This is a genomic window from Actinomycetospora sp., from assembly GCF_036497245.1.
Taxonomy (GTDB): Bacteria; Actinomycetota; Actinomycetes; order Mycobacteriales; family Pseudonocardiaceae; genus Actinomycetospora.
This window is the reverse complement of record NZ_DASXJS010000034.1, coordinates 1-52,261: the sequence shown is the minus strand read 5'-3', so window position 1 is coordinate 52,261 and position 52,261 is coordinate 1. Positions and strand designations below refer to the sequence as shown.

The following is a 52,261-nucleotide window of genomic DNA, read 5'->3' as shown; positions in this document are numbered from 1 at the left end:
CCCCAAGGAGAAGAAGCTCGGCATCAAAGGCTCGCCCACCACTGAGCTGTATTTCGAGAACTGCCGCATCCCGGGCAACCGGATCATCGGCGAGCCGGGCAGCGGGCTGAAGACGGCGTTCGCGACGCTGGACCACACCCGCCCGACCATCGGCGCGCAGGCCGTCGGGATCGCGCAGGGCGCCCTCGACGCGGCCGTCGACTACGTGCGCGACCGCAAGCAGTTCGGCAAGGCGATCTCGGAGAACCAGGGCGTGCAGTTCATGCTCGCCGACATGGCGATGAAGATCGAGGCAGCGCGCCACCTGGTCTACGTCGCCGCCGCCAAGGCCGAGCGGGGCGAGAAGAACATCGGTCTCGTCGCGTCGGCGGCGAAGTGCTTCGCGTCGGACACCGCGATGGAGGTGACGACGGACGCCGTCCAGCTCTTCGGCGGCGCCGGCTACACCACCGACTTCCCGGTGGAGCGGATGATGCGCGACGCCAAGATCACGCAGATCTACGAGGGCACCAACCAGATCCAGCGCATGGTGATGGCCCGGCAGGTGCTCAAGGGCTGACGCCCCGCGGGCGGGTGTCGTCGTTCCCCACGACGACATCCGCTCACAGCACGCGCAGCGCCTTCTCCGTCTCGCCCTTGCGGTCGAGGGACGCGAGGTCGGGGTTCCGGACCTGGACCAGGGAGCCCCCGGCGGCGAGCACCGCGAGCAGGCCGTCGACCAGGCCGCCCTCGAGCGCGAGCGGCCAGTCCGCCACGGAGAGCGCCCGCGATCCGGCGTCGTAGCCCAGTTCCGCGGCCCGGCGCCGGGCGGTGGTGACGACGTCGTCGACGCTCGCCTCCCCGAGAGCCGGGGCGTCGCCGGGGACGGGGCCGAGCGGGGCGAACGCGTCGCCGTGCATCCGGACCTCACTGGCGTAGTCGATCGCGTCGCCCGGCAGCCCGTCGAGCGGTCGGCCGAAGGCGTCGAGCGAGAGCCCGACGACGAGGCCCGCGGCTCCCGCCGCGTCGAGGTGCGCGGCGTCGGCGAGGGCGACGTCCGCGCCGGCCGGGTCGTCGGTCACCACGGCCCCGTTCCACCACGCGCCCAGCAGCACGACCGCTGTCTGCCAGTGCGCGGGCAGCAGGACCGCCACCCGCATGCCCGGTTCGACGTCGCACTCGTCGCGCAGGAAGTTCGCGGTCTTCGCGATCCAGTTCGCCAGCGTCTCGCCGGAGAACTCGAGACGCTCGCCCGTGGCGTCGTCGTAGAACGTGATCAGCGGACGGCGCGCGTCGGCGGCGAGCGCCGGGGCGAGGAGGGCGTCGGTGACGGTCATCGGGCGGCGACCCTATCCGGTGATGTGCGCCGGTGATGACCTGAGCCGGTGATGTGAGCGAGGGGCCCGACGTCAGATGTCAGCGATGCGCCACCGCTGACGACGGCTCAGTTCACGCAGGGGACGCCGTCGGCGGTGATCGGCGGCTGTGCGGGCGGCGGCGGCGCGGTGTCCTGCGAGTCGCCGCTGGGCTGGCTGATCACCGCGCCCGGTCCCTTGTAGTCGGACGCGAGCAGCACGCGGACCGTGTTCGGCGGCACCGTCGGGTCGGCCCGGGTGGGCAGTCCGCCGAGCGTCTTCGCGACGACACCCGCCGCCGCGTCACCGCCGGGGCCGAACGCGATCGCCGAGGACTGGGTGCGCTGGTCGGCGTTGCCGGACGCCACGTGCGTGTAGCCCTGGGCGCCGAGGATCTGGACGACGCGGGCCGCGGCCCCCTCGGTGCCCGAGGCGTTGCGGACGTCGACCGGGATCGTCGCCGGGGCGGGCCCGGCGGCGGCCGGGGCGGGCGCCGTCTTGGGCCCGATCGCGTCGGCGACGAAGCGCTGGACCTCGAGCTGGTCCACCTTGAGGGCGTCGCCCGCCCCGGTGTTCTCGCCGCCCTGGGTGGGGATCGTCATGAAGGACACCGCGCCGCCGCTGACGCCCTGCATCTGCTGGGCCAGGCCGAGGAGATCCCAGCCGTTGTCGAGGATCACCGACTGCTTCACCGCGTCGAGCAGCTTGGTGAGCGTCACCGGGTCGGCGAGGGTGCCCGCGGAGAGGATCTTGTGCGAGAGGCCGGCGAGGAAGGCCTGCTGGCGTCGGACCCGGTCGAGGTCGCCGAGCGGCAGGCCGTGGCGCTGCCGGACGAACGCGAGCGCGTCCTTGCCCTGCACCGAGCGCGGGCCCGCGGCGAAGTGCGCGCCCGAGAAGTCGTCGTCCACCGCGTTCTTCAGGCACACGTCGACGCCGCCGACGGCGGTGGTCAGGTTGAAGAAACCGAGCAGGTTGACCTCGGCGTAGTGGTCGACCCCGATGCCGGTGAGGTCCTGGACCGAGTCGATGAGGGCCTGGCGCCCGGCCTCGGAGGACTTGACGTCGATGTCGGCGGGGTTGCTGTCGCCCCCGGCCACCAGCTGCTGCTGCTCCGCGGCCTTGGCCGCGGGATAGACCGAGTTCAGCTTCCCCTTGCCGGCCTGGCCGGGCAGCTTGATGTAGCTGTCGCGGGGCAGCGAGAACGCCACGGCGCGGCTGCCGTCGTTCGGCACCCGCACCAACATCATCGTGTCGGTGTTGAGCTCCCCGTCCGCGGACCCGGCGTCGAGCTGGTTGAGGACGTCACGCGGCAGCGGGTTGCCCTGCGCGTCGGTCCGGCTGTCGGTCCCGACCAGCAGGATGTCGGTGGCGCCGTCGGCGGCGGTGCCCTTCTTCGAGAGCGCCCCCGAGCCGGCGAAGCTGCCCGACAGCGCGGCCCACGCGGTGCCGCTCATCGCGAAGACCAGGACGGACGCGACGACGGCGAGGATGCGCAGGATCCGTCGTCCCCGGCCGTGCGGGCCGCCGGCGGGAGGCGCCGCCGGGCCGCCGGGACGGGGCGGGGGTGCCGGGCGCGCGGGCGAGGGGCGCCGCGAGGGCGGCGGGGCGGAGGGTCCGTCCGGGCGCCTGCCGCCGCCGTCGCGCGCTGGTGGCGCCTTCGGCGGGCGGGGCGCGTCGTCGGGCCGTGCGGCGGGCGCCTTCGGCGGGCGGGGCGCGTCGTCCGGGCGCGCCGACGGTCCGCCGCCGTCACGCGGCGGTGCCCCGGTCCGGACCGGTGCCCCGTCGCGCGGGGGTGCACCGCCGCGGTCGGCGGCGCTCTCGGGCGGCGGGCCGTCGCGGAAACCGACCGTGCCCCGGCGTCCCCGTGCCTCGTCCGCGCCGGGGGCCTTGCCGCGGCCGCGGGCCGCGGGCGGGCCCTGCGGGGGCGCCGCGGGATCGGGCCCGGGGTCCCGCCCCGCCGAGGGGCCGAACCGGCGACCGGGATCCCGCAGGGAGCGACCGCGCTCGTCCTTCACGCGGCCTCCCTTCGTGATCGGCGGAGCGGGGCAGCAGGGGTCGGGTTCGTGTCGTGGGTGCCGTGTGGGGGCACCCGGGGCCGGGCGCTCCCGGACGGGGACGTCGTCGTCCCGTCGTGGACATCTCAACCAGGCAGGTTAGACGGCCTCGCGCGTGATTCGTGCCGACCACCCGTTAGGGCCTGCCACGGCGCGTCGGAGGATGGCACACGCTCGCGCGTGACTCCGGAGCCGGGATCGGGGCCAGGGGTCGGGATGCGACGACGCGGGAGCGATACCGACGGCGGGAGGACGACGACGTGCGCTGGATGGTGACGGGAGCGGGCGGAGCGCTCGGGACGGACCTCGTCCGGCTGCTGCGCGCGGACGGTGAGCGGGTGACGGCCCTGACGCGGGCCGAGCTCGACATCACGGACGCGGATGCGGTCGAGGGCGCGGTCGCGGCATGGGCGGAGCCGTCGGACCCCGGCTTGCTGCTCAACGCCGCGGCGTTCACCGCGGTGGACCTGGCCGAGACCGACCCGGACGCGACGCGCGCCGCGCACGCCGTCAATACGGTGGCCCCCGGTCTGCTGGCCGGGGCCTGTGCCCGCCACGGCGCCCGGATCGTGCACGTCTCCACCGACTACGTCTTCGACGGCGCGGGACCCCGGGGGCGCACCGCCCCGGACGGCGGCACGGCCGGGTACGAACCGGACGACCCGACGGGCCCGGCAGGCGTCTACGGGCGCACCAAGGAAGAGGGCGAGCAGCGGGTCCGCGAGGCGGCCGCGGCGCACCACGTCGTGCGCACCGCGTGGGTCTACGGCGACACGGGCGCCAACTTCGTGCGCACCATGGCCCGGCTCGCAGGGGACCGGGAGACCCTCGACGTCGTCGAGGACCAGCACGGATCGCCCACATGGTCCGCGGACCTCGCGGCCGGGCTGGTCGCGCTCGGGCGCTCCGACGTCGCGCCCGGCACGCTGCACGCGACCGGTGGCGGGGTCACCACCTGGTGCGGGTTCGCGCGAGCGGTGTTCGAGGAGCTGGGCGCGGACCCCGGGCGGGTCCACGGCTGCACCACCGAGCAGTTCCCCCGTCCGGCGCCGCGACCGGCGTGGTCCGTGCTCTCCCCGGCGTCGTGGACGGCCGCCGGACTGCCGCCGCTGCGTCCGTGGCGCGACGCCCTCGCTGCCGCCGTCCGCCGCCACCCGGAGCTGCTCGGCCGCACCCCCGCCGTGCGCTGAAGGGTAATCGTCAGACGCCGGACGGCCGAGCGGCGCCCGGCGCCGCGGACGCCCCCCGCCGGGACCTTTTCCCGATCCCGATCAGGCGTGTCGGCGAAAGGTCGTCACTCCTGCGCGCCCCGCGCGTTGGACCGGCATGGCGATGGAGACGGTGCTGCTGGCCCTCCTGGGCGTGGTCGCGGTCTGGTTGGTGGTCGACGCCGGCCGGGAACGCCATCGCCTCCGTGCCCGGATGGACCGCGCGGCGCGACGAGCGGTCGGTGACGACGGCCCCGCGGGCATCTCCTCCTCGCACCGCCGATCGGTCCGCACGTCCGGTCCCGTGGCCCGTCCCGCCGAGATGAACACCGGCGGCGTCGGGCCCGAGTCGTGGCGCTACTGGCCCCTCGCGCTCCCGTCCACCGACGAGTTCCGCCGGCACGTCTGAGCCCGCTCGGCGGGGGGAGTGACCTCCCCGCTGGGCCTCGGGCCAGGATGGCCCGCATGACGGCGGCGCCCCGGAGTTCCAGTGCGACGACGACGTACGGCGACGGTCTGGCCGTCGTCGTCGTCACCTACTCCCCGGGCGACTCACTGTCCGCCTTCCTCGACTCCCTCTCCGACGCGACCGGCCGCCCGGTCCGCGTGGTGCTCGCCGACAACGGTTCGGTCGACGGGGCCCCCGAGGCCGCGGCCGCCGCGGGGCGCGCCGAACTGGTCGGGATGGGGGAGAACCTCGGGTACGGCGCCGCCGCCAACCGTGCGGTCGCGGGGCTCGACGGGTCCGTCGGCTGGGTGCTCGTCAGCAACCCCGACATCGTCCTGGGTCCGGGGGCCCTCGACGCGCTCCTCGAGGCCGCGGAGCGCTGGCCCCGTGCCGGCGCGCTCGGCCCGCTGATCCGCACCGACGGCGAGGTGTACCCCTCGGCGCGGCTCCAGCCCTCGCTCGGGCGCGGGATCGGGCACGCCGTCTTCAGCGCCGTGTGGCCGGGGAACCCGTGGACGCGCTCCTACCGGCAGGAGGGGTCGGTCGCCGAGCGGACGGCGGGCTGGCTCTCCGGTTCCTGCGTGCTGCTGCGCCGCGAGGCCTGGGACTCCGTCGACGGCTTCGACCCGCGGTACTTCATGTACTTCGAGGACGTGGACCTCGGCGACCGGCTCGGCCGTGCCGGGTGGCTCAACGTCTACGCGCCCGACGCGCAGGTGGTGCACACCGGCGGTCACGCCACCACGCGCGACGCCCCGACCTCCGCACGGATGCTGCGCGAGCACCACCGCAGCGCCTACCGCTTCCTGGCCGACCGCTACCGCGGCGCCCGCTGGGCCCCGCTGCGGGTCGGGCTGCGCGCGGCGCTGACGGCGCGGGCGCGCTGGTCCATGCGGGACTAACGGCTGAAGAACCGCTTCCACCACGGCACCCGGACCCCGACCGGCGGGGTGGTGGGCGCGTCGGACGGTCCGGGGCCCGCGTCGGCGCGCGAGGTGCCGACGTGGGCGCCGTCGGGACGGGGAGACGGTCCGCCCGGCGTCGGGAACGGCGCCGTGCGCGGCCGCGTGGCGGCGGTGCGCACGGTCGGCGCCTCGGCGGGGGGCAGCGGGCGCATGAGCGTCGGGTCCGACACCTCGACCGGCGTCGTCTCCGGCTCGCTCGGGTAGGGCCTGCCGTGGGCTCCCCGACGGTGGGGGTCCTGCCCGGGTCCCGGGCGTCGCCCGTCCGCGGGGTGACGCGGCGCCGGCGGGGGCTGCTGCTGGCGACCCTGCGTGTTCGCCGACCCGTTCTGATAGGGATGAGTCGGGATCATCTGCGTCTTGGAGGCATCGAACGGTGACTCGGCGTTGTCCGGCGTGACCACGGTGCCATTGCGCTGCTGCGCGCGGGCGATAGCCTGCTGGGCACGGTCCCACGCGTTCGACGGCTCCACCACGCTGCTCCTGCCCGGTCTCGGTCGGAGTTGCCCCGACGGCGGGGTCAGCGACCCGTGACATGCCGAGGAAACGTCACAGTAGCGCCCGGACGGGACGCCGTCGTCACACCGGGCCCTCACGATCATCAGGGAGGTCGGTCGTGGACACCACGGGGGGACTCGACCGGACGGCCGCCGTCGTCCTCGTCGGGGGACAGGGGAGCAGGCTGCGGCCGCTGACCACCTCGACGCCGAAGCCGATGCTGCCGACCGCGGGGGTGCCGTTCATCGGCCACCTGCTCTCGCGGATCGCGGCGGCGGGGATCCGGCGGGTGGTGCTCGGGACCTCGTACCGCGCGGAGGTCTTCTCGTCCTACCTCGGCGACGGTTCCGCGTTCGGGCTCCAGCTCGAGTGCGTGCCCGAGCCCGAGCCGCTCGGGACCGGCGGCGGCATCCGGCACGCCGCGGACGCGCTCGAGGACGACTACGACGAGGTCATGGTCTTCAACGGCGACATCCTGTCGGGGGTCGACCTCGGCGCCGTCGTCGACGAGCACCGCGCCGCGGCCGCGGACGCCACGCTGCACCTGGTGCGGGTGGCGGACCCGACCGCGTTCGGCTGCGTGCCGACCGACGCCACCGGGCGGGTCGAGCGGTTCCTCGAGAAGACGCTCAACCCGCCGACGGACCAGGTCAACGCCGGCTGCTACGTGTTCCGCCGCGAGGTGGTCGACGCGATCCCGACCGGGCGGGCGGTCTCGGTCGAGCGGGAGACGTTCCCCGGGCTGCTCAGCCGCGGCGCGCGGCTGCAGGGGCACGTCGAGTCGTCCTACTGGCTCGACCTCGGGACGCCCGCCGCCTTCGTGCGCGGCTGCGCGGACCTGGTGCAGGGAATCGCCCCGACGTCCGCGCTCCCGGGGCCGGTCGGCACGGCGCTGCTGCTCGAGGGCGCCAAGGTCGTGGGCTCGGCGTCGCTGTCCGACGGCACGACGCTCGGCCGCGAGGTGGTCGTCGGCAACGGATCGCGCGTCATCGGGTCGGTGGTCATGGACGGAGCGCGCATCGGCGACAACGTCACCGTGACGCGGTCGGTGATCGGCCCCGGCGCGGTGATCGGCGACGAGACCGTGGTGAACGACGCGGTCGTCGGCGACGGCGTCTCGGTGGGCGCCGGCTGCGAACTGCGCGAGGGCGTGCGGCTCTGGCCCGGCATCACCATCCCGGACGGCGGTCTGCGATTCTCGGGAAGTGCCTGAGGTCGTCCCGCCCGCCCCGGAGGCGGAGCCCGGCGTGGCCCGACCCGTGGCCCGACCCTCGGAGTCGGCCCCGGACGGGGCGCGCCGGCGGCGCTGGGAGCCGGGCTTCGTCCTCGACATCCGGGCGCTGATCGGGCCGCTGCGCCACGGTCGCGGTGATCCCACCTGTCGGATCGACGACGACGGCGTCGTCTGGCGGGTGTGCTCGACCCCGGCGGGCCCGGCGACCACCCGCATCCGGCGGATCGGCACCGAGGTGGTCGCCGACGCCTGGGGCGACGGCGCCGAGTGGGCGCTGGAGGGTCTGCCCGCCCTGCTGGGTGCCGAGGACGACGACGAGGGCTTCGTCGGTCACCACCCGCTGGTCGCCGACGCGCGCCGCCGCATGCCCGGCCTACGCCTGGGCGCCACCGGCGGGGTGTGGGACGTGCTGTTCGCCGCGATCCTGGAGCAGAAGGTCACCGGGACCGAGGCGCACCGCTCGTGGCGCGAGCTGTGCCGGCGCTTCGGTGCGGCCGCGCCCGGACCGGCGCCGCACGGGATGCGCGTGCCGCCGACGCCGCGGGAGACGAGGGCGATCCCGGACTGGGAGTGGCACAAGGCCGGCGTCGACAGCGCGCGGCGCCGGGCGATCCTGGCCTCGGCCACGGTCGCGCACCGGCTGGAGAAGGCCGTCGAACTGCGGGGCGCCGAGGGACGGGCGCTGCTGCGCAAGATTCCCGGCATCGGAGTGTGGACCGCCGCCGAGGTGGCCCAGCGGGCGTGGGGCGACCCGGACGCCGTCTCCGTCGGCGACTTCCACATCCCCTCGACCGTCGGCTACGCCCTGGTGGGCCGGAAGCTCGACGACGCCGGGATGCTCGAGGTCCTCGCCTGCTACGCGCCGCAGCGGCAGCGTGCGGTGCGCTACATCGAGGCGTCCGGGTTCCGACGACCGCGGTTCGGTCCGCGGTACTCGCCCCGCGACTTCCGCGAGATGTGAGGGGATTCGCGTGGGGGGCGGGACGATGACCGGGTGGAGCGCGGCGGAGGTGGCGCGCGCGAGCGGGACGTCGATCGGGCAGTTGCGGGCGTGGGAGGGCTCCGGGCTCCTCGTGCCCGGTGTCGCCTCCGATGACGGCTACCGCGCCTACGGTCCCGACGACCTCGTCCGCCTCCAGCGCGTCCTGCTCCTACGGACCCTGGGTGTCCCCGACGACGGGATCGCGGCGGCCCTCGAGCACACCCCGGACCCCGCGGCCGCCCTGCAGAGGCACCTCGACGTCCTCGAGGCGATGCGGGAGCGTCTGGGACGCCAGGCCGCGGCCCTGCGGGCGACGCTGGACGGGCGCGCGGGCGACCCGGCCACGATGTTCGACGGGTTCGACGACCCGGACCCGGTCCCGCCCGACGAGCTCGCGGACCTCGGCCGGGCGTGGGCGCGGACCTGGGCGGCCGGAGAGCCCGTGGACGGCGCGGCGGCGCAGGCGCTGGCGGGACGTCACCGGGCGCTGTCCGGCCCGGAGCTCACCCCGGGCCTGGCCGACGCCCTGGACCGCCACGGACTCGGCACCGCCGCCTACGCCCGCGACGCCCTCTCCGTCAGCTGAGCCGGGGTCGGCCGGCGTGGTTCTGGGTCCCGGGCATCACGTGCAGGTCCGCGCGCCGACCGGTCAGCCGGCCAGTGCCCGTCCGAAGGCGACCGCGTCGGGCAGCTGCGCCAACGGCCACCACCGCAGGTCGACCGATTCCTCGCTGCGCACCTCACGGGCCCCCGCCGGCGCCCGGACGAAGTAGCGGACGTCGAGGTGGCGGGTCGGGACCCCGAGCGAGCAGGTCACCGGGTGCACGTCGAGGTGCAGGGGCGACCCGGAGATCGTCAGACCCTCGATGCCCGACTCCTCGGTGGCCTCGCGCAGTGCGGCCCCGGCGAGCGTCGTGTCCTCGGGCTCGATGTGCCCGCCGAGCTGCACCCACCGCCCGACGCGGGGATGCAGGGTGAGCAGCGCGTTCTCGCCGGCGTCGTCCACCACGAGCGCCGACGCGGTGAGGTGCCCGGTCTCGCAGGAGCGCGAGCAGCCGTCGTCGCGGACGGCGAGGTAGGCGAGCAGGGCCTCGCGGATCGCGGATTGCGCGGCGTCGGGTGCTTCCCACGCGGTCAGCACGACGGTCGCGTCCGCGTGGACGGCCGCGGTCGGCGAGCTCACCGCTCCACCAGCCGGTCGTCCGGCCCGGTCTCCCCGCGCGCGGCGGGCGGCTCGGCCGGATGTCCGACGGCCACGGCTCCGAGGGGCTCCCACGAACCGGGCAGCGCCAGGACCGACCGCGTGATGTCCGCGGCGAAGATCGTCGAGCCCACCCAGCAGGAACCGAGCCCCTCGGCCGCGAGCGCCACGAGGAGTCCCTGCACCGCGGCCCCTCCCGCGACGGTGAACATGGACCGCTCGCAGTCGGCCCGGCGCTCGTCGGGGTAGTCGTGCGCGCCGCCCTCGTCGCCGCGCACGAGGAAGGGCAGCACCAGCTCCGGGGCCCGGCGGAGCAGGTCGCCGCGCGCCGTCCGCCGGGCGATCTGCTCGGCGGAGAACCCGTCGCCTCCGAGATCGGCGCGCCACGCCTCTTCCATCGCGTCGAGCAGCGCCGCGCGGCGGGCCGCGTCACGGAGCCACAGGAAGCGCACCGGCCGGGAATGGTGCGGCGCGGGCGCCGTCAGGCCCGCGGCGACCGCGCGCCGGACGGCGTCGGGGTCGACCGCGTCGTCGGCGAACGACCGGACGGACCGCCGGGACCCGACGGCCTCCTGCGCGCCCCGCGCGAGCGCCTCCGCGGTGCCCAGCCAGAACAGGTCCTCCTCGACGGGGCGCACCAGTTCGCCCGCCGAGCGCCCGGCCCCGATGAGGTGGCGCAGGCCGCGCACCACGGCCACCGGCACCCCACCGAGCTTGCCCTTGACCAGGTCGGCCGCGGCCGCCACCTCGTCCGCGACGGCGACCTCGGTGACGATCAGTTCGTTCCCCTGGGCGTCGACGGCGCCGCCGTAGCCGTGCAGCGCCACCAGGCCCGCTGAGCCGATGGCGGCGTCGGTCTGCCCGATCCGCCAGCAGCGGCCCATGGTGTCGGTGACGACGACGGCGACCCGCACCCCGAGCGCGGCGGAGAGCCCGGCGCGCAGCGTCTCCGCCGAGCCGTCCGGATCCTCGGGCAGGAGGGCGACCTCGTCGCCCGCGACGTTGGACCCGTCCACCCCGGCGGCGGCCTGCACGATCCCCAGGCGGTTGGTGACGATCTTCGTGCGGCCCTTGGTGGCGATCAGCCGCACGGTCTCCTCGTCGATGGCGGCGCGCCGGGCGGCGTCGCGCTCCTCGGGGTCACGGGGGACCGTGACGAGTCTGCCCTCGACCTTGGAGAGGACCTTCGAGGTGACGACGACGACGTCACCGTCGGCCAGGCTGCCGTCGAGGGCTCCGGCGAGCGCCGCGGTGAGGTCGTCGCCGGGCCGGAACTCGGGCAGCCCCGTCACGCCCCACGCGGTGACCGTCCCGGTGGCCGCGTGGTCGCCCGGCCCGGAGTGTTCCGTCGGCTCAGACACCCGCGAGCCCGACGACGTCGAGGGCCTCCCGGACCATGGCCGCGGTCGCGTCGGCGTCGCTCATCAGCAGCGGCACCGAGCGCACGGCGACCCCGGGGACGTCGGCGGTGTCGCCGGGGGCCACGAGCCAGCCGTCGAGCAGCCCGCCCTCGGACCGGGCGCCGTAATGGCGTCCGACGCCCTCGGCCGAGACGTCCACGCCGATCGCGGTCAGGCACGGCTCCGCCATCCCGCGGACCGCCTCCCCGCCGATGATCGGCGAGACCCCGACGACGGGTCCGGGGGTCTGGGCGAGGGCGGTCCGCAGGCCGGGGACGTCGACGATCGTGCCGATGCTGACCACCGGGTTCGACGGGGCGAGCAGGACGGCGTCGGCGTCGGCGATCGCCGCGAGCGCCGCCGGGCAGGCACCGGCCTGGTCGCGCCCCACCGAGGCGAACCCGTGGGCGGTCGGCACCGCGTGATGGCGGACCCACCACTCCTGGAAGTGCACGGCGCGGCGTTCCCCGGTCTCCGGGTCGTCGATCACGACGTGGGTCTCGATGCGGTCGTCGCTGGCCGGGATGAGCTCGACGCCGGGCGACCAGCGGCGGCAGAGGGCCTCCGTGATCTGCGAGAGCGGGTAGCCGGCCCGCAGCATCCGGGTGCGCACGAGGTGGGTGGCGACGTCCCGGTCGCCCAGCCCGAACCACGTCGGGTCGGCCCCGTAGGCCTCCAGCTCGGCCTTGACCGACCACGTCTCGTCGGCGCGCCCCCAGCCCTTGCCGGTGTCGATGCCGCCGCCGAGCGTGTACATGCACGTGTCGAGATCCGGGCAGACACGCAGCCCGTGCAGCCAGATGTCGTCACCGATGTTGACGACCGCGCGTACCTCGGCGTCGTCTCCGAGGGCGGCCAGCACTCCCTGCAGGAACCGCGCGCCTCCGACGCCTCCGACCAGAACCGTCACCTTCACACCGGTGATCGTGCCCCGACCCCCCGACAGCGCGCCGCTCCGGGGCCGGAATCGCCGACCGGTCAGCGCTGCCAGAAGAAGAACAGCTCCTGGCCGAGGCTCGCGAGGGTGCTGTCGCCGCCGACTGCGCCGTAGATGAACGACGCGAACGCGAACAGTGCGCTGGCGACCGGGCGCACGAACACCAGCAGCGCGAACAGGACCAGCGGGGCGTAGGGCGCGAAGCGGGACACCGAGGCGCGGGTCGAGTACGAGAGGTACGGGTCGATCACGCCCCAGCCGTCCAGACCGGGGATCGGCAGGATGTTGAGGATGAACGCGAGCACCTGGATGAGCGCCAGGAAGGACATCCCGGCGCCGAGCAGGGGCGGGACGAACGGCACCACGACGGCCAGCACGAAGGCCAGGAGCAGGTTCATCAGCGGCCCGGCGATCGACACCGCGCTGGCCGCGGCCCGGGACCGCAGGGCCGAGCGCTGGATCCACACCGCGCCGCCGGGCAGCGGGATCCCGCCGATCAGCAGGAAGAGCAGCGGGAGCACGAACGTCAGCCCGACGTTGGCGTAGCGGCGGATGTCGAGGCTCAGGTAGCCGAGCCCGCGCACCGAGTGGTCGCCGCAGCGGTCGGCGACGAGCGCGTGGGAGAACTCGTGCAGGCACAGCGACACCGCCCAGCCCGCGAGGACGAGGATCACGACACCCGCCGTGACCGGGATCCTGGTCCCGATGAGGGTGAGCGCGCCTCCGGCCGCCGTCACGAGGACGAGTCCGAGGAAGATCGGGCTGATCCGGGGGGAGCTCCGGGCGGAGAACACGCTGGCCACGGCTCCAGTGTCCCAGGCCCGCGGTACCGTCCTTCGCCACGCTGTGTTGATGACGAGGCCTCTCGCGTTCACCGCACGTGACGACCGTCCGTCGCGACATGCGGCCGGTTGTGTGGCTCGGCTTGACCCACACGGAACGACACGGCTGTAATTCACTACGAGGTACGCCGGTGCGGGGCCGGCGCTCCGCCAGCTGGGGAGTGCTAGCGGTGAGGGAGGCCGTGTGAACGGTGCGGAGAGCGGGTCGGTGGTGCTGGGCAGCGTTGGATCTGACGGGTCGCGGGATGTTCTCGGTGAGCTGATGGCCATTGCGGGCGAGGACGAGCAGGAGTGGCAGGAGCGCGCGCTGTGCGCTCAGACCGATCCTGAGGCGTTCTTCCCGGAGAAGGGCGGCTCCACCCGGGAGGCCAAACAGATCTGCAACAGCTGCGACGTCAGGTCCGAGTGCTTGGAGTACGCCCTCGGGCACGACGAGCGCTTCGGAATCTGGGGTGGGCTGTCGGAACGGGAGCGCCGTCGGCTCAAGCGCCGCGTCGTGTAGGCGCGCGCGTCGGGCCGGGGCGTCCGGTCGTGGTCGCAGGGACCTCTCTCGGGCCCCCGGCCACACCCCTGACGGTGGCGCAGTGGCGCCCTTCTAGTCTCGGGGCGGCCCGGTGCACGCCGGGACCCGACGACGTCGCGACGATCGCGGTGGGGGCGAGGACGCCCCTGCCGTGCCCGCGGGAGGGACGGACGCGGTGGCTCCGACGGCGCCCGTGCTGGCCGTACTGGTCTGCCATGACGGCGAGACCTGGCTGCCCGAGACGCTCGGCGCCCTCGGGCGTCTGACGGTGGGCCCGCGCCGGGTGATCGCCGTCGACACCGGCTCGACGGACTCGACGCCGGATCTGCTCCGTTCCTCCAATCGGGTCGACGTCATCCTCGACCTCCCCCGGGACACCGCCTTCGGCACCGCGATCGCCGCGGCCGTGGCGGACGCCGATCGCCGCTGGGGCGGGAGACGCAGCGAAGCGGAGCTCGACCCGAAGACACAGTCGGGCGGCGAGCGCAGCACCGGCGAGTGGCTCTGGGTGCTGCACGACGACGCCGCCCCCGAGCCCTCCTGTCTCGACGTGCTGCTCTCGGTGGCGGAGTCCTCGCCCGCGGTGGCGATGCTCGGGCCGCTGCAGCTCGACTGGGACGACCCGCGCCTCGTCGTCGAGGCGGGCCTCTCCACCGACGCCTCCGGGCACCGCCAGACGGGGATCGGCTCCGACGAGCTCGACCTCGGGCAGTTCGCCACGAACTCCGAGGTCCTCGCCGTCGGCTCCGCCGGGGCGCTCGTCCGCCGCCGCGAGTGGGATGCGCTCGGCGGGTACGACTCCGCCTACGGCCTGCTGCGCGAGGACGTCGACCTCGGCTGGCGGATCAACCGCGCAGGCGGCCTGGTGCTCTGCGTGCCCTCGGCCCGCCTCCACCACGCCCGCGCCGCCAGCACCGGGAATCGCGGTCTCGACGCCGCCGGGTCCGACGGCGCCGCCCCGCCCACCCTGCGCACCGTCGACCGGCGCAACGGGCAGTGGACGGTGCTCGCCAACGTCTCCGGCCCGGCGTTCGCGCTGGGCCTGGTGCGCCTGCCCGTGCTCGCGGTGCTGCGCGCGCTGGGCTTCCTGCTCCTGCGCAGGCCCGCCGCGGCCGCCGCCGAGCTGGGCGCCGTCGGCCGGGTGCTCGCCGACGTGTCCGACCTCAGCGAGGCCCGCAGGCGCCGGGTCCCCGCCGGGGCCGGGGTGCCCCGGGGGATGCGCGGCCTGCTGACCAGCCGCACGACCCGGCTGCGCAACGCCCTCCAGGGCGGCCTCACCCGCGTGATCCGCGCCCGGATCCGCGACGAGCTCGACCTCGGTCGTCTGCCCGACTGGGCCGACCGGCCGACGCGGGCCGCCGCGTCCTCCGTCGCCGCCGGCTCGGCAGGCGCCGACGGTGTCGAGGAGGGGTCGCTGCTCGTCGGGCAGGACGCCCTGCCCGTCGGGGCCACCGCTCCGAAGCGCAGTACGCGGCGCAAGGCCGGGCTGCGTCGCCCCGGCGAAGGGGTCGGCGTCACGCTCGCCGCGGCCGGTTCCCCCGACGGGGTCCCTGCCGGCCCGACCGAGCTGATCGTCTCGCCGCACGCCGAGACCTCCGTGGTCGGCATCCCCGGCCAGCGGCACGTCAGCGCGGAGCGGTCGGCGGCCGACGACGAGGCGCTCGTCGTCGTCCCGATCACCGTCGGGCGGGTGCTGCGCGAGCTCCTGCTCGCGCCGCCGCTGCTCATGGTCCTCGCGCTGACCGGGGTGTCGCTGCTGGTCAACCGCTCGCGGCTCGGGCTCGACCTGGCCGGCGGGCGGATCCGGGCGCTGCCCGAGCTGGGCGCGCTGTGGAGCTCCTACCTCGCCGAGTGGCACCCGGTCGCGGGCGGCACCGCCGCTCCCGCGTCGGCCGCCCTCGCCGTCGTCGGGGTCCTCGGCGGGATCCTCTGGCCGGTCGCCGGGCCCGACGGGCCCGCGGCCGCGGTCTCGCTGCTGCTGATCGGCGCCCTGCCCCTCGCCGCGCTGTCCGCCTACCACTCGACCCGCGGGATCCGCGTCGGCCGAGTGCTGCGGGCGCTCGCCGCGTCGATCTACGCGCTGCTGGGGATCGCCGGGGCCGCGGTCGCGCAGGGCAGGCTCGACGGCGTCGTCGCGGTGGTCCTGCTGCCCCTGGTCCTCGCCGGGGTCGCCGCCGTGCTGCGTGGCAGCCGCGTCGAGGGCCGCCGCGGCTCCTGGTGGAGCGCGGCGGCCGGGACGGTGCTGCTGCTCGCGGTGGTCTCCGCGTTCGCGCCCCTCGTCCACGTGCTCGTGCTCGTCGTCGTGGTGGTCGGGTTCGTCCTGGTCCCGGCACCCGCCGGGGCCGCCGGGCGCCGGGCGGTCGCGCTCGGCGTCGTCGTCGTGCTGCCCGTCCTGCTGCTGCTGCCGTGGCCGTCGACGTTGCTGCGTGCTCCGCAGATCCTCGTGCACGGCACCGGCTCGCCGGTGCTCGAGCACTTCTCCGGTGCCCTCGAGGTGCTCTCGCTCGACCCCGGCGGGCCCGGGTCGCTGCCGGTGGTCGGGCTGATCGTGCTCGTGGCCGCGATCGGCGGGGCGATCCTCGCGCCGCGGCGCAGCGTCGCGCCGGGTCTCGCGATCACCGTGCTCGGCGTGGTCGCCGCGGGGATCGTCGGCTCGGTCGCGCTCCCGCCGCTCTCCGGCGGCGACGCCCGCCCCGGCTGGACGGGTCCGGCGCTGGCGTTCGCCGCCTGCGGGACCCTGTGGACGCTGCTCGCGCTGGTCGCCGAAGCGCAGGTCACGCCCCTGGGCGCGCTCGTGACCGGGCGCAGCGGCCCGAGGCACCGGCCCGCCCCGCGCCGCCGCGGCGAGTCCGAGATCGACCTGGGCCCGGACGGCGTCCTCACCCGGGTCGGCGGTGGCACGCGCAGCGCGGCCTCGCGGATCGGCACCGTGGTGGGCTCCCGGCTGCGGACCCGTCGTGCCGCGGAGGGCGCGGGTGGTCGCCGGGCCCGCGGAGCCGCCGTGCCGGTGACGGCCGCCGTGGCCGTCGCCCTCGCCGTGTCGGCGGTGCTGCTCGCCGCGGGCGGGCCGCTCGCCCCGCGCCCGGCACCCGCGCTCGACCCCACGCTCGCCGGGAAGCTCACGGCCGCCGGGGCGACCGTCGCCGACGTCGGCCTCGCCCGCCTGCCCGACGGTCCCGGCTACGCGCTCGACGCCGACCTCACGCGCCGGTCGGGGCCCGACCTGGCCCGCTACGGCGACGACGACCTCGCGCCGGTCGGCGCAGCGCCCGCCCGCCTGACCCGCGACGTCACCGCGCTGCTCTCCGGTGACCCCGCCACCGTGCAGGCCGGGGCCGCCGAGCTCGCCACCGCGGGCACGGCCGCCGTCGTGCTGCCCGACCCGGCCGTCGCCGACCGCGCCAAGGCGGCCGGGACCCCCCTGCTCACCGACGCGCCGCCGACCAGCGACGGCCGCCCGGTGCTGTCCATCGGCCTGCCCGCTGCAGGCGCGGTGATCCTCGAGCCGCCGGTCTCCGACGACGCCACCGACGCCAAGGCCGCACCGCGACGCGCGTCGGGCATCACCCCGCTGCCCGCGACGCCGCCGACGGTGGGCGTGCAGATCTCCTCCGGCGCCGACCGGCGGCTCGTGGTGCTCGCCGCGGAGCGCGAGTCCGGGTGGAACGCGACGGTCAAGGGCGAGCCCGTCCCGCTGGTCTCGGCCTGGGGCCACCTCGTGGCGGTCGGGGTGCCCGGGGGCGGCGGCCCCGTGGTGATCTCCCGGGACGACACGCTGCGGGAGCTCCTCCTGCTCGGACAGCTCGCCCTGGTGCTGTTCACGGCGGTCTCCGCGCTGCCGTCGCGCCGGAGACTGGACTGACTGTCGGTCCTCGGGGCTAGCGTCCCGCGGTGTGATCGATCACTTCGGGTTCCCGGTCGCCGACGTCGACGCCTCCGTCGCGACCTATCTGCGCGTGTTCGCGCCGCTCGGCATGCAGGAGGCGATCCGCATCCCGCACGAGGGCAGCGCCGTCGTCGGGCTCGCCGGGCCGGCCGGCGTCCCGCAGTTCTGGCTCACCCCCGGTGGTGCGCTCGGCAGCGAGCTGCACGTCGCGTTCAGCGCGGCCGACCGTGCCGCGGTCGACGCGGTGCACGCGGCGGCCGTCGAGGCCGGGGTCGAGGTGCTGCACGCGCCGCGGGAGTGGCCGGAGTACCACCCGGGCTACTACGGGGTGTTCCTGCGCGATCCCGACGGGCACAACGTCGAGGCCGTGACCCACGGGTCCTGAGGGCTACTCCTCGCCGTCCACCGTGTCCGGCTCGACGCCGAGGTACTCGGCGACCTGCTCCACGAGCACGTCGTGCAGCAGGTCCGCGAGGTCCTCGCCGTCGAGCGCGCGCGCCTCGAGCGGGCGGCGGTAGAGCACGATGCGGGCGCGGGTGGCGGCGCCGCGGCGATCCACGCCCGCGGGCACGAGCCGCGCGAGCGGGACCTCCCCGTCGCCGACCACGCCGTCCTCGTCCGGGGCCGCGTCGTTGATCTCGGGCACGTCGTCCACCGCGACGTCGAGGTCCTCGAGCTCCGTGCCCCAGCGGTCCTCGATCGGCTCGAGGGCTTCCAGGACGACGGCGTCGAAGCGCTCGGCCCGGGTCCGGGCCGCGGGCGAGCCCGCGGGGTAGAGCGGGGCGCGCATGCCGCGCCCGCGCCGATCGCGGCGCCGCCTCGGGCGGGCCGGCAGCGGGGGGCGCGCCGAGCCGCGATCCGACCGGTCCGGGTCCCGGGCGCCGGTCCGCGTCCCACCTCTCGCCACGGCGAGCGAGCCTACGCCGCCGCGACCCCGGTGGGCGTGCGGCCGGGAGAGTGGCCTGCCTCGACCCTTGATCATCAGCACATGGGGCAGGTCTCGTGGCGGCGCGGGCTGCCTGGTGTGCCCCTCGTGGGCGGGGGCCCGGCGTGATCACGAGTTCGGGAGCGACACGTGCAAGATTCGGTGCGACACGCTCCCGAAGTTCAGATCGTCGCCCCGCGCGGGCCGGAGCGGGGTCGCTCCGGGCCGGATCGTCCGGAGACGACCGGGATGTGACCGGACGGTGACGTCAGAGCTCCGACGCGCCGAGCGCGCCTGTGCGGCGCCGGAGTCCGAGGCGACTATGGTTTCGCCTCGTGCGAGGAGTGCGGAAGTGCTCACGGACCGGGTGCGGCCGGGCGGCCGTCGCCACGCTGACGTACGTCTACTCCGACTCGACGGCAGTTGTGGGTCCGTTGGCGACCAGTGCGGAGCCGCACTCGTATGACCTCTGTGAGCACCATGCGCTGCGCCTCACCGCCCCCCGGGGCTGGGAGGTCGTGCGCTACGAGGGCGAGTTCCCGTCCGAGCCGTCGGCCGACGACCTCACCGCGCTCGCCGAGGCGGTGCGGGAAGCCGGTCGGGCGGAGCCACCGAGCGAGGCCGTCGGGCAGGTGGGCGCGGTCGCGGGTACCGGACGGCGAGGCCACCTGCGCGTCCTGCCGGACCCCTCCGGCTCCTGACGGCCAGGCCCGCAAGGCCCTGACGTCGGGGCCCACGAGCCGCCCGGCGACCCGCACACCATCGGGTGGCCGCCGTGCCGCACGGTGTCGGGGTCGGCCGATACGCTGGCCGACGTGAGCAGTTCAGCGCCAGCTCAGCACGCCGGCACCGAGACCGCGGACGCCGCGCGCGCCCGGGTGGTCAGTCAGGTGATCAAGGCCTACGACGTCCGGGGCCTCGTCGGGGAGCAGCTCGACGCCGCCTTCGTCCGCGACGTCGGGGCCGCGTTCGCCCAGCTGCTGATCGGCGAGCAGGGCGGGGCGCCGGCCAACGGGATCGTCGTCGGGTACGACATGCGGGACTCCTCGCCGGAGCTCGCCGCCGCGTTCGCCGAGGGCGTGACCGGCCTCGGGGTCGACGTCACCGAGATCGGCCTGGCCAGCACGGACATGCTCTATTACGCGTCCGGCGCGCTGGACGCGCCCGGCGCCATGTTCACCGCGAGCCACAACCCGGCGCGCTACAACGGCATCAAGCTCTGCCGCGCGGGCGCGAGCCCGGTCGGGCAGGACACCGGGCTCGACGAGATCGCCGCGCTGCTCGACCAGGGGCCGGGCGCGGCCGCGAACTCCGAGCCCGCGGGCTCCGCGGGCACCGTCTCGCAGCGCGACCTCCGGGACGACTACGCGGCCTACCTGCGCAGCCTCGTCGACCTCTCCGGCATCCGGCCGCTGTCGCTCGTCGTCGACGCGGGCAACGGGATGGCGGGCTACACCGTGCCCGCCGTGCTGGACCCGCTGCCGATCGACGTGCACCCGCTCTACTTCGAGCTCGACGGCACCTTCCCGAACCACGAGGCCAACCCGCTCGACCCCGACAACCTCGTCGACCTGCAGCGCGAGGTGTGCAACCTCGGCCACGTCGACGCGGGCCTGGCCTTCGACGGCGACGCGGACCGCGTGTTCCTCGTCGACGAGCTGGGCGAGGCGGTGAGCCCGAGCGCGATCACCGCGCTCGTCGCCACCCGGGAGCTGGCCAAGGAGCCGGGCGCGACGATCATCCACAACCTCATCACCTCGCGCGCCGTCCCGGAGATCGTCACCGAGGCCGGCGGCAGGCCCGTGCGCACCCGCGTCGGCCATTCGTTCATCAAGGCGACGATGGCCCAGACCGGCGCGATCTTCGGCGGCGAGCACTCGGCGCACTACTACTTCCGCGACTTCTTCCGTGCCGACTCCGGGATGCTCGCCGCGCTGCACGTGCTGGCCGTGCTCGGCGCGCAGGACAAGCCGCTCTCGGAGCTGATGGCGCAGTACTCGCGCTACGCGGCGTCGGGTGAGGTGAACTCCACCGTGGACGACCCGCAGGCGAGGATGGTCGAGGTGGAGGAGCTCTACGGCGACCGTGAGGACGTCACCACCGACACGCTCGACGGGCTGACGGTCTCGTTCGAGAACGGGGACTGGTTCAACCTGCGGCCCTCGAACACCGAGCCGCTGCTGCGCCTGAACGTCGAGGCGTCGGACGCCGGTGCGGTCGCCGCGCTGCGCGACGAGGTGCTCGCGGTGGTGCGCCGATGAGCGCGGGAGCGGGCCCGCTGGGCCTGGACCCGGTGCTGCTCGAGATCCTCGCATGCCCGGCGCCGGACCACGGCGCGCTGCGGCCGGGGACCCCCGACGACGAGTCCGCCACCGCCCTGACCTGTCAGAGCTGCGGGCGGATCTATCCGGTCACCGAGGGAATCCCGGTCCTGCTCCTCGAGGAGGCCACCGGGGGACCCGACGACGACGGATCCACGCACCAGGGCGGCGGGTCCGCCGGGACACCAGCGGGCGGGTGAGCGCCGTGCTCGACGAAGCACTGCTCGAGGACACCGGTCGGTTGCTCGACGCCGACCGGGCGGGGCTGCTGCGCGCCGCGGCGACGGCCGGCGCCCAGGTGCGCGCCACGTGGGCCGCGGCCGTCGAGGCCGGGGTCGGGTCGCAGGGCGCCCTGGACGGGCTACGCCCGCGGGCCCTGGTCCTGCTCGCGCGCGCCGGGACCGAGCAGGCCGCGGCGCGTCTCGTCGCCGCGCTGCTCGCACCGACCTGCCCGTGCCCGGTCGTCGTCACCGACGTGGCTCCGCCGTGGCTCGGGCCGCTCGACGTCGTCGTGGTCTCGCATCGTGGCTCCGACCGCGACCCGGGCGACGCACTCATGGCGGACGCGGTCGACCGCGCGGTCCGGCGCAGCGCCCACGTCGTCCTCACCGGCCCGGCCGACGGCCCCGCGCCCGCGGCGGCTGCCGGGCGGGCGATGCAGGTCGTGCCGCGCATCCCCGGGCTCAACGGCTTCTCCACCGCGACCGACCTCGCGGCGACGCTGGCCACCACCCGCGCGCTCGGTCTCCTCGAGGTCGACGGCGAGGCCCTCGCCGACCGGCTCGACGACGAGGCCGAGCGCAGCGGTCCGCGCCACGAGGCGTTCGTCGCCCCGGCCAAGGCGCTCGCGCTCCGCCTCGCCGATCACACCCCGCTGCTGTGGGGCACCGATCCGGTGGCGACCGCGCTGGCGGGCTACGGCGCCGTCGTGCTCGCTGCCCACGCCGGCGTCGTCGCGCACTCCGGGCCGGTCGCGGGCGCGACCGCGGTGCCGGCGCTCGCCGCCAAGCTGGAGTCCGGCGCGTCCGCCGACTCGATCTTCGCCGACCCGTTCGACGACCCGGGCGGGGACGGGCTCCCGCCGCGCCTGGCCGTCGTCTCCGTCCGGGAGGACGTCGCCACCCGCCGGCTGTCCTCGGAAGCTGCCCGACGCTGGCCGTCGGCGGACGTGATCGAGATCGACGACGTCGAGCTCGCGGGGGACTCCCCGGGCCACGACGCGGTCCGCGCGGGCGTGCTCGGCCTGCGGCTGGACTTCGCGGCGCTCTACCTGGGCATCGCGACCGGGACGACGGGTGCCGACCCGGCGGACGCGGCACGCCCCGGCGTCGGGGCCGGGTGACCGACGTCCTGGCCCGTCCGGGCCCGCCGGCGGGGCATCGACCGGTCGGGCCGCCGACACACCACGGGACGTGAGGGGGAGTTGTGGAACTGCTCGAGGGGACCGTGCGCCCCTACGCATGGGGCTCGCGGACGCACATCGCGGCGCTGCTCGGCGAACCCGTCCCGTCGCCGCACCCGGAGGCCGAGCTGTGGCTCGGCGCGCACCACGACGCGCCGTCGCGACTGGTCGAGCGGACGGGCGGGAGCACCCTGCTCCAGGCGCTCGCCGAGGACCCGGACGGGACGTTCGGCGCCGGACGCGCGGAGCGCTGGCAGGGCCGCTTCCCCTTCCTGCTCAAGGTCCTCGCCGCGGACGAGCCGCTGAGCCTGCAGACGCACCCGTCGGCGGAGCAGGCGGCGGCCGGCTTCGCCCGCGAGGAGTCGACGGGCGTGGCGCGGAGCGCGCCGGAGCGCAACTACCGCGACCCGCTGCCGAAGCCGGAGATCCTCTGCGCCCTCGAGGAGTTCCACGCGCTCGCCGGGTTCCGGGACGCCTCGGTCACGGTGCGCCTGCTGCGGGCCCTCGACGTCGACTGCCTCGCCCACCACACCGAGCTGCTCGCCGCCCAGCCCGACCCGGACGGGCTGCGCGCGCTGTTCACCACCTGGATCACCCTCCCGCAGCGCACCGTCGACCAGCTGGTGCCCGCGCTGCTCGACGCCTGCGTGCGCCTGGCGAAGACCCCGGGGTCCCCCGGCGCGCACGGCGGTGAGTTCGAGCGCGACGTCCGCACCCTGCTCGACCTGGGGGAGCGCTACCCCGGGGACGCGGGCGTGCTCGCCGCGCTGCTGCTCAACCGGGTGGTGCTCGCCGAGGGCGAGTGCCTCTTCCAGCCGGCAGGCTCGCCGCACGCCTACCTGTCGGGGTGCGGCATCGAGCTGATGGCCAACTCCGACAACGTGCTGCGCGCCGGGCTCACCCCCAAGCACGTCGACGTCCCGGAGCTGCTGCGGATCCTCGACTTCCGCTGCGGGCCCCCGCCCGCGATCCAGCCCCGGGTGGAGGGCCCGCGCGCGGTGTTCACCGCGCCGAGCGAGCACTTCCGCCTGGTGCGCCTCGACGTCGGTCCCGACGACGGCCCGGTCGACCTCGGCATCGACGGCCCCCGCATCGTGCTGGTGGTGCGGGGCGACGCCGAACTGCGCGCCGGGGGTGGGCGGACCGTCGCGCTCACGCGGGGCCGGGCGGTGTGGGCCCCGGCCGCCGACGGCGCGGTGACCGTCGAGGCCGGGCCGGGGCGGGCGCTCGTGTTCGCGGCGGGCGACGGCTGGACGGCAGACGCGAACAGCGGCGGCGCCGACATCGGGGACGGGGACATCGGGTCGGTCGGCGGGGCCGACTAGATTGCCGCGGGCCGGACACGGTGCCCGGTTCGTCCCCGTCATCAGCCCTGGAGGAGGTCGCGGTGTCCGCATCCGGAGGCTCCAAGGCGATCGTCGCCGCCCTGTCCGCCAACGCGGGGATCGCGGTCGCGAAGTTCGTCGGCTTCGCGATCACCGGGTCGTCGTCGATGCTCGCGGAAGGCGTCCACTCGGTCGCCGACACCGCGAACCAGGGCCTGCTGCTGTTCGGCCGCAAGCGGGCCGCGCGGGCCGCCACGCCCGCGCACCCGTTCGGCTACGGGCGGGATCGCTTCTTCTACTCCTTCGTGGTCGCCCTGCTGCTGTTCAGCCTCGGGTCCGTCTTCGCGATCTACGAGGGCGTGCACAAGCTGTCCGCGCCCGAGGAGCTCACGAGCCCCGTCGTCGCGATCGTCATCCTCGTGGTGGCGATCGGGCTGGAGGGCTACAGCTTCATGACCGCCGTCGGCGAGTCCCGCGAGCTCAAGGGCGACGCGACCTGGTGGGGCTTCATCCGCCAGTCGGTCAACCCCGAGCTGCCCGTCGTGCTCCTGGAGGACACCGGGGCGCTGGTGGGGCTCGTGTTCGCCCTCGCGGGCGTCGGGCTCTCCGTCGCGACCGGCGATCCGATCTGGGACGCGATCGGCACCATCGCGATCGGCATCCTGCTCGGGGTCATCGCGGCCGTCCTCATCGTGGAGACGAAGAGCCTGCTGATCGGCGAGGCCGCACGGCCGCCGCTGATCGCCACGATCACGGCCTCGCTGGTCGGTGGGCCGGTGGAGCGCGTCATCCACCTGCGCACCCAGTACATGGGGCCCGAGGAGCTGCTGGTGGCCGCCAAGATCGCGGTGCCGGGAAGCCTGCCGACCGAGACGGTCGCCGAGGCGATCGACGCCGCCGAGGCACGGCTCCGCGCGAGGGTCCCCGAGGCACGGATCATCTATCTCGAGCCCGACCTCGACCGCACCGGCTCCGAGGACGGACTCGACCCCTCGCTCGACCCCACGCCGTAGACCCGGTGCTCCGTGCGGGCGAACTCTCTGCGCCCGATCCGGGCCCATGTGCTCCACGAAGCGGTCCACTGGTACGAACCTCCGCAGGCTGCGGAGCGCACCAGGGTCACTGTGAGTATGGTCCCCGTCACCGCACAGGCGGACAGACGGACAGTGATCGCACGAAAGGGGGCCGGGCATGGCAAGTCCCACACGATCGGGAAGTCTCTTCCGGACGAAGTCGGTCGAGCAGTCGATCGCCGACACCGACGAGCCGGACAGCAAACTGCGCCGCGAACTGGGCGCTCTGGATCTGACGGTCTTCGGCGTCGCGGTCCTCATCGGGGCGGGCATCTTCACGATCACCGCGCGGACCGCCGGTGACGTGACCGGCCCCGCGATCGCGGTCTCGTTCGTCATCGCCGCGATCGCCTGCGGGTTCGCCGGGCTGTGCTACGCCGAGTTCGCCTCGACGGTGCCGGTGGCGGGCAGCGCCTACACGTTCTCCTACGCGACGTTCGGCGAGTTCATCGCCTGGATCATCGGCTGGGACCTGATCCTGGAGTACGCGCTCGGCGCCGCGACGGTCGCGAAGAGCTGGTCGTCCTACCTCGGCAAGATCTTCGACGTGCTCGGGCTCGGCGACAGCACGTCGTTCACCATCGGCGCGGTCGAGGTCGACTGGGGCGCGATCCTCGTGATCGCCGCTCTCACCGCCATCCTGGTCATGGGCATCAAGCTCTCCAGCCGGGTGTCGACGATCATCACCTCGATCAAGCTCCTGGTCGTCCTCTTCGTGATCATCCTCGGGGCGACCTACATCAAGGCGGTCAACTACACCCCCTTCATCCCGCCGGCCGAGCCGCCCAAGGCCGGGTCCAGCGGGCTCGAGTCCTCGCTGTTCTCACTGCTCGTCGGCAGCGAGGGCAGCACCTACGGCGGGTTCGGCCTCCTGGCCGGGGCGTCGCTGGTGTTCTTCGCGTTCATCGGGTTCGACGCCGTCTCGACGACGGCCGAGGAGACGAAGAACCCGCAGAAGGACCTCCCGCGCGGCATCCTCGGCTCGCTGGCCGTGGTCACCGTCCTCTACGTCGCCACGTCGCTGGTGCTCGTCGGGATGGTCAACTACACCCAGCTCAAGAGCACGCCCGACGGTGAGAACAAGACCCTCGCCGACGCGTTCACCCTGGTCGGCGCCAACTGGGCGTCGACGATCATCGCGGTCGGTGCGCTGGCGGGCCTCACCACGGTCGTCCTCGTGCTCATGCTCGGCCAGAGCCGCGTGTTCTACGCGATGAGTCGCGACGGCCTGCTCCCGCGGGGGCTGGCGAAGACGGGCAGGTTCGACACCCCGAGCACGATCACGATCATCATCGGGACGGTCTGCGCGCTCATCGCCGGGCTCATGCCGATCACGACCATCGAGGAGATGGTCAACATCGGCACGCTGTTCGCGTTCGTGCTGGTCGCGATCGGGACCTGGGTGCTGCGCGTCAAGCAGCCGAACCTGTCCCGCAGCTTCACCGTGAAGGCGCTCCCGGTGGTCGCCACCCTCGCGGTGATCTCGTGCCTGTGGCTGATGCTGAACCTCAGCGCCGAGACCTGGCTGCGGTTCATCCTCTGGATGGTGATCGGCGTCGTCGTCTTCTTCGCCTACTCGCGCCGCAACTCCGTGCTGGGCCGGCGCGAGCGGGGCGAGGAGTCGAGCGTGACGGCCTCGTCGTCGTCCTCGTCTTCGACGTCCTCCTCCTGACAGCGCTAGGTGCGCTTCGCGCTCGTGAGCACTTTCCGGTGCCATAGCACCGGAAAGTGCTCACGAGCCGGAGGCACCTACCCGACGAACTTCTCGCGCAGCGTCTTCTTCGAGAACTTCCCGGTCGAGGTCTTGGGCACCTCGTCGATGAACTCGACGTCGTCGGGGACCTGCCACTTCGCGACGCGCGTGAGCAGGTACTCGCGGACCTGCTCGGCGGTGAGCTGCGAGCCCGCGCGCACCACCACGCAGGCCAGCGGGCGCTCCGACCATTTCTCGTCCGGGATCGCGATGACCGCGGCCTCGGCGACCTCGGGCATGGCCATGATCTCGTTCTCCAGGTCCACCGAGGAGATCCACTCACCGCCGGACTTCACGAGGTCCTTGGTGCGGTCGACCAGCTTGACGTAGCCGTACCGGTCGATGACCGCGACGTCGCCGGTGCGCAGCCAGCCGTCCTGGGTGAACTGCTTCCCGCCGTCCTCGTTGAGGTAGTACGAGCTCGCGATCCACGGCCCGGACGCCTGCAGCTCCCCGGAGGTGACGCCGTCCCAGGGCTGGATCTCGCCGGTGTCGGGGTCGGCCAGTCGCAGGTCCACGAGCGGCGCCGGCTGGCCTGCGGTGGCCCGGATGTCGGCGAGCTCGTCGTCGGGAAGGCCGTCGTGGATCGAGCGCAGGAGCCCCGTCGTCGCGATCGGGCTGGTCTCGGTCATGCCCCAGGCCTGCGTGATCGGCAGCCCGAGCTTCTCCCGCCACGCCTCGGACAGCGAGCGCGGCACCGCGGAACCGCCGCACAGCACCAGTCGCAGGTCCGGCACGTCCTCGCGGGAGAGCTCGGGCAGTACACCCATCCAGATCGTCGGCACCCCGGCCGTCAGCGTGATGGGGTGATCGCGCAGCATCCCGGCGATCGCCTTCGGCACCATGTTCGGGCCGGGCAGCACCAGGGACGCGCCGGCGAAGACCGCCGCGTACGGGGTCCCCCAGGCGTTCGCGTGGAACATCGGCACGATCGGCAGCACCACGTCCCGCTCGACCAGCCCGGCGACGTCGGCGATGAGCACCGCGATCGAGTGCAGCACCGTCGAACGGTGGGAGTACACGACACCCTTGGGGTTGCCGGTGGTCCCGGACGTGTAGCACATGGCCGCGGCCCGGTTCTCGTCGTCGACGACGAACCGGCCCGCGAACGGCTCGACCGAGGCGAGCAGTTCCTCGTGGTCGACGATCCGCTCGTCGTCGGGAACGGGCGTGTCCGACCCGTCGTCGATCACCACGAACTTCCGGACGTGCGGCATCTGGTCCGCGAGCGGCCACAGCTGCCCGAAGAGGGAGCGCTCGACGAAGATCACGTCGTCGTCGGCGTGGTTGACGATGTAGACGAGCTGCTCGGTGAACAGCCGGATGTTCAGGGTGTGCAGCACCCGGCCGGTGCACGGGACGGCGAAGTACAGCTCGAGGTGGGTCGGCGTGTTCCAGCAGAACGTCCCGACCCGCGCGTCGTGCGGGATCTCGAGCGCGTCGAGCGCGGCGGCGATCCGCCGGACCCGCACGGCCCAGTCCGCGTAGGTCGAGGTCGTCACGGTGCCCCCCACCCCGACCCCCGTCACCGTCTTGTGGCCGAAGATCTGCTCGGCTCGGTGGAAGACGTGGGGCAGGGCGAGGGGGGTGGTCTGCATCTGTCCGAGCACGGCGAGGGCCTCCTGGGGCGCACACGGGGGCGGGACGACGAGACTACGGCGACTGTGGTCCCGGTCATACCGTTCGGGTGGTCCCGGTCATACCGTCCGCGCCACAGCGGTCCCGGCGGCCGCGACCGACCGGCGGACCGTCGCGGTGTGACCTGGTCGACGCCGACCGGACGGACCCGCTGGCGACCTGCGGCGGGGCCGTCCTGAGACGTGCGCCCGGGTGCGTCCCGTCTTGACCGTCCCCACGGCCTGTGTGAGTGTCGTTTCCACGGCAACAGGTCGCACGCCATGTGCGACGGGCCTGGCGAGTGGCGCTGCAACGGACACATCGTGTCCGCCACGCTCGACAGGGCTCCGAAGCATCAAGGGCGCCTCCAGATGGTGGAGGACCGTGCTCTGGAAGCCCACGCGGCCGCGGGAGTTGGGTTGTTCCCCCCCGCCGCCGCCGGGATACGTCAGTCATCGGTCCGCCCACCGGACACCCGACGAGTTCACACCGACCGGATGAGGAGTCATGGCAGCAGTAGGGACGACGCACGAGAAGTACGCCGAGAAGAACGGGATCGACTACGCGGTCGCCGACCTCGGTGAGGCCGACTTCGGCCGCCGGGAGATCCGGCTGGCCGAGCACGAGATGCCGGGCCTGATGACGCTGCGCCGGGAGTACTCCGAGGCCAAGCCGCTGAAGGGCGCTCGCGTCTCCGGCTCGCTGCACATGACCGTGCAGACCGCGGTGCTCATCGAGACCCTGGTCGAGCTCGGTGCCGAGGTCCGCTGGGCCTCCTGCAACATCTTCTCCACCCAGGACCACGCGGCCGCCGCGGTCGTCGTCGGCCCGCACGGCACCCTCGACAAGCCCCAGGGCGTCCCCTGCTTCGCCTGGAAGGGCGAGTCGCTGGAGGAGTACTGGTGGTGCGCCGAGCAGATGATGACGTGGCCCAACTCGGACACCCGCGGCCCGAACATGATCCTCGACGACGGCGGCGACGCCACGATGCTCGTCCACAAGGGCGTCGAGTTCGAGAAGGCCGGCGTCGTCCCGAGCGTTACTGCCGAGGACCCGGCCGAGTACCAGGTCGTGCTCGAGACGCTGCGCCGCAACCTCGAGGCCGACCCGCAGCACTGGACCAAGGTCGCGGCCGGCATCAAGGGCGTCACCGAAGAGACCACGACGGGCGTCCACCGCCTGTACGAGTTCGCCAACGAGGGCAAGCTGCTCTTCCCGGCGATCAACGTGAACGACTCGGTCACCAAGTCGAAGTTCGACAACAAGTACGGCTGCCGCCACTCGCTCATCGACGGCATCAACCGCGCCGTCGACGTGCTGATCTCCGGCAAGAAGGCCGTCATCGCCGGCTTCGGTGACGTCGGCAAGGGCTCCGCCGAGTCGCTGCGTGGCCAGGGCGCCCGCGTGACCGTCACCGAGTCCGACCCCATCTGCGCGCTCCAGGCGCTCATGGAGGGCTACGACGTCGACACGCTCGAGAACGTGATCGACGAGGCCGACATCGTCATCACGACGACCGGCAACAAGGACATCGTCACGCTCGACCACATGAAGCGGATGAAGCACCAGGCGATCCTGGGCAACATCGGCCACTTCGACAACGAGATCCAGGTCGAGAAGCTCGAGAAGTCCGGCGCCGCCCGGATCAACATCAAGCCGCAGGTCGACGAGTGGAAGTTCGACGACGGCCACTCGATCATCCTGCTGTCCGAGGGTCGCCTGCTGAACCTCGGCAACGCGACCGGGCACCCGAGCTTCGTCATGTCGAACTCGTTCGCCAACCAGACGATCGCGCAGATCGAGATCTTCACCAAGCCCGGTGAGTACCCGATCGGCGTGTACCGCCTGCCGAAGCACCTGGACGAGAAGGTCGCGAAGGTCCACGTCGAGGCGCTCGGCGCGGAGCTGACCAAGCTCACCAAGGAGCAGGCCGAGTACATCGGCGTCGACGTCGAGGGCCCGTACAAGCCGGAGCACTACCGCTACTGAGTTCGCGGTAGGCCGGAGCACGTTCTGACCGAAGGGCCCCTTCTCTCGATCCAATCGAGCGAAGGGGCCCTTCGTCCGTGTCGGGGTGGACCGGGACGCCCGGCCCTGGACCCCGGTCACACGCCCTCGATGGCTAGCGTGGTCGCCCGTGGGTGTCATGGTGGCCGTCGAGGGCCTGGACGGTGCGGGCAAGGCGACGCTGGTCGACGCCCTCGGCCGGGCCGCCCGCGCGCGCGGGGCCACGGTCGCGACGCTCGCGTTCCCCCGCTACGACGACGACGTCCACGCCGCGCTCGCCGGGGAGGCGCTGCACGGGGAGCACGGGGACACCGCGGCCTCGGTGCACGCCATGGCGCTGCTGTTCGCGCTCGACCGCCGTGCCGCCGCCCCGGCGCTCGAGCACCTGCGCGCCGAGCACGACCTGGTCCTCGTCGACCGGTACGTCGCCTCCAACGCCGCGTACGGCTCGGCGCGCCTGCACCAGGGCGTGGGGGAGTTCACGGCGTGGGTGCGGGCCACCGAGATCGAGCGCTTCGCCGTGCCCGCGCCGGACGCCCAGGTGCTCGTGCGGGTGCCGCCGGATCTGGCCGCGCAGCGGGTCCGGGAGCGCGCCCAGGCGGCACCGGACCGGGATCCCGACGGCTTCGAGGCCGACGCAGCGCTCCAGCAGCGGTGCGCCGAGGTCTACGACCGGCTCGCCGCCGAGCACTGGTGGAGCCGCTGGTGGGTCGCCGAAAATCGGCATTCGGGGGACGAAGCGCTCACCCGGACGGCTGACACAGTGATTAGTGCCGTGCTCACCGCGGAGTTCGCTCCCGGATCGTCGGTGAGAAGTGACACCATTGAGACATGAGCTCTCGAATCCTCGTCGTGGACGACGACTCCTCGCTCGCCGAGATGCTGACGATCGTCCTGCAGGGCGAGGGTTTCGACACGACGATCGTGTCCGACGGGGCCCAGGCACTGCCGACGGTCCGCGAGTCCGCACCGGACCTCGTGCTGCTCGATCTCATGCTGCCCGGGATGAACGGGATCGACGTCTGCCGGGCGATCCGGGCGGAGTCGGGCGTGCCGGTCGTGATGCTCACCGCGAAGACCGACACCGTGGACATCGTCCTGGGCCTGGAGTCCGGCGCCGACGACTACATCGTCAAGCCGTTCAAGCCCAAGGAGCTCGTGGCGCGCATCCGGGCCCGGCTGCGCCAGTTCCCCACCGAGCCCACCGAGCAGATGCAGATCGGCGACGTGACGATCGACGTCCCGGCCCACCAGGTCCGGCGCGGGGGCTCGCCGATCCCGCTCACCCCGCTGGAGTTCGACCTGCTCGTGGCGCTCGCCCGCAAGCCGCGCCAGGTCTTCACCCGCGAGGTGCTGCTCGAGCAGGTCTGGGGCTACCGGCACGCCGCCGACACGCGGCTGGTGAACGTGCACGTCCAACGGCTGCGCTCGAAGGTCGAGAAGGACCCGGAGCACCCGGAGGTGGTGCTCACCGTGCGCGGCGTCGGATACAAGGCCGGCCCGCTCTGACCGACCCCGCTCTGACCGACCCCGCCCTGACGCGAGGCCGTCCGGGCGAGCGGAGCGACGGGGGAACCCGCCGTGGCTGACCGCATCGCAGGCCTGCGTCGTCGCCTCGAGCTCGCCCTCGCCGAGCGGGTCGGGGCCGTCCGCGTGCTCTGGCGCCGATCGATGCAGCTGCGCGTGGTGCTGTCCACGGTCGCGATGTCCAGCGTCGTCGTGCTGGTGCTGGGTCTCGTCCTGCAGACCCAGATCGCCGACCGCCTGCTCCAGGGCAAGCAGCAGGCCGCGCTGATCCAGGCCGACATCAGCCGTCAGAACCTCGAACGGGACCTCGCCCGTATCGACCCCGACCGCGACGGCACCCAGGCCACCCTGGACGAGGCGCTGGACCGGCTGACCTCCTCCGGCTCCGGGGCCGACTCGCGCGACGCGGGCGCCTTCGAGGCGGTGCTGGTCGCCGGCACCGAGGCCCTCGGTGCGGCGGGCACGGGCACCTCGTCGCCGCCCCCGGACCAGGGCGACGCCGAGCCGTCGTCGGGACCCTCGGACGTCGTCCCCCCGCAGCTGCGCGACCCGGTGCTCAAGGGGTTCCTGGCGACCAAGTACGTCACGGTGTCCGCCGCGGGCCGACCCGACGTGCCCGCCCTGATCGTCGGCCAGCCGGTGCGCACCGCGGGACGCAACCTGCAGCTCTACCTGATCTTCCCGCTGTCGGCGGAGCAGCGGACCCTCTCGCTCATCCAGTCGACCCTCGCGCTGGCGGGCCTCGCCCTGCTGGGCCTGCTCGCGGGCATCTCGAGCATCGTCACCCGCCAGGTGGTGCGCCCGGTCCGCCAGGCGGCCGACGTCGCCGAGCGCTTCGCGGACGGGCACCTCGACGAACGCATGCCGGTCTACGGCGACGACGAGGTCGCCCGGCTGGCGGAGTCCTACAACGAGATGGCGGCGAGCATCCAGCAGCAGATCCACCAGCTCGAGGAGTTCGGTGCGCTGCAGCGGCGGTTCACCTCCGACGTCAGCCACGAGCTGCGGACCCCGCTGACGACGGTGCGCATGGCCGCCGAGGTGCTCCACGCCCAGGCCGAGGACCTGGACCCGATCGCGCAGCGCTCCGCCCAGCTGCTGGTCGCCGAGCTGGACCGCTTCGAGTCGCTGCTCGGCGACCTGCTCGAGATCAGCCGCCTCGACGCGGGCGTGGCCGAGCTGGCGATCGAACGCGTCGACATCGGGGACATCGTGCGGCGCTCCGCCGAGACCGTGCGCCACCTCGTCGAGGAGTCCGCCACCCCGCTGCTGCTCGACCTCACCGAGGACGCCGACGCCGAGGTCGACCCGCGCCGCGTCGAGCGCATCCTGCGCAACCTGCTCGCCAACGCCATCGACCACGGCGAGAGCAGGCCCATCGAGGTACGGGTCACGGCTGACGAGCACGCCGTCGCCGTCGTCGTGCGCGACCACGGGGTCGGGCTCAAGCCCGGCGAGGCGGGGCTGGTGTTCAACCGGTTCTGGCGTGCCGACCCGTCGCGTCAGCGCCGCAGCGGCGGGACCGGGCTGGGTCTGGCGATCAGCCTCGAGGACGCCCGGCTGCAGGGCGGCTGGCTGCAGGCCTGGGGCGAGACCGACCACGGCTCGGTGTTCCGGCTGACCCTCCCGCGCACCGCCGGTGACCTGCTGCGGACCAGCCCGCTGCCGCTCATCCCGGTGACCGCGGCGCCCGCCGAGGCCGAGCCCGGCATCCAGGAGGCGGCGGTCACCACCGGGACCGCGCTGCCCCCGCCCACCGGGGAGATCCCGGCGATACGCACGGGCGACGACGACGAGGGCCCCGCAGGCGACGACGAGCCCCCGGAGACCGACCGGCCGGAGACCGACCGGCCGGAGAACGTCCGGCCGGAGAACGACCGGCCGGGGGCCGTCTCGGGTCGCGGGGAGATCTGGTGAGCCGAGTCAGCGGTGGCCCGTCGCTGACATCTGACGTCAGCAATGAGGGGAGCACGCCGACAGGGCCACGCTCACATCGTCGGCGGCTGCTCGCGGCCGTGCTGGGCCTGGTGGGGCTGCTGCTCGTCGGGTGCGCGACGGTGCCCGGCTCGTCCGACGTCACCGTGCTGCGCCGGGTCGGCGATCCGGCCGAGCCGAGCGCACCGCCCGGTCCCGCTCGCGGCGCGGGGCCGCTGGAGATCGTCCGCGGCTGGATCCTGGCCTCGGGGGCCACGGCCGAGCGGCACAGCGCTGCCCGGGCGTTCCTCTCCCCGCCCGCGGCGGGCTCCTGGGACGACGGGTCCTCGCCGACGGTGGTGTCGGACCGGGTCGACACGGTGTTCTCGCAGGGCAGTGGACAGTCGGGGACGGCGTCGGTGCGCATCCGCGCCGACAAGCTGGGCACGCTGCGCCCCGACGGGGCGTTCGTGCCCGCCGCCGGGACCGTCGACGTCGCCGTCGGGCTGACGCAGAACAACGGCGTCTGGCGCCTCTCCTCGGTCCCGCCGGGCACGATCGTGCGGCGCTCCGACCTGCGGGCGAACACCCGCCCGGTCCGCGTCTGGTTCCTCGCCGCGGTCGGCGGCGCGCCGGTGGGGGAGACGCGCTACCTCCCGACCAGCCCCGTCCGCTCGGTGCCCGCGCGCGTGCTCGACGAGCTGTTCTCCGGCCCGTCCGACGCGCTGCGGGGCGCGGCGCTGTCGGCGCTGCCGCCCGGGGTGCTGCTGGGCCGGGCGGTCGGCAGCACCTCCGACGGGGTCACGACGGTGGACCTCACCCGGGCCGGGTCGGTGGCGTCGATGGACGAGGCCCGGCGCACCGAGATCGCCCAGCAGATCGTCCTCACCCTCGCGGGCGTCGGCGTCGACCGTGTCCAGGTCACCGTCGACGGCACCCCGCTGCTCGAGGGCCGCCCGCAGCTCGGGGTCTCCGACGTGCTCGCCGGCCTGCCGCCCACGGTCCGCGACCGTCAGGACCTCCCCAGCGACCGGACCGCCGGCGACGCGGCCGCGACCCCGCCCGCCGTCGTCGTCACCGGCGGTCGGGTGCGAGCCGTCCCGCAGGACACGGCGTCGGGGGGCGATGCGGGGCGGCCCGCCGCGCCCGACCTCGTCACCGGGGTCGACGACGCCCGCAGCGCGAGCATCTCGCCCGACGGCCGGGACGTCGCGGTCGTCGGGCTGGAGGGCCCGACGATGCGCCTCGCCGTCGGTCGTGCCGGGGCCGCGGCAGCGCCGACGTCGATCACCGGGACGACGATGACCCGCCCGTCGTGGACCCCGGACGGCTCGGAGGTGTGGACGGTCGTCGACGGCAGGCCGGTGCGGGCGGTGCGCACCGGGTCGTCGCCGGACTCGTCGGTGCTCACCCCGGTCGCGCTCGACACGGCACCGCTCGCGGGACTCGGGCCGATCGTCACGGTGCGGCTCTCCCCGGACGGCACGAAGGTCGCCCTGGTCGCGGGAGGGCGGGTGGTCATCGCGACGGTGATGCGCGACGCCGGCGGGGGCGCGCAGCTCGGCGCGGTCCGGGTCCTGCGCCCGGGGCCCGCGGCGGAGGCCCTCGACGGGGTCCTCGACGTCACCTGGTCGCAGACCGACCGGCTGGTGGCCGTGGGCGCCGGGCTCGGTCATCCCGTGCAGCTCGCCTCGGTGGACGGTCTCGACCTCGACGACGGCCCCACCACCAACCTGACGCCGCCGGTCACCGCGGTCGCGGCGGCGCCGGACCGTCCGACGCTCGTCGTCGACCAGGGCGGGCTGTGGTCGCTGCCCGCGGACGGTGGCGAGGTCTGGAGCTCGGTGCCGGGCGGGTCGAACACCTCGGTGCCGGCCTATCCCGGCTGACCCTCCCCCTCCTTGTCAGCGATGCGGCACCGCTGACACCGGACGTCAGCAGATCCGCATCCTCGATCCGGGGGGTTGCTGCATCCGGACCAGCCGGCCGTCCACACCGGCACCGGGGCGGGCAGTTGTCCACAGGCCGTGTCACGACGCTGGCCCGCGGGGCGCACCGGCACGACCCTCGACGACGTGCTCCCACGACTCCTGCGGGCCCTGGTCGACCTGCTCCTGCCTGCGCCCTGCGGCGGCTGCGGCGTGACGATCGCGCCCGGGACCGGCCTGTGCGCGGCGTGCCTGACCTCGCTGCGCCGCCCGCTGCCCGCCTCCGAGCGGCCCGACCTGCCGCCGGCGATGGCGCTCGCGCCCTACAGCGGCCCCGCCCGGCGCGCCGTCATCGCCTACAAGGAGCGCGGCAGGCGGGACCTCGCGGTGCCGTTGGCCGCCGCGCTCGGCGAGGCCCTGGTCCGCTTCGGCGCGCAGGACTGCCTGCTCGTGCCCGCACCCTCACGCGCCGCGGCCGCCCGGACCCGCGGGGGCGACCACATGCTCCGGATCGCCCGCCGGCTCGCCCGCGACGGGCACGGGGAGGTACTGCCCGCGCTGGCCCTCGGTCGCCACGCCCGGGACTCCGTCGGCCTCGATGCCGCGGCGCGCGCGGCGAACCTCGACGCGCACCTCCGGGTGCGCCGTTCCGTCCTCGGGACGCTGCCGCCGCACCGGGGCCCGGTCGTGCTCCTCGACGACGTGCTCACCACCGGCGCGACGGTCGCCGCCTGCGCCGGGGCCCTCGGCGCGGCCGGGCTGCCGGTGGATCTCGTGCTCGTCGTGACCGCGGTGGGCGCCCTGCGCCCCCGGGTGCCGGGTGCGCGGCTGCCACGGGCCGCATCGGCGCCTCCGGAGTCCCTCACCTGCGTCTCTCACCCGGGTGGACGGACCCCCACCCGGCCCAGTGCACACCGCGTGCATTCGTCCTGTCGTGGCGTTCCCTCGACCCGGGGTCCGCCCACTCGACACCTTCCGGACATCCGCCGGAGTCGCTAGCGTGTCCCATCTCACCGGTCAGGCCGACCGAGAGGAGGCGCGAACGTCGTTCTGCGGCGTCATGGGTCTCCGGGAGGCGCGTCCGCCCCCTCCCCGCCCGATCCTCCTCCGCGCTCGGGCCCGACGACGGGCCGAGCGGAGGCGCCGCTCCTACTTCCCTCGGGAGTTGATGTGGAGATCGTCATCTGCGGCCGCAACGTCGAGGTCCCGGAGCACTTCCGCGACCACACGACCGACAAGCTGGCTCGACTCGGACGCTACGACCACAAGATCATCAGGTTGTCCGTCGAGCTCTCTCACGAGAACAACCCGCGCCAGGCCAAGACCTGCCAGAGCGTCGAGATCACCGGTCGCGGACGGGGCCCCGTCGTGCGGGCGGTCGGCTGCGCTCCAGACTTCTACTCCGCAATGGACATGGCCCTGGGACGGATCGAGGAACGGCTGCGGCGGGCACACGACCGCCGGGTGCACAAGGCGGGCCGCCGTCGGGTCGCCGTCGGGGCGGGCGGCCCCGCGGAGGAACTGCCGGTGTCCGGAGCCGACCTCGACGAGGCCCTGCCCGCGGCGCTGCGGGAGGACACCGGGGAGGACGAGGGGGAGCGGTACCTGCCGGAGACCGCGGTCCCTGCCGCGCGTGAGGCTCTCGACGACCGTTTCGGTCGCGAGGTCGACGGCGACGGGCCGGGGCGCATCGCGCGTGTCAAGGAGCACGAGGGCGTGCCGATGACCGTGGACGACGCGCTGTCACACATGGAGCTCGTCGGGCACGACTTCTTCCTGTTCTCCGACAAGGCGACCGGTCGACCCAGCGTCGTCTACCGGCGCCACGGCTACGACTACGGCGTCCTCTCGCTGGTCTGAGGAGGCCGAATCCCGGGTGGCGGGGCCCGGCCGCAGGGCGGCCGGGCCCCGCTGCGCGCCCGGGACCGGCCGCCCCGGGCCACCCTCCACAGCGGCGCGCTTACCATGGGTGGTGAGCGTCCGCGTGCACGCGCGGTGCGCCGTGGCGGAACGGCCCGTGATCGGACCGGTCTCCGCCGCGACACCGGGTCGGGTCCTCCCACGGACCGCCGGGGCCGATGAGAGCCAGCGACGAGGACGAGCGAGGTCACCCATCGTGGTGCTGAACCGACTGCTGCGGGCGGGCGAGGCGAGGACGGTCAGGCGTCTCGGCGCGATCGCCGACTACGTCGACACGTTCGCCGACGAGGTCGAGGCACTCTCGGACGGCCAACTGCGCGCGAAGACCCAGGAGTTCCGGGAGCGCTACGCCGACGGGGAGTCGCTCGACGACATGCTCGGTGAGGTGTTCGCCGTCGTCCGCGAGGGCGCGTCGCGCACCCTGGGTCAGCGCCACTTCCGCGTGCAGCTCATGGGCGGCGCCGCGCTGCACCTGGGCAACGTCGCGGAGATGAAGACCGGTGAGGGCAAGACGCTGGTCTCCACGCTGCCCGCCTACCTCAACGCGATCGCCGGCGAGGGCGTGCACGTCGTCACGACGAACGACTACCTCGCCCGCCGCGACTCGGAGTGGATGGGCCGCGTCCACCGCTTCCTCGGCCTCGACGTCGGCGCGATCTACGCCGAGATGCCCCCGGACGAGCGGCGGGTCGCGTACCAGGCCGACATCACCTACGGCACGAACAACGAGTTCGGGTTCGACTACCTGCGCGACAACATGGCCTGGGCGAAGGCCGAATGCGTGCAGCGCGGCCACGCCTTCGCGATCGTCGACGAGGTCGACTCGATCCTCATCGACGAGGCCCGCACCCCGCTGATCATCTCCGGGCCCGCCGAGCAGAGCGCCCGCTGGTACACCGAGTTCGCGCGGCTCGCGCCGAAGATGAGCAAGGACGATCACTACGAGATCGACGAGCGCAAGAAGACGGTCGGTGTCACCGAGGAGGGCGTCGCCTTCATCGAGGACCAGCTCGGGATCGAGAACCTCTACGAGGCCGCGAACACCCCGCTGGTCGGCTACCTCAACAACGCGATCAAGGTGAAGGAGCTCTTCCTCAAGGACAAGGACTACATCGTCCGCGACGGCGAGGTCCTGATCGTCGACGAGTTCACCGGCCGCGTCCTCGCGGGCAGGCGCTACAACGAGGGTCTCCACCAGGCGATCGAGGCCAAGGAATCGGTCGACATCAAGCAGGAGAACCAGACCCTCGCGACGATCACGCTGCAGAACTACTTCCGGCTCTACGAGAAGCTCTCCGGCATGACCGGTACGGCCCAGACCGAGGCCGCCGAGCTCTCCAAGACCTACAAGCTCGGGGTGGTCTCCATCCCGACGAACATGCCGCCGCGGCGCGTCGACCAGCCCGACCTGGTCTACAAGACCGAGGCCGCGAAGTTCGAGGCCGTCGCCGACGACGTCGCCGAGCACTACGAGCGCGGCCAGCCGGTCCTGATCGGGACGACGAGCGTCGAGCGCTCCGAGTACCTGGCCAAGCTGCTCGCCCAGCGCGGTGTGGAGCACTCGGTGCTCAACGCGAAGTTCCACGAGCAGGAGGCCGGGATCATCGCCCAGGCCGGGCGTCGCCAGGCCGTCACGGTCGCGACGAACATGGCCGGCCGCGGTACCGACATCGTGCTCGGCGGCAACCCCGACTTCCTCGCCGACCTGCGCCTGCGCGAGACGGGGCTCGACCCGGTCGACACGCGCGAGCAGTACGAGGCGGCGTGGGACAACACGCTCGCCGGGGTCAAGGACGAGGTCTCGCGCGAGGCCGAGCAGGTCAAGAAGGCCGGCGGCCTGTACGTGCTCGGCACCGAGCGCCACGAGTCGCGCCGCATCGACAACCAGCTCCGCGGCCGCTCCGGTCGCCAGGGCGACCCGGGCGAGTCCCGGTTCTACCTCTCGCTGGGCGACGAGCTCATGCGGCGGTTCAACGGCGCCATGGTCGAGACGATCATGACCAGGTTCAACCTGCCCGAGGACATGCCGATCGAGGCGAAGATGGTCTCCCGGGCCATCCGCAGCGCGCAGACCCAGGTCGAGCAGCAGAACTTCGAGATCCGCAAGGACATCCTCGAGTACGACGAGGTCATGAACCAGCAGCGCACGGTGATCTACGCCGAGCGCCACCGCGTGCTCGAGGGCGAGAACCTCGCCGAGCAGATGCAGAACATGATCGTCGACGTGGCCACCGCCTACGTCGACGGCGCGACCTCCGAGGGCTACAGCGAGGACTGGGACCTCGAGAAGCTCTGGACGGGCCTCGGTCAGCTCTACCCGGTCGGCGTGCGCTGGGAGGACGTCGTCGAGGAGCACGCCGACCTCGACCGCGACCTGCTCGTCGAGGTCCTCACCGAGGACGCGCTCGCCGCGTACCAGCGCCGCGAGGACGAGATCGACGCCGTCGTGCCCGAGGGCGGGATGCGCGAGCTCGAGCGCCAGGTCGTCCTCTCCGTGCTCGACCGCAAGTGGCGCGAGCACCTCTACGAGATGGACTACCTCAAGCAGGGCATCGGGCTGCGCGCCATGGCCCAGCGCGACCCGAAGATCGAGTACAAGCGCGAGGGCTTCGAGATGTTCTCCGCGATGATGGAGGGCATCCGCGAGGAGTCCGTCGGCTTCCTGTTCAACCTCACGATCCAGGTCGAGGAGGTCGCCCCGGTCGACGCCGTCCCGGGCGCGAACCCGACGACCGAGACCGCGATGCAGCCGGTCGTGCGGCCGGACGACCCCGACCCGCGCCGGCTCTCGACGGCGGGTGCCGCGCCGATCGGTGCCCCGCCCACGCGGCCGGTCGGGCCCGTCCCGGGTGGTCCGGTGCCCCCGCAGAACCGACCGATGATGGTGCCGCCCGACGCGAGCCGTCCCGGGTTCGAGCCGACGACGGCGATCCCCGCCGCGCAGGCCCAGCAGCCTGCTCCGGCGCCGACCGACCGGCCCTCCCGGCCGGGGACCAACGGCAACGGTCACCCGGGCGCGGGTCAGCGCGGCGCCCCGACCGGGCGCCGGGGCCGGCAGGGCCCCCCGCGCGGTCCGCAGCCGGGACAGGCCCCGCCGCCCCAGGACGCCCCGACGTCGGCGGGCCCGGCGATGTCGCAGCTCGGCGGCGCCCCCGCACCGAACGCCTTCCGCGGTGCGGGCCTCGGCGGGCAGCGTCCCCAGCAGCTCAACTACTCCGGCCCGGACGAGGACGGGCAGGCGGCCCCGGGCGGCGCCGGACGTGGCCCGGCGAACCCGGCGAACCCGCAGCAGGCGCGGCGCGCCGACACGCCGTCCCGCAACGCGCCGTGCCCCTGCGGCTCGGGGCGCAAGTACAAGCAGTGCCACGGGGCGCCCGCGCGCGGCTGACGCGCGGGGGTCAGGAGCGGCGAGGCCGGGTGCGCTGCGCACCCGTGGGCAGAGGGCTCAGAACAGTGGGCTCAGAGCAGGACGAGCTCCGTCGGGCGCCAGGTCCGGGTCCGGTCGAGCTCGAAGCGGGCCGCCGCGGCGCGCGTGCGGTGCGGGCCGCACAGGGCCGCCGCCACCTCGGCGGCCAGCGGTGCGACGCCGTCCGGTCCCGGCACCCCCACCACGGGGCACACCCGGAGTCCCCGGACCCGGGCGCCGCGAGGGAACCCCGGCGCGGCGCGCTCGAGGGTGGCGCGCACGCGGTCGAGGAGCTCCGACGGGCACAGCCGCGCGAGGTGCGCGAGCGGCCGGCGTCCGTCGAGGACCTCGGCCACCGCGGTGAGCAGCCCGACGGCCAGCGGACCCACCTGGGCGGCGGCCGTCGCGAGGGCGGCGTCCCACGCGGGACCGCCCACCCCGACGGGCACGGACACCGGCCCGGGGTCGTCGGCCTCCGCGGGCTCCCCGATCCCCCGGAGCACCTCGGCGAGCGGGCGCAGCCGCGGCCGCGGGTGACGGTCCATCCGCCTGGCCCGCGCCGGGTGCAGGCACGCGCGCGATTCCCGCGGCCGTGTGCCGGGCGCCGCGCCGGTCCCGCCTCCCGCCGGTTCCGGTACGACCTCGCTCGGTGCCACGCTCATCGTTCGTCCTCCCGCCGTGCGCTCGGCCCCGGCGCCGAGCGGCTCCCGGGACGGTCGCGGCGGGAGGAGCGCGCGACCGTCGCCGACACTAGGGCGTGCGGTCCCGCGCGGGGGCCGGTTTCGCGGAAGCCGGCCGGCGGGGGCTAGCGGCGCGCCAGCTCGAAGCACGCCAGCGTCGCCGCGCACGCCGCATTGAGCGACTCCACACCCGAGGCCATGGGGACGACGACGGTGTCGTGCAGCTCGCCGCGCACGTCGTCGGTGAGCCCGTCGGTCTCGCCGCCGACCACAATCGCCACCCGCTCTCCCAGCTCGACGTCGAACAGCGAGGAACGGCCGCCGCCGTCGAGCCCCAGCAGCACGAACCCGGCCTCGGCCAGGGCCGCCAGCCCCGCCGCGGCCGTCCCCGCCCGCAGGACCGGCGCGTGGAACGCCACCCCGGCCGACGCCTTGACCACCAGCGGGTCGATCGACGGCGCACCCCGGCGCGGCAGGAGGACGCCGTCGAGCCCGGCGGCGGTCGCCGAGCGCAGGATCATCCCGACGTTGGCGGGGTTGGTCAGCCCGTCGAGCACGACCACCCGTGCGCCGGCGTCATGACCGAGCTCCGCCACGAACCGCTCCACGGTCCGCATCCCCGGGGCGATCACGTCGGCGACCACGCCCTGGTCCTGGCGCCCGTTCCCGGCGAGCACCTTCACGCGCTGCGCGGACGCGCGCCGCACGGGGACCCCGCGGGTCCGCGCGGCGTCGAGCAGCGGGCGGACGGCGCGCTGATCGGCGCCCTCCGCGAGCACCACCTTGTCGACCTGCAGCGCCGGGTCCGAGAGGGCCTCGAGCACCGGCTTGCGCCCGTAGACGGTGACGAAACGGTCCTTGGGGGACGGGCCGGCGGCCTCGGTGCCCTCGGGATCCGCGGGCTCTCGGGGTGACATCGCGGGAGGCCGGGAGGGGGACATCACTGTGCACTCTTGCAGACGGGGCCCGATCCGGTGGCGTGCGAGGATCGGGCCCATGCCGGACCGCCTCACGGCCCTGGACGCCTCCTTCCTGTACATGGACCAACCGACGACGCCCATGCACGTCGGTAGCGTCGCCGTGTTCCGCAAGCCCCGGGCCGGATTCGACTACGAGCGCCTCGTCGAGCTCATCAGCGGCCGGATCGGCCTCGTGCCGCGCTACCGGCAGAAGATTCGCGAGATCCCCGGCGGGATGGCCCGGCCGGTGTGGGTCGACGACACCGAGTTCGACGTGACCTACCACGTGCGCCGCTCCGCACTGCCCGGTCCGGGGACCGACCGGGCCCTCAACGAGCTGGTCGCACGACTGATGTCGCGACCCCTCGACCACACGCGGCCGCTGTGGGAGATGTACCTGGTCGACGGGCTGTCCGGCGGGCGGGTCGCGATCGTCACCAAGACCCACCAGGCGATGGTCGACGGCGTCGCGACGATCGACATCAGCCAGGTCGTCCTCGACGACTCACCGGAGGGCCGCGACGAGCCGGTCGACGACTGGAACGCCCGGCCCGAGCCCGCGCCGTGGAAGCTCGTGCTCGACGCCATGGGGGAGGCCGTCGCGCGACCCGGCAACGCCGTGGAGGTCGCCCGGGCGGCCGTGCGTGACGCCACGGACACCGTCGCGCAGGTCGCCGGGGTCGCCGGAGGGCTCCTCTCCGCGGTGCGGACCGCGGTCCGGCCCGCCCCGACGAGCCCCCTCAACGTCCCGATCTCGACGCAGCGCCGCTTCGCCCACGCGCGCACCGACCTGGCGGACTACCGGGCGGTACGCCACGCGCACGGCGGGACGATCAACGACGTCGTCCTCGCCGTCATCGCCGGGGCGATGCGCAACTGGCTGCTCTCGCGCGGGGCGTCGGTGACCCCCACGACGACGATGCGCGCGATGGTGCCGCTCTCGGTGCGGGGCGAGGCCGAGGCGACCGGCGCGATCAACGGAGCGGGTCTGCTCGGCAACCGGATCGCGTCGTACCTGGTGGATCTGCCGGTCGGTGAGCCGAACCCGGTGCTGCGGATGCACCACGTGGCGCACGCGATGCGCGAGCACAAGCAGTCCGGGCAGTCGGTGGGGGCGAACGCGCTGGTGCAGGTGGGCGGGTTCGCGCCGCCGACGCTGCACGCGCTCGGCGCCCGGGCCGCCAGCGGGCTCTCCCGGCGGCTGTTCAACGTCGTCGTCTCCAACGTGCCGGGACCGCAGCACCCGCTGTACGCCGGCGGTGCCCGGATGCTCGAGATGTACCCCGTGGTGCCGCTCGCGAAGGGCCAGTCGCTCGCGGTGGGCCTGACCTCGTACGACGGCGGGGTCTTCTACGGCTTCAACGCCGACCGCGACGCCATGGCCGACGTCGACGAGTTCGGTGACCTGGTGGCCGAGGCCCTCGCGGAACTGGTCGCGACGGTGCCCCGATGAGCTCGCGCACCCCGTCCCGTCGGGCGGTCGTCCTCGGTACCGGCGGGTCGCTCGGCTACGCGTGGACCGTCGCGGCGCTGTCCACCTGGCAGCAGGCCACCGGCATCGACGCACGCGACGCGGACGTCGTCGTCGGGACCTCCGCGGGATCGATCGTCGCGTCCGCGCTGGCGAGCGGCGTCGCCGTCGATGACCTCGTCGAGCACCTGCTCGACGCGCCGTCACGCCCGTCGTCGAACCGGAAGCCCCGGCGACGCGGCGCGCGGGGCGGGTTGCCGCCGCTGCCGCGGTTCGGGCCGGGCTCGGTGCGCCTGCTCGGGCGGATCGCGCAGGCCCCGGCGAGGTTCCCGCCGCTCGCGGCGGCCTCGGCCCTGCTGCCGGTGGGCCGCGCGGACACGTCCGGGGTGGTGCGGCTGGTGTCGTCGTTCGCCTCGGAGATCTGGCCCGCGCCGCCGGACGCGCCGGAGCTGCGGATCGTCGCCACCGACTACGACAGCGGCGACCGGGTGCCGTTCGGCCGGGCGGGCGCGCCCCCGACCTCGCCCGCCGAGGCGGCCGCGGCGTCGTGCGCGGTCCCCGGCTGGTTCGCGCCGGTGCGGATCGCGGGACGGCGCTACGTCGACGGCGGGGTGTGCTCGGCGACCTCGGCCGATCTGCTGCTCGGGCCGGACATGCCACCGCTGGACGAGGCGCTGGTGCTCGTCCCGCTCGCCCGGCGCGGCCGGGTCCGCCTGACCGGGGCGGGGGCGGCGGCCGACGGGCTGTTCCGTGGGATCGTCGGCGGTCGCAGCGCCCGCGAGATCGCCCGGCTGCGGACCGCGGGGGTGCGGGTCACCGCCCACGCGCCCGGTCCGGAGGAGCGCGCGGCGATGGGCTGGAACGTGATGGACGCCCGGAAGCAGGGCGACGTCCTCCGCACGGCGCTGCGCACGACGGCGGCGTGGTGGGCGCGCAAGGACCGGGACCACCGGGCGAGCGGGGCGAGCGGGGCGACGGGGCCGGACATCCAGGCGGAAGGACACGAGTGAGGGTCTACGTACCGACGACCGTCGCCGGGCTGCGCAAGCTCCTGGCCGACGAGGCGCTGCAGCCGCTCTCCGGGACGGCGTTCGCGCTGACCCCGGCGCTGCGCGAGGCCTACACCGTGGGCGACGACGAGGAGCTCGAGTACGTCGCGATGACCGAGGCGGCGCGCGCGTCGCTCCGGCTGCTCGCCATCGACCTCGTGCAGGACCCGGACACCCCGGCCCGGCGCGCGGTCGTCGCGGCCGACGTCGACGACGTGACCCTGCGCCCGGACCTCGACGCCGCGGTGGTGCGGGTGGCGGGCCCGATCCCGATGCGCAGGCTCGCCGCGGTCCACCTCGACGTGGAGGAGGCCGTCGAGGACGTCCGGCAGGCCGCCACGGTGATCGACGCCGCCGACCTGGGGGACGAGGACGCCGAGCTCGCACTCGGGGACGCCGAGGACCACGACCTCGCCTGGTACGGGCTCCAGGAGCTGCCGTTCGTGCTGGAGCTCGAGGTGCCGGACGGCTCGTGAGCCGCGGTCCCGCTCAGGACGGCATGCTCTTGCGCCAGGCCGTGTAGCTCTGCAGCCGCCCGGCGTGCGGGCGGAAGAGCCACGGCCACGGGTGGACGGCGGTCGGCTCCACCTGCGCCGACAGCCGCCGGAAGCCGGGCACCGGCGCGAAGGTGGCGGCGAGCCGCCGGTCGCCGAGCTCGTCGGGGACCCGGCCGCGGTGCAGCTCGACCGGTCGGCGCGTCGCCAGGTCGGCCAGCGTCTCGGCGAGGAACACCAGCCGCTTGCCCGAGAGGCGCAGCCGGCGCAGCAGCGGCTCGTCGAACACGAAGACCGCGGGGACACCGTCGTGCGCGGCCAGCGCCGGGTCGTCGTCGCCGAGCGATTCCGCGGTGAGCCAGACGGCATCGATGGTCGAGCTCCGCTGCGCTGCGTCTCCGGCATCGACGTCCGGGAGATCCACGGTGGACGACGGGCCTGCGGGTGACGACGGGCCTGCGGTCGCGTCGGAATCGGGGTCGGAGCGCAGCAGCGACGGTGGCTCGATCCGCTCGGTCCGCTGCTCGGTCCTCGATGGTCCAGCTCCGCCCCGCTGCGTGTCCGAAGGCCAGTCCTGGATCGGGCAGGCATCATTCAGCGCGCACCCGGCGCAGAGCTTCGGCGCCCGCTTCTCGACCTGGTACCGCGAGAACCCGTACGCCTTCCCAGTCCCGGAGCCGACGGTCCACTGCCAGCCGAGCCGGTTGGCCGCGCGCGAGCCGTCGAGCAGGTGGGTGAAGAACGCGTCCTCGCCGTCGCGCCAGCGGGCCCCGGCCCGCACCGTCCACTGGCTCGCGAGCCACATGCGGGTCTGGTTCACCAGCCACCCGTCCTCGTGCAGCTCGGACACCGTCGTGTCCATGCAGGCCATGTCGCGCGGCCAGGGGTCCTCCCAGAGCTCGGGAGGGCGCGGCGGGTGGGCACGCAGGTCGTCGCCCAGCCGCGTCCCGACCCGGGCGTACACGTGCCGCGCGTACTCCTGCCAGGCGAGCTCGTCGCGGTACTTCGTGCGGTCGCGGGACGGGGCGTCGGCGACGTGCTCCCACAGGGCGGGCAGCGAGAGCAGCCCGTGACGGATCCACGGCGACATCCGCGAGGCGCCGCGCCGCTCCGGCGGCCAGACCTCGTTGCGCCGCCGGGCGTAGTTCGTGACGTCGAGGGCGGCGAGCGCAGCGTCGGCCGCGCTCTGCCCGCCCCGGAACGACGGCGAGGCGGCGGGGGTGTCGCAGGCGAGGTCGGCCAGGTGCTCGCCGACGAAGGCGACGGCGGCGTCGGGGCCGGGGTCCGGAACGGGAAGGCGCACGCCCGGGCGTACCCCATCGGCGTCGACTGGACCCCCACGGCTGTCCGGGCAGCCACCGTGGTCCACTCGGCGCGGACCAGCCGTCTGGAGGCCTCATGCTGGACCGCGCCCGCCGCCTCGCCGCAGGCCCCGACCGCCGCGTCCTCGGGATCGTCGGCGGCCCCGGAGCCGGGAAGTCGACCGTCGCCGCCGCCCTCGGCGAGCGGCTCGACCCGCACCGCGTCGCCGTCGTCGGGATGGACGGCTGGCACCTGGCGAACTCCACCCTCGAACGCCTCGGCCGGCTGGAGCGCAAGGGCGCCCCCGACACCTTCGACGCCGCCGGGTACGTCGCCTTCCTCGAGCGGTTCCTGACGACCGGTGACACCCTCTGGGCCCCCGAGTACCGGCGCAGTGTCGAGGAGTCGATCGGCGGCGCGCTGGGGATCGGCCCCGACGTGACGTTGCTCGTCACCGAAGGCAACTACCTGCTGCTCGACGAGCCGCCCTGGGACCGCGTCCGCCCGCTGCTCGACGAGGCCTGGTTCCTCGAGCCCGACGAGGCGACCCGGCGTGCCCGCCTGATCGCCCGCCACGAGCGCGTCGGGCGCACCCCCGAGGAGGCCGTCGCGCGGGCCGACGGGTCGGACGCCGCCAACGCCGCCGTGATCGCCCGCACCGCGCACCGCGCCGACCTGCGCTTCTCCGACGACTCCGTCGAGGCGCTCCTCGGAGCGTGAGCGGCCCTCAGACCTCCCACGCCGGGGTGCGCAGCGCCGTCAGGACCCGGCGCAGGGCCTCCAGACGCCCGGCCGGGAGCGCCCCCGAGGCCACCAACGGGTCCAGCGCGCACTCCGGGTCGGCGGGCGGGCCGAGGTGCGAGCAGCCGCGCGGGCAGTTCTCGACGGCCGTCGCGAGGTCGCCGAAGGCGGCGACGACGTCGCCGGGGGAGATGTGCGCCAGCCCGAACGAGCGGATGCCCGGGGTGTCGACCACCCAGCCTCCGCCGGGCAGCGCCAGCGCGACCGCCGAGGTCGAGGTGTGCCGCCCCTTGCCGACCCCGCTGACGACCCCGACCGCGCGCTCGGCGTCCGGGACGAGCACGTTCACCAGCGTCGACTTCCCGACCCCGGAGTGCCCGATCAGGGCCGACACCCGCCCGTCGAGCAGGTCGCGCAAAGCGGCCGGATCGGTGTCGGCACGCGTCACGACGATCGGCAGGTCCAGCTCGGTGTACTCGCCGGCGAACCCGGCCCCACCGTCGTCGACCAGGTCGGCCTTGGTCAGGCAGAGCACCGGGATCAGCCCGCCCGCGTAGGCGGCGACGAGGCACCGGTCGACGAAGCCGGTCCGCGGCGTCGGGTCGGCGAGCGCGGTGACGATCACCAGGTGCGAGGCGTTCGCGACGACGACCCGCTCGTAGGGATCGGTGTCGTCCGCGGTCCGGCGCAGGACGCTGGTGCGGTCGCTCACGCGCACGATGCGCGCGAGGGTGTCGTCGGCGCCCGACACGTCGCCGACGAGGTCCACCTGATCGCCGACGACGACGGGCGTGCGGCCCATCTCGCGGGCACGCATCGCGACGACGCGGGCGGTCGGGTCGTCGTCGGGAGCACAGGTCCAGCGGCCGCGGTCGACGCCGACGACCATCGCGGAGCGCGCGTCGGCGTGGTCGGGACGGCGCTTGGACCGGGGTCGCGTGCCCTTCCCGGGCCGGATCCGGACATCGCTCTCGTCGTAGCGCCCCGCCGCGCCCGCGCGACTCACCGCCGCGCCCCCGCGGGAATCCCCACCCCGTGCACGAGATCCGGCCAGTCGGTGGCGAAGTCCGGGAGGGTCTTGGTGGTCGCGGTGACGTCGTCGATCTCGACGCCGGGCACGACGAGGCCGATCAGCGCCCCGGCCGTGGCCATCCGATGGTCGGCGTAGGCCCCCCAGGCGCGGGTGGGGGCCAGCGTCGGGGACGGCTCGACGACAAGGCCGTCGTCGGTCTCGGAGACCCGGGCGCCCAGGGCGGTGGCCTCGGCGGCGAGCGCGGCGAGGCGGTCGGTCTCGTGGCCACGGATGTGGGCGACCCCGCGCAGTCGTGACCGGGCCCCGTCGCGGGCGGCGAGCACGGCCAGGGCAGTCACGGTGGGCGTGAGCTCCCCGATCTCGGCGAGGTCCACGTCGACGCCGGCGAGCCGCCCGCCGCCGCGGACGGTCAGGCCCGCGTCGTCGAGGCTCACCGAGCCCCCGAACTCCTCCAGGACCGCCCGGACGGCGCCGATCGGCTGCAGGTCGGGGCGCCCGGGCGAGGACTCGGGCCAGCCGGCGACGGTGACCTCGCCCCCGGTCACCAGCGCGGCCGCGAGGTACACCGCGGCCCCCGAGAGGTCGGGCTCGACGACGAAGCGGTCGGCGGGGGCGATCGGTCCGGGGGAGACGGCCCAGCGGGACGGGACAGCGGTCGCGGTGCCGGAGGTCGCGATCTCGGAGGTCACCGTGACGCCCGCGCTGCGCAGCATCGTCACGGTCATGTCCACATGCGGCAGCGAGGGGACGGCGCCCGGACCGCGGTGGGTGACGGTGAGCCCGTCGTCGTACCGCGCGCCGGAGAGCAACAGCCCGGAGACGAACTGCGACGAGCCCGACGCGTCGACGGTCACCGCGCCGCCGGCGACCGCGCCCCGGCCGACGACGGTGAACGGCAGCCGGTCGGCGTCGGCGGGCTCGACCGCGACGCCGAGCCCGCGCAGGCCTTCCAGCACGCCGCTCATGGGTCGGGACCGGGCGTGCGGGTCGCCGTCGAACTCGACGGGCCCGTCGGCGAGCGCGGCGGCGGGCGGCAGGAAGCGCATGACGGTGCCCGCTAGCCCGCAGTCCACCCGTCCGCCGTGCAGGTGGGCGGGGGCGGTGACGGCGACGTCGAGGGTGCCGTCGCGGCCCGGCGTGACCGCGGTGCCCACGCCCAGCGCGGCGAGCCCGTCGACCATGAGCGTGGTGTCGCGGGACCGGGCGGCGCCGGCGACGGTGCGGGTGGCGCCGTCGCCGGCCAGCGCGGCCAGCAGCAGGGCCCGGTTGGTGATGGACTTCGACCCGGGGACCGCGACGGTGCCGCGCACGGGTCCCTCGGCCACGGGCGTGCTCCAGGTGCTCACCGGGTCATTCTCGCGTGTCGGGACCGGTGTCGGTGCGCGGTGGCAGGATCGGTGTCATGTGCGGTCGCTACGCCCTCGCCAAGGACCCGGCCGACCTGGCCGAGGAGTTCGACGCGCAGGACGCCACGGACGGCGCGGTCGAGGGCCCCGAGTACAACGTGGCGCCGACGCTGACGGTCCCCGGCGTCGTCGACCGGCACCCCCGGGACGACTCGGGCACGCCGGACCCGTCGGCGGTGGAGCGCTCGCTGCGCGCCGTGCGGTGGGGGCTCGTGCCGTCCTGGGCGAAGGACGAGTCGGTGGGCAACAAGCTGATCAACGCGCGCGCCGAGTCGCTCACCGAGAAGCCCGCGTTCCGCCGCGCCGCCGCGTCCCGGCGCTGCCTGCTGCCCGCGGACGGCTGGTACGAGTGGCTGCGCGACGCCGGGCACAAGATCCCGTACTTCATGACCTACTCGCAGGAGTCGGGCCTCGCCGGTCACCCGCTCGCGCTCGCCGGGCTGTGGGAGACCTGGCGGCCCCGATCGGCGGAGACCGGGACGGCGCCGCTGGTGTCGGCCACCGTGGTCACCGTCGCGTCGGCGGGCCCGCTCACCGAGATCCATCACCGGATGCCGCTGGTGCTGCCGCGCGAGCGCTGGGCCGAGTGGCTCGACCCGGACCACGACGACCCGTCGGGTCTGCTCGCGCCCTCCGAGGAGGTGCTGGCCGCGATCGAGATGCGCCAGGTGTCCTCGAAGGTCAACAACGTCCGCAACCACGGAGCCGAGCTGATCGAGGAGGTCCACGACCAGCCCGAGCAGCAGGGACTCGACCTCGAGGCGGTCAACCCGTCGTGATCGTCAGCGTCGACGAGTTCGAGGTCTTGACGCCGCACGGCCCGGCCCGGGTGGCCCTGGAGGCGTCGAACCTCACGATGGGGCTGCTGGTGCTCGGTCACGGCGCGGGGGGCGGGATCGAGGCGCCCGACCTGCTGGCGACCGCGGAGGGCGCAGGCAGCACGGTCGCCGTCGCGCGCGTCCTGCAGCCCTACCGGGTCGCGGGTCGGCGCGGCCCCGCGCCCGCCGCGCAGCTCGACGAGGCGTGGGCGTGCGTGCTGGCCGAGCTGACCCGTCGGTTCCCGGACACGCCACAGGTCCACGGCGGGCGCTCGTCCGGGGCCCGGGTGGCGTGCCGCGGGGCGGTCGTGGCCGATCCCGCACCGGTCGGTGTGCTGGCCCTGGCGTTCCCGCTGCTCGCACCCGCCCGCAAGGACGGGACCCGGCCGGACCGCTCGCCCGAGATCGACGCGGTGGACGAGGCCGGGATCCCGGTGCTGGCCGTGTCGGGGGACCGCGACCGGTTCGGGGTGCCGCCCGGGGCCCCGCACCGCGAGGTGGTCACGCTGCGCGGCGACCACTCGCTCAGGGCCAGGGGCCCGGTCCGTGACGCCGCCGGCCCCTGGTTGGCGAGACTCCTCGGCTGATCGGGCCCGGCCCGGCCATGATCACGACTTCAGCGGCGACGCGCCCAACGGTCGCCACGACTCGCCGCTGAACTCGCGATCACCCCGCGGAGCGGTGCCGCCGCGCACTCAGGGATCGGGCCGGAACGCCCGTCGCACGGCGGTCCGCAGCGCTTCCCGGCGCCGCTCGTGCTCGGCCGCCGGGTCGTCGGGCGCGGCGGCTACCACCGTCGCCGCCGGTGACCACGTCATCGACAGCGAGATGACCAGGGAATACACGTCGGCCGGGGCCAGATCGGGGTCGATCACGCCCTGCGCCTGGGCGGCCCGGACCGCGTCGAGCTTGGCGGCGACGTCCTCGGCGGCCGCGGTGAGCAGGTCCCCGGTCGGTACCCGCTCGAGCCGCGCCCACGTCGCGAGCAGGATCACCGAGGGCCGTTCCAGATAGGCGTCGTAGAGCCGGACCGCGTACTCGGGCAGGTTCCCCGCGTCGAACGGCACGAGGTCGACGATCAGCGTGAGGTGCTCGCGGAACACCGCGTCGAAGAGCCCGTCCTTCGAGGAGAACCACGCGTAGATCTGCGCCTTGTTGGCCTCGGCGGCGTCGGCGATGCGGTCGACGCGCGCGCCGGCGATCCCGCGTCGGGAGAACTCCGCGGTCGCGGCGTCAAGCAGGCGACGCCGGGTCGCGCTCCCGTCCTTCGGCACGACCGCGAGGGTAACCAACCAGTCGGTTGCTGACGAGCAGCGGCACGCCTATGGTGAGTAACCAACCGGTTTGTTTGCACGAGAGGACACCATCATGCGCGAGGTCACCGGCTGGGCCGCCACCGTTCCCGGTGCTGTCCCGGTCCCCTGGACCTTCGCCCGGCGCGACCCCCGGGCCGCCGACGTCGTCGTCCGCGTCACCCACTGCGGGGTGTGCGCGACCGACCTGCACGCCCTCGGTGCGGGCGACCCCGCGGCGTTCCCGCTGGTCGCGGGCCACGAGATGACCGGCGTGGTCGAGATCGTCGGCGACGAGGTGACCGACCTGCACCCGGGCGACCGGGTCGCCGTCGGGAACATCATCGGCTCCTGCCGGACGTGCGGTCCGTGCCGGGCGGGGCGGGAGA

The 52,261-nt window shown here is 74.5% G+C and carries 47 protein-coding genes and 1 riboswitch; of the genes, 32 read left to right on the top strand and 15 right to left on the bottom strand.

Going from position 1 to position 52,261, the window contains the following annotated elements:
* Positions 1–559 (top strand): acyl-CoA dehydrogenase family protein (locus tag VGI02_RS04500; protein WP_331626063.1); only part of this gene is annotated, 559 nt, incomplete at its 5' end.
* 43 nt (positions 560–602) lie between these two features.
* On the opposite strand, the gene VGI02_RS04495 is transcribed toward VGI02_RS04500, so the two are convergent.
* Entirely contained in the window at positions 603–1,316 is a 714-nt protein-coding gene (locus VGI02_RS04495) for a TIGR03089 family protein (RefSeq protein WP_331626062.1), read from the bottom strand.
* 107 nt (positions 1,317–1,423) lie between these two features.
* Entirely contained in the window at positions 1,424–3,349 is a 1,926-nt protein-coding gene (locus VGI02_RS04490; RefSeq protein WP_331626061.1) for an LCP family protein, read from the bottom strand.
* A 308-nt stretch (positions 3,350–3,657) separates the two neighbouring features.
* On the opposite strand from VGI02_RS04490, the gene rfbD reads away from it, so the two are divergent.
* The 3 genes from rfbD to VGI02_RS04475 all read left to right on the top strand — a co-directional run bounded on the left by rfbD (position 3,658) and on the right by VGI02_RS04475 (position 5,946).
* Positions 3,658–4,578: a dTDP-4-dehydrorhamnose reductase gene (rfbD, locus tag VGI02_RS04485; protein WP_331626068.1), complete on the top strand. Its 921-nt coding sequence runs from the start codon at positions 3,658–3,660 to the stop codon at positions 4,576–4,578.
* 136 nt (positions 4,579–4,714) lie between these two features.
* A complete protein-coding gene (locus tag VGI02_RS04480) occupies positions 4,715–5,005 on the top strand; it encodes a hypothetical protein (RefSeq protein ID WP_331626060.1) in 291 nt (96 codons plus the stop codon).
* A 56-nt stretch (positions 5,006–5,061) separates the two neighbouring features.
* Positions 5,062–5,946, top strand: a complete 885-nt coding sequence (locus VGI02_RS04475) for a glycosyltransferase family 2 protein (RefSeq protein WP_331626059.1) — start codon at positions 5,062–5,064, stop codon at positions 5,944–5,946.
* Here the strand turns inward: VGI02_RS04475 and VGI02_RS04470 are convergent.
* Positions 5,943–6,479 carry a hypothetical protein gene (locus tag VGI02_RS04470; protein WP_331626058.1) on the bottom strand — a complete coding sequence of 179 codons (537 nt, stop codon included), beginning with the start codon at positions 6,477–6,479 and terminating at the stop codon, positions 5,943–5,945. The two genes, VGI02_RS04475 and VGI02_RS04470, sit on opposite strands and share 4 nt — an antisense overlap.
* Before the next feature lie 143 nt (positions 6,480–6,622).
* Here VGI02_RS04470 and manB point away from each other — a divergent pair, with 143 nt between their 5' ends.
* From manB to VGI02_RS04455, 3 genes are read left to right on the top strand one after another with little or no spacing between them, the layout of a single operon-like run.
* A complete protein-coding gene (gene manB / locus VGI02_RS04465) occupies positions 6,623–7,717 on the top strand; it encodes a mannose-1-phosphate guanylyltransferase (protein WP_331626057.1) in 1,095 nt (364 codons plus the stop codon).
* Between the two features lie 34 nt (positions 7,718–7,751).
* Entirely contained in the window at positions 7,752–8,699 is a 948-nt protein-coding gene (locus VGI02_RS04460; protein ID WP_331626056.1) for a DNA-3-methyladenine glycosylase family protein, read from the top strand.
* Between the two features lie 25 nt (positions 8,700–8,724).
* Positions 8,725–9,306 (top strand): MerR family transcriptional regulator, encoded by a 582-nt coding sequence (locus tag VGI02_RS04455; protein ID WP_331626055.1) that lies wholly within the window; start codon positions 8,725–8,727, stop codon positions 9,304–9,306.
* 63 nt (positions 9,307–9,369) lie between these two features.
* Here VGI02_RS04455 and VGI02_RS04450 read toward each other — a convergent pair whose 3' ends face one another.
* The 4 genes from VGI02_RS04450 to VGI02_RS04435 form a co-directional block, all read right to left on the bottom strand.
* Complete coding sequence (locus VGI02_RS04450; RefSeq protein ID WP_331626054.1) at positions 9,370–9,903, bottom strand: NUDIX hydrolase; 534 nt, start codon at positions 9,901–9,903, stop codon at positions 9,370–9,372.
* Positions 9,900–11,282 carry a coenzyme F420-0:L-glutamate ligase gene (locus tag VGI02_RS04445; protein ID WP_331626053.1) on the bottom strand — a complete coding sequence of 461 codons (1,383 nt, stop codon included), beginning with the start codon at positions 11,280–11,282 and terminating at the stop codon, positions 9,900–9,902. Before VGI02_RS04445 ends, VGI02_RS04450 begins: the two co-directional genes overlap by 4 nt.
* Positions 11,275–12,237: a 2-phospho-L-lactate transferase gene (cofD, locus tag VGI02_RS04440; RefSeq protein ID WP_331626052.1), complete on the bottom strand. Its 963-nt coding sequence runs from the start codon at positions 12,235–12,237 to the stop codon at positions 11,275–11,277. The genes VGI02_RS04445 and cofD overlap by 8 nt, the downstream gene beginning before the upstream one ends.
* 62 nt (positions 12,238–12,299) lie before the next feature.
* Positions 12,300–13,061, bottom strand: a complete 762-nt coding sequence (locus tag VGI02_RS04435) for a site-2 protease family protein (RefSeq protein WP_331626051.1) — start codon at positions 13,059–13,061, stop codon at positions 12,300–12,302.
* Between the two features lie 301 nt (positions 13,062–13,362).
* Here VGI02_RS04435 and VGI02_RS04430 point away from each other — a divergent pair, with 301 nt between their 5' ends.
* The 3 genes from VGI02_RS04430 to VGI02_RS04420 all read left to right on the top strand — a co-directional run bounded on the left by VGI02_RS04430 (position 13,363) and on the right by VGI02_RS04420 (position 17,894).
* Positions 13,363–13,602 (top strand): WhiB family transcriptional regulator, encoded by a 240-nt coding sequence (locus VGI02_RS04430; RefSeq protein WP_331626067.1) that lies wholly within the window; start codon positions 13,363–13,365, stop codon positions 13,600–13,602.
* A gap of 196 nt (positions 13,603–13,798) precedes the next feature.
* Positions 13,799–17,485, top strand: a complete 3,687-nt coding sequence (locus VGI02_RS04425) for a glycosyltransferase (RefSeq protein WP_331626050.1) — start codon at positions 13,799–13,801, stop codon at positions 17,483–17,485.
* Between the two features lie 31 nt (positions 17,486–17,516).
* Positions 17,517–17,894, top strand: coding sequence for a VOC family protein (locus VGI02_RS04420; RefSeq protein WP_331626049.1), 378 nt, complete (start codon positions 17,517–17,519; stop codon positions 17,892–17,894).
* A gap of 3 nt (positions 17,895–17,897) precedes the next feature.
* On the opposite strand, the gene VGI02_RS04415 is transcribed toward VGI02_RS04420, so the two are convergent.
* Positions 17,898–18,299 carry a metallopeptidase family protein gene (locus tag VGI02_RS04415; protein ID WP_331626048.1) on the bottom strand — a complete coding sequence of 134 codons (402 nt, stop codon included), beginning with the start codon at positions 18,297–18,299 and terminating at the stop codon, positions 17,898–17,900.
* A 479-nt stretch (positions 18,300–18,778) separates the two neighbouring features.
* On the opposite strand from VGI02_RS04415, the gene VGI02_RS04410 reads away from it, so the two are divergent.
* The 7 genes from VGI02_RS04410 (at position 18,779) to VGI02_RS04380 (ending at position 26,227) form a co-directional block, all read left to right on the top strand.
* On the top strand, positions 18,779–19,135 hold the full coding sequence (locus VGI02_RS04410; RefSeq protein WP_331557234.1) for a DUF3499 domain-containing protein: 357 nt from the start codon (positions 18,779–18,781) through the stop codon (positions 19,133–19,135).
* 177 nt (positions 19,136–19,312) lie between these two features.
* A complete protein-coding gene (locus tag VGI02_RS04405) occupies positions 19,313–20,695 on the top strand; it encodes a phosphomannomutase/phosphoglucomutase (RefSeq protein WP_331626065.1) in 1,383 nt (460 codons plus the stop codon).
* The gene (locus VGI02_RS04400; protein ID WP_331626047.1) at positions 20,692–20,955 is read left to right on the top strand and encodes a Trm112 family protein; all 264 of its coding nucleotides are present in this window, start codon (positions 20,692–20,694) and stop codon (positions 20,953–20,955) included. Before VGI02_RS04405 ends, VGI02_RS04400 begins: the two co-directional genes overlap by 4 nt.
* A complete protein-coding gene (locus VGI02_RS04395) occupies positions 20,952–22,097 on the top strand; it encodes a phosphoheptose isomerase family protein (RefSeq protein ID WP_331626046.1) in 1,146 nt (381 codons plus the stop codon). The genes VGI02_RS04400 and VGI02_RS04395 overlap by 4 nt, the downstream gene beginning before the upstream one ends.
* Positions 22,098–22,180: 83 nt before the next feature.
* Positions 22,181–23,482 carry a mannose-6-phosphate isomerase, class I gene (gene manA, locus VGI02_RS04390; protein WP_331626045.1) on the top strand — a complete coding sequence of 434 codons (1,302 nt, stop codon included), beginning with the start codon at positions 22,181–22,183 and terminating at the stop codon, positions 23,480–23,482.
* Positions 23,483–23,544: 62 nt separating this feature from the next.
* Positions 23,545–24,495, top strand: a complete 951-nt coding sequence (locus VGI02_RS04385; RefSeq protein ID WP_331626044.1) for a cation diffusion facilitator family transporter — start codon at positions 23,545–23,547, stop codon at positions 24,493–24,495.
* Positions 24,496–24,673: 178 nt separating this feature from the next.
* Positions 24,674–26,227 (top strand): APC family permease, encoded by a 1,554-nt coding sequence (locus tag VGI02_RS04380; protein ID WP_331626042.1) that lies wholly within the window; start codon positions 24,674–24,676, stop codon positions 26,225–26,227.
* 77 nt (positions 26,228–26,304) lie between these two features.
* Here the strand turns inward: VGI02_RS04380 and VGI02_RS04375 are convergent, their stop codons facing one another.
* Entirely contained in the window at positions 26,305–27,906 is a 1,602-nt protein-coding gene (locus tag VGI02_RS04375) for a long-chain fatty acid--CoA ligase (protein ID WP_331626041.1), read from the bottom strand.
* A gap of 312 nt (positions 27,907–28,218) precedes the next feature.
* Positions 28,219–28,299, top strand: a riboswitch (S-adenosyl-L-homocysteine riboswitch).
* Positions 28,300–28,432: 133 nt separating this feature from the next.
* Between VGI02_RS04375 and ahcY the strand changes: the two genes are divergently transcribed.
* The 8 genes from ahcY (at position 28,433) to secA (ending at position 40,609) form a co-directional block, all read left to right on the top strand.
* Positions 28,433–29,914, top strand: coding sequence for an adenosylhomocysteinase (ahcY, locus tag VGI02_RS04370; protein ID WP_331626040.1), 1,482 nt, complete (start codon positions 28,433–28,435; stop codon positions 29,912–29,914).
* A gap of 148 nt (positions 29,915–30,062) precedes the next feature.
* Positions 30,063–30,767 carry a dTMP kinase gene (locus VGI02_RS04365; RefSeq protein ID WP_414638195.1) on the top strand — a complete coding sequence of 235 codons (705 nt, stop codon included), beginning with the start codon at positions 30,063–30,065 and terminating at the stop codon, positions 30,765–30,767.
* The gene (mtrA, locus tag VGI02_RS04360; RefSeq protein ID WP_331626039.1) at positions 30,764–31,441 is read left to right on the top strand and encodes an MtrAB system response regulator MtrA; all 678 of its coding nucleotides are present in this window, start codon (positions 30,764–30,766) and stop codon (positions 31,439–31,441) included. The genes VGI02_RS04365 and mtrA overlap by 4 nt, the downstream gene beginning before the upstream one ends.
* A gap of 72 nt (positions 31,442–31,513) precedes the next feature.
* On the top strand, positions 31,514–33,376 hold the full coding sequence (gene mtrB / locus VGI02_RS04355) for an MtrAB system histidine kinase MtrB (protein WP_331626037.1): 1,863 nt from the start codon (positions 31,514–31,516) through the stop codon (positions 33,374–33,376).
* Between the two features lie 98 nt (positions 33,377–33,474).
* The gene (locus VGI02_RS04350; protein WP_331626036.1) at positions 33,475–35,262 is read left to right on the top strand and encodes an LpqB family beta-propeller domain-containing protein; all 1,788 of its coding nucleotides are present in this window, start codon (positions 33,475–33,477) and stop codon (positions 35,260–35,262) included.
* A gap of 186 nt (positions 35,263–35,448) precedes the next feature.
* Positions 35,449–36,300 carry a ComF family protein gene (locus VGI02_RS04345; RefSeq protein WP_331626035.1) on the top strand — a complete coding sequence of 284 codons (852 nt, stop codon included), beginning with the start codon at positions 35,449–35,451 and terminating at the stop codon, positions 36,298–36,300.
* Between the two features lie 171 nt (positions 36,301–36,471).
* Positions 36,472–37,161 (top strand): ribosome hibernation-promoting factor, HPF/YfiA family, encoded by a 690-nt coding sequence (gene hpf / locus VGI02_RS04340; RefSeq protein ID WP_331626034.1) that lies wholly within the window; start codon positions 36,472–36,474, stop codon positions 37,159–37,161.
* Positions 37,162–37,417: 256 nt separating this feature from the next.
* Positions 37,418–40,609 carry a preprotein translocase subunit SecA gene (gene secA / locus VGI02_RS04335; protein ID WP_331626033.1) on the top strand — a complete coding sequence of 1,064 codons (3,192 nt, stop codon included), beginning with the start codon at positions 37,418–37,420 and terminating at the stop codon, positions 40,607–40,609.
* Between the two features lie 71 nt (positions 40,610–40,680).
* Here the strand turns inward: secA and VGI02_RS04330 are convergent, their stop codons facing one another.
* Positions 40,681–41,289, bottom strand: a complete 609-nt coding sequence (locus tag VGI02_RS04330) for an Rv3235 family protein (RefSeq protein WP_331626031.1) — start codon at positions 41,287–41,289, stop codon at positions 40,681–40,683.
* 143 nt (positions 41,290–41,432) lie between these two features.
* Entirely contained in the window at positions 41,433–42,224 is a 792-nt protein-coding gene (locus VGI02_RS04325; RefSeq protein ID WP_331626030.1) for a TrmH family RNA methyltransferase, read from the bottom strand.
* Between the two features lie 79 nt (positions 42,225–42,303).
* On the opposite strand from VGI02_RS04325, the gene VGI02_RS04320 reads away from it, so the two are divergent.
* From VGI02_RS04320 to VGI02_RS04310, 3 genes are read left to right on the top strand one after another with little or no spacing between them, the layout of a single operon-like run.
* Positions 42,304–43,719, top strand: coding sequence for a WS/DGAT/MGAT family O-acyltransferase (locus VGI02_RS04320; protein ID WP_331626029.1), 1,416 nt, complete (start codon positions 42,304–42,306; stop codon positions 43,717–43,719).
* A complete protein-coding gene (locus VGI02_RS04315; RefSeq protein ID WP_331626027.1) occupies positions 43,716–44,747 on the top strand; it encodes a patatin-like phospholipase family protein in 1,032 nt (343 codons plus the stop codon). The genes VGI02_RS04320 and VGI02_RS04315 overlap by 4 nt, the downstream gene beginning before the upstream one ends.
* Positions 44,744–45,262: a DUF6912 family protein gene (locus VGI02_RS04310; RefSeq protein ID WP_331626026.1), complete on the top strand. Its 519-nt coding sequence runs from the start codon at positions 44,744–44,746 to the stop codon at positions 45,260–45,262. Before VGI02_RS04315 ends, VGI02_RS04310 begins: the two co-directional genes overlap by 4 nt.
* 13 nt (positions 45,263–45,275) lie before the next feature.
* Here the strand turns inward: VGI02_RS04310 and VGI02_RS04305 are convergent, their stop codons facing one another.
* Positions 45,276–46,583 carry an FAD-binding domain-containing protein gene (locus tag VGI02_RS04305; RefSeq protein ID WP_331626025.1) on the bottom strand — a complete coding sequence of 436 codons (1,308 nt, stop codon included), beginning with the start codon at positions 46,581–46,583 and terminating at the stop codon, positions 45,276–45,278.
* Positions 46,584–46,678: 95 nt separating this feature from the next.
* Between VGI02_RS04305 and VGI02_RS04300 the strand changes: the two genes are divergently transcribed.
* Positions 46,679–47,302 carry a nucleoside/nucleotide kinase family protein gene (locus VGI02_RS04300; protein WP_331626024.1) on the top strand — a complete coding sequence of 208 codons (624 nt, stop codon included), beginning with the start codon at positions 46,679–46,681 and terminating at the stop codon, positions 47,300–47,302.
* A 7-nt stretch (positions 47,303–47,309) separates the two neighbouring features.
* On the opposite strand, the gene rsgA is transcribed toward VGI02_RS04300, so the two are convergent.
* Together rsgA and aroA are read right to left on the bottom strand one after the other, a co-directional pair.
* Positions 47,310–48,329 carry a ribosome small subunit-dependent GTPase A gene (rsgA, locus tag VGI02_RS04295; protein ID WP_331626023.1) on the bottom strand — a complete coding sequence of 340 codons (1,020 nt, stop codon included), beginning with the start codon at positions 48,327–48,329 and terminating at the stop codon, positions 47,310–47,312.
* Entirely contained in the window at positions 48,326–49,702 is a 1,377-nt protein-coding gene (gene aroA, locus VGI02_RS04290) for a 3-phosphoshikimate 1-carboxyvinyltransferase (protein WP_331626022.1), read from the bottom strand. Before aroA ends, rsgA begins: the two co-directional genes overlap by 4 nt.
* 56 nt (positions 49,703–49,758) lie before the next feature.
* On the opposite strand from aroA, the gene VGI02_RS04285 reads away from it, so the two are divergent.
* Positions 49,759–50,541, top strand: coding sequence for an SOS response-associated peptidase (locus VGI02_RS04285; RefSeq protein ID WP_331626021.1), 783 nt, complete (start codon positions 49,759–49,761; stop codon positions 50,539–50,541).
* Complete coding sequence (locus VGI02_RS04280; protein WP_331626020.1) at positions 50,538–51,167, top strand: alpha/beta hydrolase family protein; 630 nt, start codon at positions 50,538–50,540, stop codon at positions 51,165–51,167. Before VGI02_RS04285 ends, VGI02_RS04280 begins: the two co-directional genes overlap by 4 nt.
* A 108-nt stretch (positions 51,168–51,275) precedes the next feature.
* On the opposite strand, the gene VGI02_RS04275 is transcribed toward VGI02_RS04280, so the two are convergent.
* On the bottom strand, positions 51,276–51,854 hold the full coding sequence (locus VGI02_RS04275; RefSeq protein ID WP_331626019.1) for a TetR/AcrR family transcriptional regulator: 579 nt from the start codon (positions 51,852–51,854) through the stop codon (positions 51,276–51,278).
* Positions 51,855–51,948: 94 nt separating this feature from the next.
* Here VGI02_RS04275 and VGI02_RS04270 point away from each other — a divergent pair.
* On the top strand, positions 51,949–52,261 hold a 313-nt coding region (locus tag VGI02_RS04270), incomplete at its 3' end, for an alcohol dehydrogenase catalytic domain-containing protein (protein ID WP_331626018.1).

Bases quoted from the DNA above. Each gene is read 5' to 3' on its own strand.
- VGI02_RS04495 (WP_331626062.1), bottom strand. From the start codon at position 1,316: ATGACCGTCACCGACGCCCTCCTCGCCCCGGCGCTCGCCGCCGACGCG.
- rfbD (WP_331626068.1), top strand. From the start codon at position 3,658: ATGGTGACGGGAGCGGGCGGAGCGCTCGGGACGGACCTCGTCCGGCTG.
- VGI02_RS04480 (WP_331626060.1), top strand. From the start codon at position 4,715: ATGGCGATGGAGACGGTGCTGCTGGCCCTCCTGGGCGTGGTCGCGGTC.
- VGI02_RS04475 (WP_331626059.1), top strand. From the start codon at position 5,062: ATGACGGCGGCGCCCCGGAGTTCCAGTGCGACGACGACGTACGGCGAC.
- VGI02_RS04455 (WP_331626055.1), top strand. From the start codon at position 8,725: ATGACCGGGTGGAGCGCGGCGGAGGTGGCGCGCGCGAGCGGGACGTCG.
- VGI02_RS04430 (WP_331626067.1), top strand. From the start codon at position 13,363: ATGGCCATTGCGGGCGAGGACGAGCAGGAGTGGCAGGAGCGCGCGCTG.
- VGI02_RS04415 (WP_331626048.1), bottom strand. From the start codon at position 18,299: ATGCGCGCCCCGCTCTACCCCGCGGGCTCGCCCGCGGCCCGGACCCGG.
- VGI02_RS04400 (WP_331626047.1), top strand. From the start codon at position 20,692: ATGAGCGCGGGAGCGGGCCCGCTGGGCCTGGACCCGGTGCTGCTCGAG.
- VGI02_RS04380 (WP_331626042.1), top strand. From the start codon at position 24,674: ATGGCAAGTCCCACACGATCGGGAAGTCTCTTCCGGACGAAGTCGGTC.
- VGI02_RS04375 (WP_331626041.1), bottom strand. From the start codon at position 27,906: ATGCAGACCACCCCCCTCGCCCTGCCCCACGTCTTCCACCGAGCCGAG.
- ahcY (WP_331626040.1), top strand. From the start codon at position 28,433: ATGGCAGCAGTAGGGACGACGCACGAGAAGTACGCCGAGAAGAACGGG.
- mtrA (WP_331626039.1), top strand. From the start codon at position 30,764: ATGAGCTCTCGAATCCTCGTCGTGGACGACGACTCCTCGCTCGCCGAG.
- VGI02_RS04330 (WP_331626031.1), bottom strand. From the start codon at position 41,289: ATGAGCGTGGCACCGAGCGAGGTCGTACCGGAACCGGCGGGAGGCGGG.
- VGI02_RS04325 (WP_331626030.1), bottom strand. From the start codon at position 42,224: ATGTCACCCCGAGAGCCCGCGGATCCCGAGGGCACCGAGGCCGCCGGC.
- VGI02_RS04320 (WP_331626029.1), top strand. From the start codon at position 42,304: ATGCCGGACCGCCTCACGGCCCTGGACGCCTCCTTCCTGTACATGGAC.
- VGI02_RS04315 (WP_331626027.1), top strand. From the start codon at position 43,716: ATGAGCTCGCGCACCCCGTCCCGTCGGGCGGTCGTCCTCGGTACCGGC.
- VGI02_RS04300 (WP_331626024.1), top strand. From the start codon at position 46,679: ATGCTGGACCGCGCCCGCCGCCTCGCCGCAGGCCCCGACCGCCGCGTC.
- VGI02_RS04285 (WP_331626021.1), top strand. From the start codon at position 49,759: ATGTGCGGTCGCTACGCCCTCGCCAAGGACCCGGCCGACCTGGCCGAG.